This is a genomic window from Streptomyces sp. NPDC091292 (genome assembly GCF_044757265.1).
Lineage (GTDB): Bacteria > Actinomycetota > Actinomycetes > Streptomycetales > Streptomycetaceae > Streptomyces.
The window spans coordinates 1-54375 of the sequence record NZ_JBIVUQ010000033.1 but is presented as its reverse complement, the minus strand read 5'-3'; the positions used below and the strand labels follow the sequence as shown (position 1 = coordinate 54375).

The 54375-nt window shown below is 70.2% G+C and carries 59 protein-coding genes and 1 pseudogene (1 of these 60 only partly in view); 28 read left to right on the top strand and 32 right to left on the bottom strand.

Annotated elements, in window-relative coordinates:
* Positions 1-1527, bottom strand: the 5' portion of a protein-coding gene (locus tag ACIQNU_RS41665; protein WP_401377280.1) for a protein kinase. The gene continues 120 nt to the left of window position 1, outside the view; only the first 1527 of its 1647 coding nucleotides appear in the window; the start codon lies at positions 1525-1527; its stop codon lies off the left edge, out of view.
* A 335-nt stretch (positions 1528-1862) separates the two neighbouring features.
* On the opposite strand from ACIQNU_RS41665, the gene ACIQNU_RS41660 reads away from it, so the two are divergent.
* On the top strand, positions 1863-3419 hold the full coding sequence (locus ACIQNU_RS41660; protein ID WP_401377278.1) for a protein kinase: 1557 nt from the start codon (positions 1863-1865) through the stop codon (positions 3417-3419).
* Positions 3420-3465: 46 nt separating this feature from the next.
* Here the strand turns inward: ACIQNU_RS41660 and ACIQNU_RS41655 are convergent, their stop codons facing one another.
* Positions 3466-4125, bottom strand: a complete 660-nt coding sequence (locus tag ACIQNU_RS41655) for a response regulator (RefSeq protein ID WP_401377275.1) — start codon at positions 4123-4125, stop codon at positions 3466-3468.
* Between the two features lie 335 nt (positions 4126-4460).
* Between ACIQNU_RS41655 and pdhA the strand changes: the two genes are divergently transcribed.
* From pdhA to ACIQNU_RS41640, 3 genes are read left to right on the top strand one after another with little or no spacing between them, the layout of a single operon-like run.
* Positions 4461-5645 carry a pyruvate dehydrogenase (acetyl-transferring) E1 component subunit alpha gene (gene pdhA / locus ACIQNU_RS41650; RefSeq protein WP_401377271.1) on the top strand — a complete coding sequence of 395 codons (1185 nt, stop codon included), beginning with the start codon at positions 4461-4463 and terminating at the stop codon, positions 5643-5645.
* 2 nt (positions 5646-5647) lie between these two features.
* Entirely contained in the window at positions 5648-6628 is a 981-nt protein-coding gene (locus ACIQNU_RS41645; protein WP_401377268.1) for an alpha-ketoacid dehydrogenase subunit beta, read from the top strand.
* Positions 6629-6637: 9 nt separating this feature from the next.
* Positions 6638-8104 (top strand): dihydrolipoamide acetyltransferase family protein, encoded by a 1467-nt coding sequence (locus ACIQNU_RS41640; protein ID WP_401377265.1) that lies wholly within the window; start codon positions 6638-6640, stop codon positions 8102-8104.
* Here the strand turns inward: ACIQNU_RS41640 and ACIQNU_RS41635 are convergent.
* The 3 genes from ACIQNU_RS41635 to ACIQNU_RS41625 all read right to left on the bottom strand — a co-directional run bounded on the left by ACIQNU_RS41635 (position 8088) and on the right by ACIQNU_RS41625 (position 11294).
* A complete protein-coding gene (locus tag ACIQNU_RS41635; RefSeq protein WP_401377263.1) occupies positions 8088-9410 on the bottom strand; it encodes a hypothetical protein in 1323 nt (440 codons plus the stop codon). The genes ACIQNU_RS41640 and ACIQNU_RS41635 overlap by 17 nt on opposite strands.
* A complete protein-coding gene (locus ACIQNU_RS41630; protein WP_401377261.1) occupies positions 9410-10120 on the bottom strand; it encodes a hypothetical protein in 711 nt (236 codons plus the stop codon). The genes ACIQNU_RS41635 and ACIQNU_RS41630 overlap by 1 nt, the downstream gene beginning before the upstream one ends.
* 277 nt (positions 10121-10397) lie before the next feature.
* Complete coding sequence (locus ACIQNU_RS41625) at positions 10398-11294, bottom strand: D-alanyl-D-alanine carboxypeptidase family protein (RefSeq protein ID WP_401377258.1); 897 nt, start codon at positions 11292-11294, stop codon at positions 10398-10400.
* 169 nt (positions 11295-11463) lie between these two features.
* Here ACIQNU_RS41625 and ACIQNU_RS41620 point away from each other — a divergent pair, with 169 nt between their 5' ends.
* Both ACIQNU_RS41620 and ACIQNU_RS41615 read left to right on the top strand, forming a co-directional pair.
* The gene (locus tag ACIQNU_RS41620; protein ID WP_401377255.1) at positions 11464-12174 is read left to right on the top strand and encodes a GntR family transcriptional regulator; all 711 of its coding nucleotides are present in this window, start codon (positions 11464-11466) and stop codon (positions 12172-12174) included.
* Positions 12171-13490, top strand: a complete 1320-nt coding sequence (locus tag ACIQNU_RS41615) for a nitrate/nitrite transporter (protein WP_401377253.1) — start codon at positions 12171-12173, stop codon at positions 13488-13490. The genes ACIQNU_RS41620 and ACIQNU_RS41615 overlap by 4 nt, the downstream gene beginning before the upstream one ends.
* An 80-nt stretch (positions 13491-13570) precedes the next feature.
* Here the strand turns inward: ACIQNU_RS41615 and ACIQNU_RS41610 are convergent, their stop codons facing one another.
* A complete protein-coding gene (locus tag ACIQNU_RS41610; protein ID WP_401377250.1) occupies positions 13571-14395 on the bottom strand; it encodes a maleylpyruvate isomerase family mycothiol-dependent enzyme in 825 nt (274 codons plus the stop codon).
* Between the two features lie 195 nt (positions 14396-14590).
* Here ACIQNU_RS41610 and ACIQNU_RS41605 point away from each other — a divergent pair, with 195 nt between their 5' ends.
* A complete protein-coding gene (locus tag ACIQNU_RS41605; protein WP_401377247.1) occupies positions 14591-15370 on the top strand; it encodes a carbon-nitrogen family hydrolase in 780 nt (259 codons plus the stop codon).
* A gap of 4 nt (positions 15371-15374) precedes the next feature.
* Here ACIQNU_RS41605 and ACIQNU_RS41600 read toward each other — a convergent pair whose 3' ends face one another.
* The gene (locus tag ACIQNU_RS41600; RefSeq protein WP_401377245.1) at positions 15375-15869 is read right to left on the bottom strand and encodes an LURP-one-related/scramblase family protein; all 495 of its coding nucleotides are present in this window, start codon (positions 15867-15869) and stop codon (positions 15375-15377) included.
* Positions 15866-16879: a GlxA family transcriptional regulator gene (locus ACIQNU_RS41595; protein WP_401377242.1), complete on the bottom strand. Its 1014-nt coding sequence runs from the start codon at positions 16877-16879 to the stop codon at positions 15866-15868. Before ACIQNU_RS41595 ends, ACIQNU_RS41600 begins: the two co-directional genes overlap by 4 nt.
* A gap of 52 nt (positions 16880-16931) precedes the next feature.
* Here ACIQNU_RS41595 and ACIQNU_RS41590 point away from each other — a divergent pair, with 52 nt between their 5' ends.
* Positions 16932-17369 (top strand): cupin domain-containing protein, encoded by a 438-nt coding sequence (locus ACIQNU_RS41590; RefSeq protein ID WP_401377239.1) that lies wholly within the window; start codon positions 16932-16934, stop codon positions 17367-17369.
* A gap of 16 nt (positions 17370-17385) precedes the next feature.
* The gene (locus ACIQNU_RS41585; RefSeq protein ID WP_401377236.1) at positions 17386-19227 is read left to right on the top strand and encodes an NHL domain-containing thioredoxin family protein; all 1842 of its coding nucleotides are present in this window, start codon (positions 17386-17388) and stop codon (positions 19225-19227) included.
* 46 nt (positions 19228-19273) lie between these two features.
* Here ACIQNU_RS41585 and ACIQNU_RS41580 read toward each other — a convergent pair whose 3' ends face one another.
* Positions 19274-19429 carry a nuclear transport factor 2 family protein gene (locus ACIQNU_RS41580; protein WP_401377233.1) on the bottom strand — a complete coding sequence of 52 codons (156 nt, stop codon included), beginning with the start codon at positions 19427-19429 and terminating at the stop codon, positions 19274-19276.
* Here ACIQNU_RS41580 and ACIQNU_RS41575 point away from each other — a divergent pair.
* Positions 19424-19597: a hypothetical protein gene (locus ACIQNU_RS41575; RefSeq protein ID WP_401377230.1), complete on the top strand. Its 174-nt coding sequence runs from the start codon at positions 19424-19426 to the stop codon at positions 19595-19597. The two genes, ACIQNU_RS41580 and ACIQNU_RS41575, sit on opposite strands and share 6 nt — an antisense overlap.
* Here ACIQNU_RS41575 and ACIQNU_RS41570 read toward each other — a convergent pair.
* Positions 19569-20570, bottom strand: coding sequence for a GlxA family transcriptional regulator (locus tag ACIQNU_RS41570; protein ID WP_401377227.1), 1002 nt, complete (start codon positions 20568-20570; stop codon positions 19569-19571). The two genes, ACIQNU_RS41575 and ACIQNU_RS41570, sit on opposite strands and share 29 nt — an antisense overlap.
* Before the next feature lie 130 nt (positions 20571-20700).
* Between ACIQNU_RS41570 and ACIQNU_RS41565 the strand changes: the two genes are divergently transcribed.
* Complete coding sequence (locus tag ACIQNU_RS41565; RefSeq protein WP_401377225.1) at positions 20701-21390, top strand: HD domain-containing protein; 690 nt, start codon at positions 20701-20703, stop codon at positions 21388-21390.
* Between the two features lie 20 nt (positions 21391-21410).
* On the opposite strand, the gene ACIQNU_RS41560 is transcribed toward ACIQNU_RS41565, so the two are convergent.
* Both ACIQNU_RS41560 and ACIQNU_RS41555 read right to left on the bottom strand, forming a co-directional pair.
* Positions 21411-22706, bottom strand: coding sequence for a M18 family aminopeptidase (locus ACIQNU_RS41560; RefSeq protein WP_401377222.1), 1296 nt, complete (start codon positions 22704-22706; stop codon positions 21411-21413).
* A 334-nt stretch (positions 22707-23040) separates the two neighbouring features.
* Entirely contained in the window at positions 23041-24867 is a 1827-nt protein-coding gene (locus tag ACIQNU_RS41555) for an acyl-CoA dehydrogenase (RefSeq protein WP_401377219.1), read from the bottom strand.
* Positions 24868-25005: 138 nt separating this feature from the next.
* On the opposite strand from ACIQNU_RS41555, the gene ACIQNU_RS41550 reads away from it, so the two are divergent.
* Positions 25006-25494: an SseB family protein gene (locus ACIQNU_RS41550; protein ID WP_401377217.1), complete on the top strand. Its 489-nt coding sequence runs from the start codon at positions 25006-25008 to the stop codon at positions 25492-25494.
* 40 nt (positions 25495-25534) lie between these two features.
* On the opposite strand, the gene ACIQNU_RS41545 is transcribed toward ACIQNU_RS41550, so the two are convergent.
* The gene (locus ACIQNU_RS41545; protein WP_401377214.1) at positions 25535-26512 is read right to left on the bottom strand and encodes an alpha/beta hydrolase; all 978 of its coding nucleotides are present in this window, start codon (positions 26510-26512) and stop codon (positions 25535-25537) included.
* A gap of 204 nt (positions 26513-26716) precedes the next feature.
* Here ACIQNU_RS41545 and ACIQNU_RS41540 point away from each other — a divergent pair, with 204 nt between their 5' ends.
* On the top strand, positions 26717-27193 hold the full coding sequence (locus tag ACIQNU_RS41540) for a MarR family winged helix-turn-helix transcriptional regulator (protein ID WP_401377211.1): 477 nt from the start codon (positions 26717-26719) through the stop codon (positions 27191-27193).
* A gap of 15 nt (positions 27194-27208) precedes the next feature.
* Here ACIQNU_RS41540 and ACIQNU_RS41535 read toward each other — a convergent pair whose 3' ends face one another.
* Entirely contained in the window at positions 27209-27529 is a 321-nt protein-coding gene (locus tag ACIQNU_RS41535; protein ID WP_401377208.1) for a hypothetical protein, read from the bottom strand.
* Between the two features lie 32 nt (positions 27530-27561).
* Here ACIQNU_RS41535 and ACIQNU_RS41530 point away from each other — a divergent pair, with 32 nt between their 5' ends.
* Positions 27562-28533: a pirin family protein gene (locus ACIQNU_RS41530; protein WP_401377205.1), complete on the top strand. Its 972-nt coding sequence runs from the start codon at positions 27562-27564 to the stop codon at positions 28531-28533.
* 30 nt (positions 28534-28563) lie between these two features.
* Here the strand turns inward: ACIQNU_RS41530 and ACIQNU_RS41525 are convergent, their stop codons facing one another.
* From ACIQNU_RS41525 to ACIQNU_RS41510, 4 genes are all read right to left on the bottom strand, one after another.
* The gene (locus ACIQNU_RS41525; protein WP_401377202.1) at positions 28564-28929 is read right to left on the bottom strand and encodes a hypothetical protein; all 366 of its coding nucleotides are present in this window, start codon (positions 28927-28929) and stop codon (positions 28564-28566) included.
* Between the two features lie 21 nt (positions 28930-28950).
* Positions 28951-29112 carry a hypothetical protein gene (locus tag ACIQNU_RS41520; RefSeq protein WP_401377199.1) on the bottom strand — a complete coding sequence of 54 codons (162 nt, stop codon included), beginning with the start codon at positions 29110-29112 and terminating at the stop codon, positions 28951-28953.
* 68 nt (positions 29113-29180) lie between these two features.
* Positions 29181-29579 carry a hypothetical protein gene (locus ACIQNU_RS41515; protein ID WP_401377196.1) on the bottom strand — a complete coding sequence of 133 codons (399 nt, stop codon included), beginning with the start codon at positions 29577-29579 and terminating at the stop codon, positions 29181-29183.
* Between the two features lie 109 nt (positions 29580-29688).
* A complete protein-coding gene (locus ACIQNU_RS41510) occupies positions 29689-29970 on the bottom strand; it encodes a hypothetical protein (protein ID WP_401377193.1) in 282 nt (93 codons plus the stop codon).
* Between the two features lie 242 nt (positions 29971-30212).
* On the opposite strand from ACIQNU_RS41510, the gene ACIQNU_RS41505 reads away from it, so the two are divergent.
* The 3 genes from ACIQNU_RS41505 (at position 30213) to ACIQNU_RS41495 (ending at position 32582) form a co-directional block, all read left to right on the top strand.
* Positions 30213-31091, top strand: a complete 879-nt coding sequence (locus ACIQNU_RS41505) for a helix-turn-helix domain-containing protein (protein WP_401377190.1) — start codon at positions 30213-30215, stop codon at positions 31089-31091.
* Entirely contained in the window at positions 31088-31291 is a 204-nt protein-coding gene (locus ACIQNU_RS41500) for a DUF397 domain-containing protein (RefSeq protein WP_401377188.1), read from the top strand. Before ACIQNU_RS41505 ends, ACIQNU_RS41500 begins: the two co-directional genes overlap by 4 nt.
* Before the next feature lie 604 nt (positions 31292-31895).
* Positions 31896-32582, top strand: coding sequence for a histone deacetylase (locus ACIQNU_RS41495; RefSeq protein ID WP_401377350.1), 687 nt, complete (start codon positions 31896-31898; stop codon positions 32580-32582).
* Here ACIQNU_RS41495 and ACIQNU_RS41490 read toward each other — a convergent pair.
* Together ACIQNU_RS41490 and uppS are read right to left on the bottom strand one after the other, a co-directional pair.
* Positions 32527-33993 (bottom strand): oxygenase MpaB family protein, encoded by a 1467-nt coding sequence (locus ACIQNU_RS41490; RefSeq protein WP_401377185.1) that lies wholly within the window; start codon positions 33991-33993, stop codon positions 32527-32529. The two genes, ACIQNU_RS41495 and ACIQNU_RS41490, sit on opposite strands and share 56 nt — an antisense overlap.
* Positions 33990-34679, bottom strand: a complete 690-nt coding sequence (gene uppS / locus ACIQNU_RS41485) for a polyprenyl diphosphate synthase (RefSeq protein WP_401377348.1) — start codon at positions 34677-34679, stop codon at positions 33990-33992. Before uppS ends, ACIQNU_RS41490 begins: the two co-directional genes overlap by 4 nt.
* 413 nt (positions 34680-35092) lie before the next feature.
* Between uppS and ACIQNU_RS41480 the strand changes: the two genes are divergently transcribed.
* From ACIQNU_RS41480 to ACIQNU_RS41470, 3 genes are all read left to right on the top strand, one after another.
* On the top strand, positions 35093-35977 hold the full coding sequence (locus ACIQNU_RS41480) for a TIGR03620 family F420-dependent LLM class oxidoreductase (protein WP_401377183.1): 885 nt from the start codon (positions 35093-35095) through the stop codon (positions 35975-35977).
* A gap of 153 nt (positions 35978-36130) precedes the next feature.
* Positions 36131-37075 carry an endonuclease/exonuclease/phosphatase family protein gene (locus ACIQNU_RS41475; protein ID WP_401377345.1) on the top strand — a complete coding sequence of 315 codons (945 nt, stop codon included), beginning with the start codon at positions 36131-36133 and terminating at the stop codon, positions 37073-37075.
* 100 nt (positions 37076-37175) lie between these two features.
* Entirely contained in the window at positions 37176-38231 is a 1056-nt protein-coding gene (locus ACIQNU_RS41470; protein ID WP_401377180.1) for an LLM class flavin-dependent oxidoreductase, read from the top strand.
* Here ACIQNU_RS41470 and ACIQNU_RS41465 read toward each other — a convergent pair.
* From ACIQNU_RS41465 to ACIQNU_RS41455, 3 genes are read right to left on the bottom strand one after another with little or no spacing between them, the layout of a single operon-like run.
* A complete protein-coding gene (locus ACIQNU_RS41465) occupies positions 38182-38703 on the bottom strand; it encodes a flavoprotein (RefSeq protein WP_401377177.1) in 522 nt (173 codons plus the stop codon). The genes ACIQNU_RS41470 and ACIQNU_RS41465 overlap by 50 nt on opposite strands.
* Before the next feature lie 52 nt (positions 38704-38755).
* Positions 38756-39112, bottom strand: coding sequence for a hypothetical protein (locus tag ACIQNU_RS41460; protein WP_401377175.1), 357 nt, complete (start codon positions 39110-39112; stop codon positions 38756-38758).
* 56 nt (positions 39113-39168) lie between these two features.
* A complete protein-coding gene (locus ACIQNU_RS41455) occupies positions 39169-39420 on the bottom strand; it encodes a hypothetical protein (protein WP_401377172.1) in 252 nt (83 codons plus the stop codon).
* Positions 39421-39604: 184 nt separating this feature from the next.
* Here ACIQNU_RS41455 and ACIQNU_RS41450 point away from each other — a divergent pair, with 184 nt between their 5' ends.
* Positions 39605-40948 carry a tetratricopeptide repeat protein gene (locus tag ACIQNU_RS41450; protein WP_401377170.1) on the top strand — a complete coding sequence of 448 codons (1344 nt, stop codon included), beginning with the start codon at positions 39605-39607 and terminating at the stop codon, positions 40946-40948.
* A 107-nt stretch (positions 40949-41055) separates the two neighbouring features.
* Positions 41056-41727: a YdcF family protein gene (locus ACIQNU_RS41445; protein ID WP_401377168.1), complete on the top strand. Its 672-nt coding sequence runs from the start codon at positions 41056-41058 to the stop codon at positions 41725-41727.
* 40 nt (positions 41728-41767) lie between these two features.
* Here the strand turns inward: ACIQNU_RS41445 and ACIQNU_RS41440 are convergent.
* Positions 41768-42007, bottom strand: a pseudogene (locus ACIQNU_RS41440) (DUF6879 family protein); the annotation flags it as partial.
* A 215-nt stretch (positions 42008-42222) separates the two neighbouring features.
* Here ACIQNU_RS41440 and ACIQNU_RS41435 point away from each other — a divergent pair.
* Both ACIQNU_RS41435 and ACIQNU_RS41430 read left to right on the top strand, forming a co-directional pair.
* Positions 42223-43797 carry a serine/threonine-protein kinase gene (locus ACIQNU_RS41435; RefSeq protein WP_401377166.1) on the top strand — a complete coding sequence of 525 codons (1575 nt, stop codon included), beginning with the start codon at positions 42223-42225 and terminating at the stop codon, positions 43795-43797.
* A 53-nt stretch (positions 43798-43850) separates the two neighbouring features.
* A complete protein-coding gene (locus tag ACIQNU_RS41430) occupies positions 43851-44372 on the top strand; it encodes a hypothetical protein (RefSeq protein WP_401377163.1) in 522 nt (173 codons plus the stop codon).
* On the opposite strand, the gene ACIQNU_RS41425 is transcribed toward ACIQNU_RS41430, so the two are convergent.
* On the bottom strand, positions 44359-46371 hold the full coding sequence (locus ACIQNU_RS41425) for a BTAD domain-containing putative transcriptional regulator (protein WP_401377160.1): 2013 nt from the start codon (positions 46369-46371) through the stop codon (positions 44359-44361). The two genes, ACIQNU_RS41430 and ACIQNU_RS41425, sit on opposite strands and share 14 nt — an antisense overlap.
* Before the next feature lie 90 nt (positions 46372-46461).
* Here ACIQNU_RS41425 and ACIQNU_RS41420 point away from each other — a divergent pair, with 90 nt between their 5' ends.
* Both ACIQNU_RS41420 and ACIQNU_RS41415 read left to right on the top strand, forming a co-directional pair.
* Positions 46462-47379: an alpha/beta fold hydrolase gene (locus tag ACIQNU_RS41420; RefSeq protein ID WP_401377157.1), complete on the top strand. Its 918-nt coding sequence runs from the start codon at positions 46462-46464 to the stop codon at positions 47377-47379.
* A 59-nt stretch (positions 47380-47438) separates the two neighbouring features.
* Positions 47439-47654, top strand: coding sequence for a hypothetical protein (locus ACIQNU_RS41415; protein WP_401377154.1), 216 nt, complete (start codon positions 47439-47441; stop codon positions 47652-47654).
* Here ACIQNU_RS41415 and ACIQNU_RS41410 read toward each other — a convergent pair.
* From ACIQNU_RS41410 to ACIQNU_RS41400, 3 genes are read right to left on the bottom strand one after another with little or no spacing between them, the layout of a single operon-like run.
* Entirely contained in the window at positions 47640-47951 is a 312-nt protein-coding gene (locus ACIQNU_RS41410; protein WP_401377152.1) for a 4a-hydroxytetrahydrobiopterin dehydratase, read from the bottom strand. The genes ACIQNU_RS41415 and ACIQNU_RS41410 overlap by 15 nt on opposite strands.
* Before the next feature lie 40 nt (positions 47952-47991).
* Positions 47992-49269, bottom strand: coding sequence for a cation:proton antiporter (locus tag ACIQNU_RS41405; RefSeq protein ID WP_401377149.1), 1278 nt, complete (start codon positions 49267-49269; stop codon positions 47992-47994).
* Positions 49270-49294: 25 nt separating this feature from the next.
* A complete protein-coding gene (locus ACIQNU_RS41400) occupies positions 49295-49711 on the bottom strand; it encodes an SHOCT domain-containing protein (protein WP_401377147.1) in 417 nt (138 codons plus the stop codon).
* Between the two features lie 186 nt (positions 49712-49897).
* Here ACIQNU_RS41400 and ACIQNU_RS41395 point away from each other — a divergent pair, with 186 nt between their 5' ends.
* Positions 49898-51040, top strand: a complete 1143-nt coding sequence (locus ACIQNU_RS41395; protein ID WP_401377343.1) for a permease — start codon at positions 49898-49900, stop codon at positions 51038-51040.
* A 16-nt stretch (positions 51041-51056) separates the two neighbouring features.
* Here ACIQNU_RS41395 and ACIQNU_RS41390 read toward each other — a convergent pair whose 3' ends face one another.
* Complete coding sequence (locus ACIQNU_RS41390; RefSeq protein WP_401377144.1) at positions 51057-52505, bottom strand: DUF2252 domain-containing protein; 1449 nt, start codon at positions 52503-52505, stop codon at positions 51057-51059.
* A gap of 179 nt (positions 52506-52684) precedes the next feature.
* Here ACIQNU_RS41390 and ACIQNU_RS41385 point away from each other — a divergent pair, with 179 nt between their 5' ends.
* On the top strand, positions 52685-53032 hold the full coding sequence (locus ACIQNU_RS41385) for a hypothetical protein (RefSeq protein ID WP_401377141.1): 348 nt from the start codon (positions 52685-52687) through the stop codon (positions 53030-53032).
* An 18-nt stretch (positions 53033-53050) separates the two neighbouring features.
* On the opposite strand, the gene ACIQNU_RS41380 is transcribed toward ACIQNU_RS41385, so the two are convergent.
* From ACIQNU_RS41380 to ACIQNU_RS41370, 3 genes are read right to left on the bottom strand one after another with little or no spacing between them, the layout of a single operon-like run.
* Positions 53051-53569, bottom strand: a complete 519-nt coding sequence (locus ACIQNU_RS41380) for a hypothetical protein (RefSeq protein ID WP_401377139.1) — start codon at positions 53567-53569, stop codon at positions 53051-53053.
* The gene (locus ACIQNU_RS41375; RefSeq protein WP_401377138.1) at positions 53566-53745 is read right to left on the bottom strand and encodes a hypothetical protein; all 180 of its coding nucleotides are present in this window, start codon (positions 53743-53745) and stop codon (positions 53566-53568) included. The genes ACIQNU_RS41380 and ACIQNU_RS41375 overlap by 4 nt, the downstream gene beginning before the upstream one ends.
* Positions 53742-54047 (bottom strand): hypothetical protein, encoded by a 306-nt coding sequence (locus ACIQNU_RS41370; RefSeq protein ID WP_401377136.1) that lies wholly within the window; start codon positions 54045-54047, stop codon positions 53742-53744. Before ACIQNU_RS41370 ends, ACIQNU_RS41375 begins: the two co-directional genes overlap by 4 nt.
* Positions 54048-54375: the final 328 nt, after the last annotated feature.

The following is a 54375-nucleotide window of genomic DNA, read 5'->3' as shown; positions in this document are numbered from 1 at the left end:
CGTGTCCTTCTGGTCGTACCCCCATCCGGCGGCCTGGAGGCACGCCTTCACGGAGTCCATGTTCTTGAGGACGAAGTTCGGCACCTTGATCTTGTTCTCGTCGTTGTACGACGTCTGCGGCTCCGTGCACTCCGTCTTCTCGATGGTCTTCGTCGTGTCGGGCCCCCGGTGGCCGGGGACGGCGGTCGCCGACGGGGACTTCGAATCGTCGGCCTGGTCGCCGCCGCCCTTCTTGTCATCGCCGTTCAGCGAGAGCGCGAGGATCAGGCCGCCGACGGCGAGCAGGGCGACCACGATCGAGCCCACGATCACCGGCATGTTCCGCCGGCCGCCACCGCCCCCGACACCCCCGCCGGGCCCACCCGTCTGCTGCGGCGCGATCGTGTACGGCGGCGGAGTCGACGAGCCCTGCTGCTGATACCCGGCCGGGGCGACCGGCGTCGGGTACCCGCCCTGCTGCGGATACCCGTACCCCGGCGTCGGATTCTGGGCCGGCGTCGGCGGACCGTACGCACCCGGCTGGTAGGGCGTGTGCACATTGCCCGGGGGCGCCGGCGTGGACTGGTCGATCGGCGGGAACACCGAGGACCCGACGCCCGCACCGCTCGACGTCTGCGCCCCCGGCACGATGCTCGGCGCGACCGACTGGAGCGACTGGGCGACCCGCAGGCACTCGTCGCGCATCGTCTCGGCGCTGGGGAAGCGCTCGTTCGGGTTCTTCTTCAGCGCGCGGGCGACCAGCGCGTCCACCGCCGGCGGCACCGAGCGGTTGATGGACGACGGAGCGACCGGCTCCTCCTGGACATGCGCGTACGCGATGGCCAGCGGCGAGTCCGCCTCGAACGGGAGCCGCCCGGTGACCAGTTGGAACAGCATGATGCCGACCGAGTACAGGTCGGAGCGGGCGTCCACGCCCCGGCCGAGCGCCTGCTCGGGCGAGAGGTACTGCGGGGTGCCGACGACCATGCCGGTCTGCGTCATGGAGGTGACGCCGGACTGCATGGCGCGCGCGATGCCGAAGTCCATGACCTTGACGACATTGCGCTTGGTCATCATCACGTTGCCCGGCTTGATGTCCCGGTGGACCAGGCCCATCTCGTGGCTGATCTCCAGCGCGGCCAGCACATCCGCCGTGATCTTCAGCGCCTTGTCGGTCGGCATCGCGCCGAACTGCGCCATGTCCGCGTCGAGCACCGACCCCAGCGGACGGCCCTCGATGTACTCCATGACGATGTACGGGGTCGCCGAGCCGTCCAGCTCGTCCTCGCCGGTGTCGAAGACCGAGACGATGTTGGTGTGCGTGAGCTTCGCCACCGACTGGGCCTCGCGGCGGAACCGCTCACGGAACGCGGGCTCACGGCCCAGCTCGGTGTGGAGTGTCTTGATCGCGACTTGCCGGTCGAGCACCGCGTCGTACGCGAGATGGACCGAGGCCATTCCGCCCTCGCCGAGCAGATCGCGCAGTTGATAGCGTCCGCCGGCCACCGAACGCCCCGCGTACCGCCCCTGTCCGCCGTCCTGGCTCATGTTTCTGCGTCCCCCATTGGCGCGGGCGGTAGCAGCTGACTGGCTCCCGCGGTCGTGATCGACTGTCCCATTCCCGGCCAAGTCTGCCGGAGGGCGCAGACACGTCAAGCTCGGTGCCCGTTCCGTGACCGTACGCGAAAGAAGCGTCGCGTAAGCGTTACAGCCGCCCTACGGGCGGCACACAGGATTTGCACGGGCGCACCCGCTGCGGGTTTGATGGCCGGTCCATCCCGGAACGGCGCGTCACGCGGAGGCTGTAGCGTGGCCCGACGGAGACCGTAACAACCACCGCGCGTAGCTCCGAGGCGGCGGGACAGAAACGACGGCGAGGACCGATGGCACAGACGCAGCGCGCTCAGGGCCCGTCCGACCCCGAGCCGGCTGGCGGCGGTATGTCGGACGCGCCGGAGATGTGGGGGAACGGCGGGCTCGTCGGCGACGGCCGGTACCGGCTGACCCGCAGGCTCGGCCGGGGCGGTATGGCCGAGGTGTTCGCGGCCGAGGACGTGCGCCTGGGCCGCACGGTCGCCGTGAAGCTGCTCCGCTCCGACCTCGCCGAGGACCCGGTGTCCAAGGCCCGCTTCACCCGTGAGGCGCAGTCGGTCGCGGGCCTGAACCACCACGCGGTCGTGGCGGTGTACGACTCCGGTGAGGACATCGTCGGGCACCAGACGGTCCCGTACATCGTGATGGAGATCGTCGAGGGCAGGACGATCCGCGATCTGCTGATCAACGCGGAGGCGCCGGGCCCCGAGCAGGCGCTGATCATCGTCGCCGGTGTCCTGGAGGCCCTCGCCTATTCGCATCAGCACGGCATCGTGCACCGTGACATCAAGCCGGCGAACGTCATCATCACCCACACCGGCGCCGTGAAGGTCATGGACTTCGGCATCGCGCGCGCCCTGCACGGCGCGCAGTCCACGATGACGCAGACCGGCATGGTCATGGGCACCCCGCAGTATCTGTCGCCCGAGCAGGCGCTCGGCAAGACGGTCGACCACCGGTCCGACCTGTACGCGACGGGCTGCATGCTCTACGAACTCCTCGCGCTGCGCCCGCCGTTCACCGGTGAGACCCCGCTGTCCGTGGTCTACCAGCATGTGCAGGACATCCCCGTACCGCCGTCGGAGGCGTCGGACGGGGTGCCGCCGGAGCTGGACGGCCTGGTCATGCGCTCCCTCGCGAAGGACCCGGACGACCGGTTCCAGACCGCCGAGGAGATGCGCGGCCTGGTCCAGTACAGCCTGCAGATGCTGTACGAGCAGGGCGGGCACACCGGTACGTGGAACACCGGACCCGTCGACATGCACGAGGGTGGCAACACCCCGGCGATGGGCGTCGCGGGCACCGCCGCGCTGCCGCACCCCGACTCGGGCACCGCGCAGATCCCGCAGCCGATGCTGCGCCGGCCGGGCGGCGACGACGGCGGCTTCGACCCCGGGCGGCCCGGCGGCGGCGGCAAGGGCCGCGGCAAGCTGTGGATCCTCGCCGTGTTCGCGGTGATCGCGATCGCGGTGGGTGTGGCTCTCGCGGTACGCGGCGCCGGGGGCGACGAGAGTCCGCCGGACACCAACAAGCCGAACACCACCACGTCGAAGAGCGCGGACGAGCCGTCGAAGAGTGCGGACGAGCCGAGCAAGGACCAGTCGACGGACTCGGGGACGACAGCGGGCAACGGCGGCGGCTGGACCCCGTCCGAGAGGCCGCCGACCGGTGACACGACGCCGTCGGAGAAGCCCAGCGAGAAGCCGACCAACGAGCCGACGAAGGAGACGCCGACCAAGAGCGAGGAGCCGACGGACCCGACGTCGGACCCGCCGTCCAACCCGGCGACCCCGCCGACGGGCGGCGAATCGCCCGGCGGCGACCCGGCGGGACCGGTCGGCGGCTGACCCGGACGGCCGGCTGACCCGGACGGCCGGGGCCAGAGGGCTTCCCCTAGCGCTTCTCGGCCTGCATCCGGGCCACGTACGCCGCCGCCTGCGAGCGGCGCTCCATGCCCAGCTTGGACAGCAGGCTGGACACATAGTTCTTGATCGTCTTCTCGGCGAGGTGCAGCCGCTCGCCGATCACCCGGTTGGTGAGGCCCTCGCCGATCAGGTCGAGGATCTTGCGCTCCTGCTCGGTGAGGTTCGCCATCCGGTCGTCGCCCGGCGACCGGCCGCCGTCCCGCAGCCGCTCCAGGACGCGCGCGGTGGCCACCGGGTCGAGCAGGGTCTTCCCGGCGGCGACGTCCCGTACCGCCGACAGCAGTTCATTGCCGCGGATCGCCTTGAGTACATAGCCGGACGCGCCCGCCATGACGGCGTCGAACAGGGCCTCGTCGTCGGCGAACGACGTCAGCATCAGGCACTTGACGGAATCGTCCTGCGAGCGGATCTCGCGGCACACCTCGACGCCGCTGCCGTCCGGCAGGCGCACGTCGAGCACGGCCACGTCGGGGCGGGTCGCGGGGATGCGGACCAGGGCCTCGGCCGCGGTACCGGCCTCGCCGACGACCTCGATGTCCTCCTCCACGGACAGCATCTCGCGGACACCGCGACGTACGACTTCATGATCGTCGAGAAGAAATACCGTGATTTTTCCGTCTTCACGCACGGATTCAGTCTCACACACGATCTCTTCCGCTGCCCGGCATCCGCGGGATAACGTTCGGCTGTTCCGGCCGCCTGCGAAGGCGCTGTCCGGTGCTGTGACCAGGGCATGTTCCGCCGACGGGTGATTTACTTGGAAATCCAAGCAAAATTGCAGGTCAAGTGGGGTTTCGCCGAGGGGCGTAGCACTGGGTAACGTGCCTCTTGCAGGGTGCTCGCCGGGGCACCTGTCACGCCTGTTCCGGCTCCGGTCGCACCCACCCCGTGCACCGGTGAGGAACCAGGCGAGCCGCACTGGTTCCCGGTGACCCCGGGGGCCGGACCGACGGAGGAGCACACGTGACCGTGGAGAGCACTGCCGCGCGCAAGCCGCGCAAGCGCACCGCTGCGAAGAAGCCGCCGGGCGCGCAGAAGCCACCGGGCGGGCAGCCCGACCTCGTGCAGTTGCTGACCCCCGAGGGGCAGCGGGTCAAGGTCGCGGACCACCCGGAGATCGCCGAGTACGCCGCGTATGTCGAGGACATCACGCCCGACGAGCTGCGCGGGCTCTACCGGGACATGGTCCTCACCCGCCGCTTCGACGCCGAGGCCACCAGCCTCCAGCGCCAGGGCGAGCTGGGCCTGTGGGCGTCGCTGCTCGGCCAGGAGGCCGCGCAGATCGGCTCGGGCCGTGCGACCCGCGAGGACGACTACGTCTTCCCGACCTACCGTGAGCACGGCGTCGCCTGGTGCCGCGGGGTCGACCCGACGAACCTCCTCGGCATGTTCCGCGGCGTGAACAACGGCGGCTGGGACCCCAACACCAACAACTTCCACCTGTACACGATCGTCATCGGCTCGCAGACGCTGCACGCCACCGGCTACGCGATGGGCATCACCAAGGACGGCGCCGACTCGGCCGTCATCGCGTACTTCGGGGACGGCGCCTCCAGCCAGGGCGACGTCGCCGAGTCGTTCACGTTCTCCGCCGTCTACAACGCGCCCGTCGTCTTCTTCTGCCAGAACAACCAGTGGGCGATCTCCGAGCCGACCGAGAAGCAGACCCGGGTGCCGCTGTACCAGCGCGCGCAGGGCTACGGCTTCCCGGGCGTCCGCGTCGACGGCAACGACGTCCTCGCCTGCCTCGCCGTCACCAAGTGGGCCCTGGAGCGGGCCCGCAGGGGCGAGGGGCCGACGCTCGTCGAGGCGTTCACATACCGGATGGGCGCGCACACCACGTCGGACGACCCGACGCGCTACCGCCACGACGACGAGCGGGCGGCCTGGGAGGCCAAGGACCCGATCGCGCGGCTGAAGGCGTATCTGGAGTCCGAAGGCCACGCTGATGAGGGATTCTTCGCGGAACTCGAAGCGGAGAGCGAAGCGTTGGGAAAGCGGGTGCGTGAGGTGGTGCGGGCGATGCCGGACCCGGACCATCTGGCCATCTTCGAGAACGTGTACGCGGACGGGCACGCGCTCGTCGACGAGGAGCGGGCGCAGTTCGCCGCCTACCAGGCGTCGTTCGCGGACGGAGAGGTGCGCTGACCATGGCCGTACAGAAGCTCCCGCTCGCCAAGGCGATCACCGAGTCGCTGCGCAGGGCGCTCGACACCGACCCGAAGGTCCTCGTCATGGGCGAGGACGTGGGCAAGCTCGGCGGTGTCTTCCGGGTCACCGACGGGCTGCAGAAGGACTTCGGTGAGGACCGGGTCATCGACACGCCGCTCGCCGAGTCGGGCATCGTCGGCACCGCGATCGGTCTCGCCCTGCGCGGGTACCGCCCGGTGGTGGAGATCCAGTTCGACGGCTTCGTCTTCCCGGCGTACGACCAGATCGTCACGCAGCTCGCGAAGATGCACGCGCGGGCGCTCGGCAAGATCAAGATGCCGGTCGTCATCCGCATTCCGTACGGCGGTGGCATCGGCGCGGTCGAGCACCACTCGGAGTCGCCGGAGGCGCTGTTCGCGCATGTGGCGGGGTTGAAGGTGGTCTCGCCCTCGAACGCGTCGGACGCGTACTGGATGCTCCAGCAGGCCATCCAGAGCGACGACCCGGTGATCTTCTTCGAGCCGAAGCGGCGGTACTGGGACAAGGGCGAGGTCGACCCCGACGCCATCCCCGGGCCGCTGCACAAGGCGCGCGTGGCGCGGGAGGGCACGGATCTGACGCTCGCCGCGTACGGGCCGATGGTGAAGGTGTGCCTGGAAGCCGCGGCTGCCGCGCAGGAGGAGGGCAAGTCCCTCGAAGTGGTCGACCTGCGCTCGATGTCGCCGATCGACTTCGACACGGTGCAGACGTCGGTCGAGAAGACGCGGCGGCTGATCGTGGTGCACGAGGCGCCGGTGTTCCTCGGTACGGGGGCGGAGGTCGCCGCGCGGATCACGGAGCGGTGCTTCTACCACCTGGAGGCGCCCGTGCTGCGGGTCGGCGGCTATCACGCGCCGTACCCGCCGGCGCGCCTGGAGGACGAGTATCTGCCGGGCCTCGACCGGGTGCTCGACGCCGTCGACCGCTCGCTTGCGTACTGAGGAGAGGACGTGACGACGATGACTGACGCGTCCGTACGCGAGTTCAAGATGCCCGACGTGGGCGAGGGGCTCACCGAGGCGGAGATCCTCAAGTGGTACGTCCAGGAAGGTGACACGGTCACCGACGGGCAGGTCGTCTGCGAGGTGGAGACGGCGAAGGCCGCGGTGGAGCTGCCGATTCCGTATGACGGTGTGGTCCGGGAGCTGCGGTTCCCCGAGGGGACGACCGTCGATGTCGGACAGGTGATCATCGCGGTGGACATCGCGGGTGGGGCGGGTCCGGTGGCGCCGGGTTCGGTCTCGCCGGGTCCGGCCGCTTCGGAGACGGTCGCTTCGGAGGCGGTCGCGGAGCCGTCGGCGGGGACGGAACCGTCCGCCGCACCGGAGGCTCCCCCCGGGCGCACGCCCGTCCTCGTGGGGTACGGGGTCGCCGAGTCCTCGACCAAGCGGCGGGCCCGCAAGCCGGTCGCCGCCGCCCCGGAGACCCCGGCAGCCGCACCCGCCCCGGTGGCTGAGGTGGCGGCGGTCGTCGCCACCGGCTCCCGCAACGGCACCCGGCCGCTCGCCAAGCCCCCCGTCCGCAAGCTCGCCAAGGACCTCGGCGTCGACCTCGACACGGTGGTGCCGACCGGACCCGACGGGATCATCACGCGCGAGGACGTCCACGCGGCGGCGGCGCCCGAGGCACCGGTGGCCCCGGTCCCGGCGCCCGTGACGGAGGTCCCGGTTCCGGTCGTCGCGGCCGGACCGGTCGGCGGGGTCGGTGCGCGGGAGACCCGTATCCCCGTCAAGGGCGTCCGGAAGGCGACCGCGCAGGCGATGGTCGGCTCGGCGTTCACGGCGCCGCATGTCACGGAGTTCGTGACGGTGGACGTGACCCGCACGATGAAGCTGGTCGACGAGTTGAAGCGGGACCCCGACACGTACGGCATGACGGGGCTGCGGGTGAACCCGCTGCTGCTGATCGCGCGCGCCCTGCTCGTCGCGATCAAGCGGAACCCGGACGTCAACGCCGCGTGGGACGAGGCGAACCAGGAGATCGTCCTCAAGCACTACGTCAACCTGGGTATCGCCGCGGCGACCCCGCGCGGTCTGCTCGTACCGAACATCAAGGACGCGCACGACAAGAACCTGCCCGAACTGTCCCGCGCCCTGAGCGAGTTGGTGAGCACGGCCCGCGAGGGCAAGACCTCTCCGGCCGCGATGCAGGGCGGCACGGTGACCATCACCAATGTCGGCGTCTTCGGCGTCGACACGGGCACGCCCATCCTGAACCCCGGCGAGTCCGCGATCCTCGCGGTCGGCACGATCAAGCCGCAGCCGTGGGTCCACAAGGGCAAGGTCAAGCCCCGCCAGGTCACCACACTCGCCCTGTCCTTCGACCACCGCCTGATCGACGGCGAACTGGGCTCGAAGTTCCTCGCCGACGTGGCGGCGGTCCTGGAACAGCCGAAGAGGCTCATCGCCTGGGCGTGACCACGGGAGCCTGCGCGGGGGGCGATGCGTCTCCCGCGCGGGCGCCCAGGTCGCGTAGCCGGATGCGGCCCCAGGCGAACAGCGCGCAGATCCCCGCCGCGAGCGGGGCGGCGAGGAGGGTGTGGTCGAGCCCGGTCGGCGGAATCAGGAGACCGCTGAGCAGATCGGGTACTTCGGACCAGGTCAGGAACCCGCGGAGGGCGGCCCGTTCGCCCATTTCCAGGAGGTGGGCGTACAGGACGGCCCCGGCGCAGTACCCGGCCCAGGCGACGAGGAAGACGGCCGCAGGGCGGTCCGACCGTGTGCCGGGTCGCGCGCGCACCATGAAGTGGACCGAGGCGAACAGCGCCGCGTATCCCTGGAGTGCGTACATCTTCGCGTAGGCCCAGTAGGCGGGTGACAGTCTGGGGGGCACGTCGTTCTTGGGCAGACTCCCCTCGGCGAGGGTCACCAGGCGGTCGGCGCAGATCTCGGCGGAGCCGCCGACCCGGCACAGGGCGTACGCGGGTCGGCTCAGCACGCTCTCGTAGAGTCCGGACGACAGCAGCAGAAGCAGCACCAGGGCGCCCGCGGTGGCCAGCACGGTGGCGCCGATCCTGCGCCAGAGGGTTTCCCGGGGGCCGGTGGTTTCGGCCAGCGCCTCCCAGAGAAGCGCCCGCAGGGTGGTGACCTCCGCCGCGGTCCCAGCGCTCTGGCTCTCCTCGCCGCTCTCGCCTTCCTCCCCGCTCCCACCCTCCTCGGCACGCCCTTCCCGTCGCTGCCTGATCCGCGCCGCCCGCCAGGACGCGACGCCCGCACCGCAGATCGCCAGCACGATCGTGTGGGGCGAGGCGTCCTGTGCGTCGGTGAGCAACTGCGCCGCACGATCGCCCCGCAGGACGGGGTCCGCCACCAACTGCGGAAGCTCCAACGCCGTCAGGACCAGCAGATTCGCCAGTGGTGCGAAGGCGACCATCGCGAGACAGAAGAGTCCCGATCGGTCCTCCGCCCCGGAGGACCGGCGGGAGACGGCGCGCGACGCACCGACCAGAAGTCCCAAGAAGAGGGCCAGCCAGAGGGCCTCGTGCAGGTACGCGACCGGACCGGACCGTTCCGCGTTCAGCAGGGTCGGCGACACCGTCATGTAGCGCAGCCGGACCAGGACGCTCTGCTCGGAGTCGGTCGGTGCCAGACCCTCGGCCCAGTCGATCTGGAACGGGAGCGCGCAGACCGCCGCCGCGAGCAGCGTGCCGTACACGGCGCCGGCGGGCCATGTCCCCAGGAGCGGCTTCCACGCCGACGGCTTCCACGCCCCGAGACGCGTCATCAGCGGGAGGTGCCTTCGCCCGCGGCCGAGACACGGAACGGTCTGCCGTCGTTGTCGATGCGCTGTTGCCGTACCTCTTCGCCGTCCCACCAGGTCACGGTCGCAAACCACTCGACGTCGTACCGCTGGGTCCGGCCTGCGAGGGAGAAGGAGTAGGTTCCGTCGGTGGTCACCTGGCGGGGCAGCGAGACGGGCTTGCCCATGGCCTCCGCGGCCTCGCGAGCGGCCTTCTGGGTCGGGCTGCGCCGCAGGTACGACACCGGTACCTCCTGGTTCAGCGGCAGCGTGTCGAGGTCCGCCACCAGAAACTCGGGTTCCTCCCCTCCGCCGCATCCGCCGCCCCGGAAGAAGCTGCCCTGCGCCGGTGTGTCACGGCGGACGACGGTGAGGGTGAGGTCGCGGATCACGACCGCTTTGTCGGCGTTGCCCCGCACGCTCACACTGGCCAGTACCTGGTTCGCGTGGACAATCCGCCCGTCCCGTTCCCAGCGGCTGATCCGGCGCACGTCGCCCCACATGGCGGTACGGAGGTTTTCCTCACCCGGCAGCAGGACCCAGCTCGCCTCGCAGGGGCTGTCCTGCTGCTCCACGACGAGCGCCACCGCGTGATCGGGGAACACCTTTTCGTACAGGCTCTGCCCCAGCGGGGTCACATACGCCAGTACCGCGCAGACGGTCGCGTAGAGCGCGATCCTGTTGGCCGTGCCCATGCGGGTGTGTGCCTGGCGGATGCGGGTGAGGACGGGGGGCCGGGTTGGGGTGCCGGGCGCAACGGGCTCCGGAGAATCAGGCGGAGTTGTAGGTTCCGGGTCGCCCGCGGGCGGATCCGTGGTCGGTGAGGTGGACGCCACGTCCTCGGCCATGCGATCCCCCGGTGTCATCGATGCGGCCGGCGCGCGGTGCACGGACGCGCACAGAATAGATCAGGGCTTGTTCCGTTGGTGGCGGAACAAGCCCTGAATCAAGGTGAGTTGGGAAGGTCGTCGGTTACCGCTTGAAGCCGTAGTCCATCAGCTTCTTCGCGTCCGACGTCCGGTTGGTCTCCGAGGTGGAGGCCAGGACCGTGCCGATCACCGTCTTGCCGTTGCGCGTGGCGGCGAAGACCAGGCAGTACTTGGCCTCCGGGCCCGAGCCCGTCTTGACGCCGATCGCGCCGGAGTAGCTGCCGAGCAGCTTGTTGGTGTTGGTCCAGTTCATATAGCGGTAGCCGCCACTCTTCGTGGTGACCTTCTGCTTTGTCGACGTCGTCTTCACGACCGTGCGGAACGTGGAATTCTTCATCGCGCTGCTGGCGATCTTCGTCAGATCACGCGGCGTCGAGTAGTTCGATCCATTCCCTATGCCGTCGAACGAGTCGAAGTGGGTGTTCTTCAGACCGAGGTCCTTCGCGGCGGCGTTCATCTTGCCGATGAACGACTTCACCCGCGCCGCCCGGGTGGAGCCCGAGCCGAACTTGTCCGCGAGGGCGTACGCCGCGTCGCAGCCGGACGGCAGCATCAGCCCGTAGAGGAGCTGGCGGACGGTGACCTTGTCGCCGACGATCAGCCGGGCCGACGAGGCGCCCTTCGAGACGATGTAGTCGCTGTAGGCCTTCTGGATCGTGACCTTCGAGTCCAGGTTGAGGCCGCGCTGCGCCAGCACCACCTTCGCGGTCATGATCTTCGTGGTGGAACCGGTGGAACGGCGGGTGTCCGCGGCCTTCGTGAACAGGGTCGATCCCGTGCCGTTGTTCATCACGAAGCCGCCCTTGGCGACGATCGTGGGCGGCGCCGGGGTGGCGGCCTGCGCGCCGCTGGCGAACACGCCGCCGACGAGGACGGCGCCCGCGGTGAAAGTCACCGTAACGGCCGTGGCGCGGCGAATGCCCTTAATTCCTGTGTTCAACGTGAACGCTCCAAATGCCCCTGGAATGCAGCGACATGGGGATGCCGCTTCTGGTGATGACTCACGACGGGGCGGGATGGATGTACGGGACGGGAGTTTTTTTCTGTGATTCCGTCCCGCGATATGGACGGCTCTCCCCATGGGTACGTGATGTATCTAAGCTGTGTGCATGCCTTCAGCGCCCTCCGCCCCCTCGACAGCACTCCCCACCACCCCGGTCACCGCCCCCGCCCCCGGCCCCGCCAAACCCCAGCCCGCCGCCGACCGTGTCTACGTGCATGTGAAGCAAGGCGTTCTCGAACGGCGTTACGAGGGCGGAAGCCTGCTCACGGAGGGCGAGTTGGCGGATGCCGTCGGGGTGTCCCGGACCCCCGTACGCGAGGCCCTGCTCCGCCTGGAGGTGGAGGGGCTGATCAAGCTCTACCCGAAGAAGGGCGCCCTGGTCCTGCCGGTCTCCGCGCAGGAGATCGCGGACGTCGTCGAGACCCGGCAGCTCGTCGAGGAGCACGCGGCCCGCAAGGCGGTCCCCGCGTCCCCGCTGCTGATCGCCCGCCTGGAGGAGCTGCTCGAACAGCAGCGCGAGCAGGCCGCCGCCGGTGATCTCGCCCAGGCGGCCGTCACGGACCGCTGTTTCCACGCCGAGATCGTCCGCAGCGGCGGCAACGACATCCTGTCCCGCCTCTACGACCAGCTCCGCGACCGGCAGTTGCGGATGGGCGTCGCCGTCCTGCACTCGCACCCCGACCGGATCGCCAAGACGCTCACCGAGCACCAGGAGATCCTGGACGCCCTGCGCGCCGGTGACGCCGACGCGGCGGTCGCGATCGTGCACCGGCACGTCAGCTGGTTCTCCAACCTGGCGCGGGGCGAGGTCCGATGAGCGCGTCGGCCCCGCCGGTCGCCCTGCCCGGCGACCCACCGGGCGGCCGGCGCGCCGTCCTGGTCTGGTCGGTCGGTGTCGCCGTCTACTTCGTCGCCGTCATCTTCCGCACCTCACTGGGCGTCGCAGGCCTGGACGCCGCCGACCGCTTCCACGTCAACGCCTCCGCCCTGTCCACCTTCTCCATACTCCAGTTGCTCGTGTACGCGGGCATGCAGATACCCGTCGGCCTCCTGGTCGACCGGCTCGGCACGAAGACGATGCTGACGATCGGCGCCGTCCTGTTCACGGCCGGGCAGCTCGGTTTCGCGTTCTCGCCCACGTACGGCATGGCGCTGGCGTCGCGCGCGCTGCTCGGGTGCGGTGACGCGATGACGTTCATCAGCGTGCTGCGGCTCGGCACCCGCTGGTTCCCGGCCCGGCGCGGCCCGCTCGTCGCCCAGCTCGCCGGTCTCGTCGGCATGGCGGGCAACCTGGTCTCGACCCTCGTCCTCGCCCGACTGCTGCACGGCGTCGGCTGGACCACCGCGTTCGCGGGCAGCGCGTTCGCCGGGGTCCTCGTCCTCGTCCTGATGCTGGTGTTCCTGAAGGACCATCCGAAGGGGTACGAGCCGGAGCCGCTGACGCATCGGGGCGCGGCCTACGTACGGCGGCAGATCGCCGCGTCCTGGCGGGAGCCCGGGACCCGGCTCGGGCTGTGGGTGCACTTCACCACGCAGTTCCCGGCGATGGTGTTCCTGCTGCTGTGGGGGCTGCCGTTCCTGGTCGAGGCGCAGGGGCTGTCACGGGCGACCGCGGGGGATCTGCTCACGCTGGTGGTGCTGTCGAACATGGTGGTGGGGTTGGTGTACGGGCAGGTGGTGGCCCGGCACCACGCGGCGCGGCTTCCGCTGGCGCTCGGGACGGTGGCGGTGACGGCGGTGACGTGGGCCGCGGTTCTCTCGTACCCCGGGGTCGGGGGGCGGGCGCCGTTCTGGTTGCTGGTCGTGCTGTGTTCCGTGCTCGGGGCGTGCGGGCCCGCGTCCATGATCGGGTTCGATTTCGCCCGGCCGGCGAATCCGCCTGAGCGGCAGGGGACTGCCTCCGGCATCGTCAACATGGGGGGATTCGTCGCCTCCATGACGACGCTGCTGGCGGTGGGGGTGCTGCTGGATGTGACCGGTGGGGAGTTCCGGGTGGCGTTCTCGGCGGTGTTCGTGTTGGAGGCGGTGGGGCTTTGGCAGATTTTGCGGTTGCGGAAGGGCGCTGCGCGGCGGGAGCGGGAGAGGTTGGTTGCGAGTCGGGTTACTACGGTGCATGTGCCGGCGCAGACGTAGGGGTTGCCGGGCGTCCGGGTGCCGCTGTGCCCACCCGTGCCGCCCCAGCGGCACGATTGCCCACAGCAGCACAGGTGCGTCTACTTAGTGATCGTGAATTCGCGGAGGATCGCCGCCGTCAGTTCCGGGTCGCCTTCCGTCTTGATTCTGTCCGCCACCGCTTCCGGGGTGGTGCGTCCGCAGGCGAGGCGGAAGTGGGTTTCCCAGTCGAGGCTGAGGGTGACCAGGGGGCCCAGCGAAGGGGCGCCGTCCACGCTTCCGCGGCCGTCCGCGTTGACCCGTACCGTGCGCAGGAACTCGATCGGGCCGTGCACGTCGAAGACGACCGCCGAGTTGTTCGGGGCGCCCGCACCGTGCGCGACGACCTTCGGCAGGGCCTCGATCAGGACGTCCTTGGCGACATGTGCGCCGGGAGAGTCCAGGTTGCCGGGCCGCCCGAGCGCCGTCCGCAGGTCCTGCTCGTGCACCCACACGTCGAACGCCCGCCTGCGCATGGCGTCTTCGAGTGTGATCTCCGCCCCGAGCGGTCCCCGAACCTTCGCGTCGGGCTGCCGCGACTCGTTCCGCAACTGCCGCGAGCGGCGGATGATCGTGTACTCCAGCTCCGACGTCATCTCCGGCGCCGTGTGATGGCGGCGCACGTCGACCTGCATCTCCATGTACCGCTGGTGCTCGTTCGTCACGTGGTAGAGGTCGCGCGGCAGCGTGTGGATCGGCCGCGGGTCGCCCAGCATCTCGCAGTCGAGTCCGATCACGTGCGACACGATGTCCCGGACCGACCAGGCCGGGCAGGGCGTCGCCCGATTCCACTCCCCTTCCACTAGCGGCTGGACCAGCTCGGATATCGCATCCACTGAGTGGGTCCAGGCGTCGGCGTAGTTCTGAAGGCTGGGATGGAGACTCACGAGACCCCTCGGGCGTTGTTGCGTGCGGCGGGCTGCGGTTGGCGTGCGGGCGGTCGGCAGGTTTGGCTCGGCGCTTCCGGGGGTCCGGGGGCTCCCCCGGAAAGGACAGTACGCTGCTTGCAGTCACCCCGGCAGTGCTTTCGTGTGACGATCGTAGGCCCGTATTGACGGCTTGAATGCCAGGACGGTGGTAGTGTGCACGCCTCTCTCCTCCAGATCGGTCCAGACGAGGGTGAATCGGTCGATTCGCGCCGTACACGGGTGGCTTCGCTGGTACGGGAACAAGCCGGAGTCGATCTCGTGGTCCTCCCCGAGCTGTGGACGACCGGCGCTTTCGCGTACGAGTCGTTCGACGCGGAGGCCGAGCCGCTGGAGGGGCCGACGTACGAGGTGATGGCCGCGGCGGCCCGTGACGCGGGCGTCTGGCTGCACGCGGGGTCGATCCCCGAGCGGGACGCCGACGGACACCTCTACAACACCTCGCTCGTCTTCTCGCCCACCGGTGAACTCGCCGCCGCCTACCGGAAGATCCACCGCTTCGGCTTCGACAAGGGCGAGGCGGTGTTGATGAGCCCGGGTGAGGACCTGGTGACCGTCCGTCTTCCGGAGACCACGCTCGGCCTCGCCACCTGCTACGACCTGCGGTTTCCCGAACTGTTCCGGGGGCTGGTCGACGCAGGTGCCGAGACCTTGGTGATTCCGGCGGGGTGGCCGGAGCGGCGGCGCGGGCACTGGTCGCTGCTCGCGAGGGCGCGGGCCGTGGAGAATCAGGCGTTCGTGGTGGCGTGCGGGAGTGCGGGGGCGCATGCGGGGGTGCCGCAGGCGGGGTTCAGTGTGGTGGTCGATCCCTGGGGCGAGGTGGTGGGGGAGCTGGCGCACGCCGAGGAGGGGGTTTTGCGGGTACGGATCGATCCTGAGCGGGTGGGGGTTACCCGGGAACAGTTCCCGGCGCTGAAGGACCGCCGACTTCGCTAGCTACTCAATCGTTGTCCCGTTCCTTCTCCGCGAGGTTGATCGCGCAGACGGTCACCGCGATGATCAGTGCCGGGTCCGCGTCCTCGCGGACGATGTCCACCCCGTACGTCTCCCGTAACCGCAGCCACCGCCGCGACACGACCGCCAGCACCTCGCCGTCGTACTCGATGACGAACTCGCGGTCGAGGATCTTGCCGCTGACGTCGAGTTCCGTGCCCTCGACCAGGGTGACGCGGTAGTGGTTGCGCAGCAGGGAGAGGCGTTTGCGGCGGAGAGTCGCGAGGGGTTCCCCGTCCCGCTCGATGACCATCGTGTCCCGTAGCGCGAACATTTTTTGGTGGATGTCGATCAGGGTCCGCCCCCGCCGGTCCTTCAGTTGGAAGGTGTCCCGCAGGCGCATGGCCTTGCCGTCGACGAGGAAGATCTTGTCGCCGCGCTCGTCCTCGATCCAGTAGTCCTCGCCGAAGCCGAGCAGCCGGTCTCTTACCAGAAGTTTCATACGCTTACGCGTTCCCCGGCCGCGGGTCCGAAACGCCGCCGGTAGGCCGACGGGCTTAGTCCGGTTTCGCGGCGCAGCCGTGCGCGGAGGTTGGCGGCGGTGCCGAGGCCGCTGTGGCGGGCGACGAGGTCGAGGCGTTCCTCGCCGCGCTCGATCAGTCGGCAGGCCAGCGCCACGCGCTCACCGGTGAGCCAGGCCAGAGGCGTGGTGCCGAGCTGGGCGCGGAAGCGGCGGTGCAGGGTGGCGGGGCTGACGGCGGCGTGCGCGGCGAGGTCGGTGACGGTGAGGGGGTCGCCGAGGCGCTCCTGCGCCCAGGCGAGGAGCGGGCCGAGGGATTCGCCGGCGATGTCGGGCACCGGGCGCTCCACGAACTGGCGCTGGCCGCCGTCGCGGTGGGCGGCGAAGACGAGGCGCCGGGAGACGGCGTTCGCGATCTCGGCGCCGTGGTCGCGGCGGACCAGATGCAGCCCGAGGTCGAGCGCGGAGGCGCTGCCGGACGCGGTGAGCAGGTCGCCGTCGTCCACGAACAGGACGTCCGGCTCCAGGCGTACCCGGGGGAAACGGGTGCGGAAGGAGTCCGCCCACATCCAGTGGCAGGCGGCCCGGCGCCCGTCGAGCAGCCCGGCCTCGGCGAGCGTGAAGGCGCCGCTGCAGAATCCGACGAGCCGGGCGCCCCTGGCATGGGCGCGGCGGACCGCGTCGAGGACGTCCGGGGTGCGGGGCGTGTCGGTGTCGGGCCGGTTCGGCACGATCAGGGTGTCGGCGGCCTCGGCCGCGTCGAGCCCGGCGACATCCGTGAGGGTGAAGAAGCCGTCGCGCATACGGGTACGGGGCGCCGCCGCGCAGAGGCGGAAGTCGTACAGGTCCCGGCCCAGCTCGGGCCGGCGCAGTCCGAAGACCTCGATCGCGCAGCTCAGCTCGAAGGGGTTGGAGTTCTCGTCCACGATCACGACGATCCGGTGAGGGTGCGCTCCGGCGACCCCCGGGCGCTGCGAGGAATCTTGCGGCATATGCGATTTCTAGCACTCGTGGGGGAGCCGGACTACGGCGGAGGATGCGGTCATGACCGACAACACGGCACCGATCGCGCCCGCGTCCACGCCGATCTCCCTGCGCGCGGCACTCGACTCCTTCGACGCCCTGTGGAGCCCCCGCATCGTCACGCGGGTCAACGACTACGACGTGCGCGTGACCAAGGTGGCGGGCGAGCATCTGTGGCACGTGCACGACGACACGGACGAGTTCTTCCTGGTGATCGAGGGCGAACTGTCGATCGCGCTCCGCGAGACGGCCGGGGAACGTGGCGGGGAACGTACGGTCACCCTGCCCCGGGGCTCCGTCTTCACCGTCCCGCGCGGCATCTGGCACAAGCCGTCCGCCCGCGAAGGCACCGAGATCCTGCTCCTCGAACCGACCGGCACCTCCACGGTCGGCGACCACCACGACGAGATTCCGTCCCACGTGGACGCGACCACCGGTCACGGACTCGGCCGGCCGTGATGGCACCCTTGACCTCATGAACGCTGCCTCTCCCCGCCGTACCCGAGTCCGTGCCCCCGAGCTGATCGGCAAAGGCGGCTGGCTGAACACGGGTGGGAGCGACCTCACCCTCGCCGACCTGCGCGGACGTATCGTTCTGCTCGATTTCTGGACCTTCTGCTGCATCAACTGTCTGCATGTCCTGGACGAGCTGCGGGAGCTGGAGGAGCGGCACCGGGACACCGTCGTGATCATCGGGGTGCACTCGCCGAAGTTCGTGCACGAGGCCGAGCACCAGGCCGTCGTGGACGCCGTGGAGCGGTACGGGGTCGAGCATCCCGTGCTGGACGATCCCGAGCTGACGACCTGGAAGCAGTACGCGGTGCGGGCCTGGCCGACGCTCGTCGTGATCGACCCCGAGGGGTACGTCGTCGCGCAGCACGCGGGTGAGGGGCATGCGCACGCCCTCGCCAAGCTGGTCGAGGAGCTGGAGGCCGAGCACGGCGCGAAGGGCACGCTGCGGCGCGGCGACGGTCCGTATGTGGCGCCGGAGCCCGTCGCGACGGATCTCCGTTTCCCCGGCAAGGCACTCGCCCTCCCGTCCGGGCGGCTGCTCGTCTCGGACACGACGCGGCATCAGCTCGTGGAGCTGGAGGCGGACGGCGAGACGGTGGTGCGGCGGATCGGGTCCGGGGCGCGGGGGTTCGCGGACGGGCCTGCGGCGGAGGCCGCGTTCAGCGAGCCGCAGGGGCTGGCCCTCCTCGATGACATGACGGTCGTCGTCGCCGACACCGTGAATCACGCGCTGCGCGCCCTCGACCTGGCGTCCGGCGCCGTGGTGACGCTCGCCGGTACCGGGCGGCAGTGGTGGCAGGGGTCGCCGACGAGTGGTCCCGCGCGTGAGGTGGATCTGTCGTCGCCGTGGGACGTGGCCGTGTTCCAGGGGCGGGTGTGGATCGCGATGGCGGGCGTCCACCAGCTGTGGACGTACGACCCGGCCGAGCGGACCGTGGCCGTCGCGGCGGGCACCACCAACGAGGGCCTGGTCGACGGGCCGGGCGCCGACGCGTGGTTCGCCCAGCCGTCCGGGCTCGCGGCGACCGCCGACCGGCTCTGGGTGGCCGACTCCGAGACGAGCGCCCTGCGCTGGGTGGACACCGAGGGCGCCGTGCACACGGCCGTCGGCACCGGCCTGTTCGACTTCGGGCACCGCGACGGCGCCGCCGGGCAGGCGCTGCTCCAGCATCCGCTGGGCGTGACGGCCCTGCCGGACGGTTCGGTCGTCGTCAGCGACACGTACAACCACGCACTGCGCCGCTACGACCCCGCGACCGGCGAGGTCACCACGCTCGCGACCGATCTGCGCGAGCCGTCGGACGCGGTGCTCGTCGGTGGCGGGACGGGCGCCGGGGTGCCCGAGATCGTGGTCGTCGAGTCGGGCCGGCACCGGCTGACCCGGCTGCGGCTGCCCGAGGAGGCGGTCCGCGTGGAGTCCGTCGCGCACCGCACCAAGCGCGCGGCCACGGAGGTCGCCCCCGGCAAGCTCCGCCTCGACGTGATCTTCCAGGCCCCGGCGGGCCAGAAACTCGACACCCGGTACGGCCCGTCGACCCGCCTGCTCGTCTCCGCGACCCCGCCCGAACTGCTCCTCTCCGGCGAGGGCGCCGGCACGGACCTCGCCCGCACCCTGGAGCTGAACCCGGCCGTCCCGGAAGGCGTCCTGCACGTCTCGGCGATGGCGGCGTCCTGCGACGACGACCCGGCCAACGAGTACCCGGCCTGCCACGTCCACCAACAGGACTGGGGCGTACCGCTCCACCTCACCCCGGACGGCCCGGACCGGCTGCCGCTGGTGCTGGCGGGGATGGACGAGACGTGACGTATGTGAGGCGTGACCTATGAGGCGTTGACCTGCGAGGCGTGCCCTATGAACGCGCCGGGAAAGGGATCCCGAGCGCGTCGAGGACGGCCAGCGGGTCGAGGTAGTCCCGCCAGTGGGTGATACGGCGGTCCCGGATGGTGACCACGGAGACGAAGTGGTTGTCGTACGCCCGGCCCTTGGCGACCGCCCTGCCGTGCACCGCGTATTCGAGGACGACGACCGAGGCCTCGCGGTCGTGGTGGACGGCGAGGCCGTCGAAGAAGTGCTCCCCGTCGACCAGGTCGCCGAGCCCTTCCAGGCGGATACGGGAGGGCGCGGTGACGGCGGCGTCCGGGTCGTCAGGCGTCGGCGGTCCGGGTCGTCGTGAAGCGGCGGCGGTATTCGGTGGGGGTGGTGTTCAGGTGGCGGGCGAAGGCGCGGCGGAGGGTTTCGTCGCTGCCGAGGCCGCTGTGGCGGGCCGCCGAGGTGACGCTGTGGCCGTCGAGGAGGAGTTGCTGGGCACGGTCCAGGCGGACGCGTTCGACCCAGCGGGCGGGTGTGGTGCCGAACTCGGTCTGGAAGAGCCGGGCCAGATGCCGGGTGCTGAGGGCGGCGGAGGTGGCCAGGGCGGGCAGGCTGTGGTCGGCGGCCGGGTCGGCGAGTACGGACGCGGTCAGCGAGCGCAGCACATCGCTGCGCGCCGGCGGGGTCACCAGCGCCGTCGAGAACTGTGACTGCCCGCCGGGCCGTTGCATGAAGACGACCAGTTCGCGGGCGGCGTCGCGGGCCGCGTCCGCTCCGTGGTCGTCCTCCACGAGGGCGAGGGCCAGATCGATACCGGCGCTGATGCCCGCCGATGTGACGTAGCGGCCGTCGCGGATGTGGAGGGCGTCCGGCTCGACGCGGATCCGGGGGTAGCGGCGGGCGAGCGTCTTGGCGTGCCGCCAGTGGGTGGTCGCCCGGCGCCCGTCGAGCAGGCCCAGCTCCGCGAGGACGAACGCTCCGGTGCAGACCGCCGCGACCCGGGGCGCCCCCTCGGCGAGGACGGCCGCCGCCGACAGCAGCTCGTCGCCCGACGCCTCCTCGGCCAGCCGGTCGGCCCCGGCGACCACGAGCGTGTCGACCGCCCCGGCCCCGGCCACCGCCGTGGTCGCTGCCAGCACCAGGCCCGACGAGGTGGTGATGTCGCCGCCGCGCGGGGAGACGACGACAGGCGCGTACGGGTGGCCGAGCCGCCCCGCCTGGGTCAGCACCTCCAGGGGGCCGCTGACGTCGAGCAGGGTCACCCCGTCGAAGGCGAGGAACGCGACGCGATGGGTGACGGGGGGATGGGTGACGGGGTCCGGCGTACGCGGGGTCATGTCTGAATCTGAGGGGTGTGTGGCCTCTTGGACATGGCACCAGGGTACGGCAGGGGGCGACCGTGGAGGGAGTCAGCTCACCGGCGGACCGTCCGAGTCGGTGAGCGAGGAAGAAGGAAGGACAGACGTCATGAGTGCATCCACGAGCGCCGCGTCCGCGAGCGCGTCCCCGAACGCGTCCACGAGTGAATCGATCGCCGGTGTCCGGATCCCGGACAGCACCCTCACCCGCGAGGCGACCGAGCTGGTACGGGACGTCGCCGCGCCGCTGCTGTACGACCACTCCCGGCGGGTGTTCCTGTTCGGGTCACTGCGCGGCCAGGAGCAGGGTCTGCGCTTCGACCCCGAGCTGCTGTACGTGGGGGCGATGTTCCACGATCTGGGGCTGACCGAGCGGTTCCGCCGCACCGACCAGCGGTTCGAGATCGACGGTGCGGACGAGGCCCGCCGCTTCCTGCACGCCCACGGCATCACCGGTGAGCCGGCCGACCGGGTCTGGACGGCCATCGCCCTGCACACCACGCCGGAGATCCCCCTGCACATGGCGCCCGAGGTCGCCCTGGTCACCCGGGGCGTGGAACTGGACGTCCTCGGCATCGGCTACCACGCCGTCTCCGAGGAGGAGCGGGCGGCCGTCGTCGCGGCCCACCCCCGCCCGGACTTCAAGAACCGGATCCTCGCTGCGTTCACCGAGGGCATCAAGGACCGCCCCGACACGACGTTCGGCAACGTCAAGGCCGACGTACTGGCCCACTACGTCCGCGGATTCGTCCCCGGCGACTTCGTGGAGGTCATCAAGAACTCCGACTGGCCGGAGTAACCACGCCCCCGCGATGGCGGTCAGCCCTCCAGGAAAGCCGTGAGGGTGTTGGCCAGCATGTGCGGGTCGTCCACGGCGCAGAGTTCGCGGGCGCTGTGCATCGACAGGATCGCCACGCCGATGTCGACCGTCTTGATGCCGTGCCGGGCCGCCGTGATCGGGCCGATGGTGGTGCCGCACGGCATCGCGTTGTTCGAGACGAAGGACTGGAACGGCACCCCGGCCTTCTCGCAGGCGGCGGCGAACACCGCACGGCCCGTGCCATCCGTGGCGTAACGGTTGTTCACGTTGACCTTGAGGATGGGGCCGCCGCCCGCGCGCGGGTGGTGCGTCGGGTCGTGGCGCTCCGCGTAGTTGGGGTGCACGGCGTGCCCGGTGTCCGAGGAGAGACAGACCGTACCGGCGAAGGCGCGGGCGCGGTCCTCGAAGGAGCCGCCGCGCGCGAACACCGACCGCTCCAGGACGGAGCCGAGCAGCGGCCCGTCGGCGCCGGTGTCCGACTGCGAACCGGTCTCCTCGTGGTCGAAGGCGGCGAGCACCGGAATGTACGGGAGGCTCCCGGCGGCGGTGGCCACGGCGGCGAGCGCGGCCGTCCCGGCGTGCACCGACAGGAGGTTGTCCATACGGGGGCCCGCGAGCAGTTCCTTGTCCCGGCCCAGATAGGCGGGCGGTTCGACCGAGTGGGACATCAGGTCCCAGCCCGCCACCTCGCCGTCACCGAGGTCGAACTCCTCCTCCAGGAACCGGATCAGATCGCCCTCGTGCGCCTCACCGAGCCCCCAGACGGGCTGCGCGTGCCGCTGCTGGTCGAGCTTCAGGCCCTCCGCGTTGACCCCTCGGTCGAGATGCACGGCGAGCTGCGGTACGCGCATCAGTGCCCGGTCCACATTCACCAGCCGGGTCGTCCCGTCCCGCAGCGTGAGCCGGCCGGCGAGACCGAGATCGCGGTCGAGCCAGGAGTTGAGCAGCGGGCCGCCGTAGATCTCGACGGCGATCTGGCGCCAGCCGTGACCGCCCATGTCGGGCAGCGGCTTGACCCGCAGGTTCGGCGAATCGGTATGGGCACCGACGATCCGGAACCCGGTGTGCGCGGTGGCGCCCTCCGGCACGTACCAGGCGATGACCGCGCCACCGCGCACCACGTACCGGCCACCCGCCGTGCCGTCCCACGCATCGACCTCGGCCACCTGCCGGAACCCGGCCTTCTCCAACCGCTCGGCGACATTCGCCACCGCGTGATACGGCGTCGGACTCGCCGCGAGAAAGGACACGAGGTCGTCGGTATGGGCGCGATCAAAGCGGGGGGAGGTAACCATGCCATCACCTTAACGACAGCCACCCAAACCGGGACTGCGCCCCGATCTCCCCGGCGGCGGTGGCACCGAAGACGCAGGGCTGAGCCCTGCGACCCGGCGCCCCAGACCCCCCAAGGGGCGCGGGGAACTGCGCGCCCAGCCACCGACGGCCCGCAGTCGATAACGAACCGCACCACCCCTGATCAGCCGACCGCAGGTCATTCCGCGGGGAACTGCGCGCCCAGCCCCCGACGGCCCGCAGTCGAAAACGAACCGCACCACCCCGATCAGCCGACCGCAGGTCAGTCCGCAGTCGAAATCCAACCGCACAAACCCCGGCTCAGCCGACCGCAGGTCAGAACGCCGACTCCTCCAGGTCCATCAACTCAAGCCCCACCCCCTCCGCAATCCCCCGCTGCATCGAAACCCCCGGCAACACATTCCCCGCGAAGAACTTGGCCGCGGCAATCTTGCCGCTGTAGAACCCCCGGTCCTTCGCCCCCGCACTCGGCAGTTTCTCCGCCGCCACAGCCGCCCCCCGCAGCAACAGGTAACCGACCACCACATCACCCGACGCCATCAGCAACCGCGTCGTGTTCAGCCCGACCTTGTAGATCGCCCGTACATCCTGCTCGGTCGCCGCGAGATCCGTCAGCATCACGCCGACGATCGCCTCCAGGTCCGCGGCGGCCTGGGCGAGCTGCCCGCGCGCCCCGGCCAGCTCCTCGCCACCCGCCCCGACCGCGAGGAACTTCTTGATCTCCTCGGCCAGCGAGTTCAGCGCGGCACCCTGGTTCCGGACGATCTTCCGGAAGAAGTAGTCCTGCCCCTGGATCGCCGTGGTGCCCTCGTACAGGGTGTCGATCTTGGCGTCCCGGATGTACTGCTCGATCGGGTACTCCTGGAGGTACCCGGAGCCACCGAAGATCTGGAGCGACTGCGCGAGCTGCTCGTACGCCTTCTCGGAGCCGTACCCCTTGACGATCGGCAGCAGAAGATCGTTCAGCGCGTGCTCCTGCGCCGCGTCCTCACCTGCCGCCTCCTTCGCCGCGATCGTGTCCTGGACCGACGCGGTGTGCAGGACGAGCGCGCGCATTCCCTCCGCGTACGCCTTCTGCTCCATCAGCGAGCGCCGTACGTCCGGGTGGTGCGTGATGGTGACCTTGGGCGCCGTCTTGTCCATGAACTGTGCGAGATCGGGCCCCTGGACGCGCTCCTTGGCATACTCCAGGGCGTTCAGATACCCCGTCGACAGCGTCGAGATCGCCTTCGTGCCGACCATCATGCGCGCGAACTCGATGATCCGGAACATCTGCCGGATGCCGTCGTGCCGGTCGCCGATCAGCCAGCCCTTGGCCGGGTGCCGGTCGCCGAAGGTCATCTCGCAGGTGTTGGACGCCTTGAGGCCCATCTTGTGCTCGACGTTCGTCGCGTACACACCGTTGCGCTCGCCCAGCTCGCCGGTCTCGAAGTCGAAGAGGAACTTCGGTACGAGGAAGAGGGACAGCCCCTTGGTGCCCGGACCGGCACCCTCCGGGCGGGCGAGGACGTAGTGAAGGATGTTCTCCTCCATGTCGTGCTCGCCGGACGTGATGAACCTCTTCACCCCCTCGATGTGCCAGGAGCCGTCCTCCTGCGGGACCGCCTTGGTGCGCCCGGCGCCCACGTCGGAGCCCGCGTCGGGCTCGGTGAGGACCATGGTGGAGCCCCAGGTCTTCTCGACGGCTATCGAGGCGATCTTCTGCTGGACCTCATTGCCCTCCTCGAAGAGGATGCGGGCGAAAGCGGGGCCCGACGAGTACATCCAGATCGCCGGGTTCGCCCCGAGGACCAGCTCCGCGTACGACCAGATCAGGGACGGCGGGGCCGTGGTGCCGCCGATCTCCTCGGGCAGGCCGAGCCGCCAGTACTCGGAGTCCATGAAGGCGCGGTACGACTTCTTGAAGGTGTCGGGCAGCGGCGCCGTGTTCGTCTCCGGGTCGAACACGGGCGGTGTGCGGTCCCCGTCCGTGAAGGACTCCGCCAGCTCGTGCTCCGCGAGCCGGTTCAGCTCCGACAGGACACTCCTGGCGGTCTCGACGTCCATCTCCGCGAACGGACCGGTCCCGTACAGCTTGTCGCGCCCGAGCACCTCGAAGAGGTTGAACTCGATGTCGCGGAGATTCGACTTGTAGTGCCCCATGGCGACGACTCCGTAAGTAGCAGGCAAGTAGCAGCTACGATGATGCTACCCGTCGGTAATAAGACGCAACCCCGGACCGTACAAGTGTGAGAAGGGTCCGGCCACGGGGACCCCGCCCCGCTCGGTACGCTTGCGCCCATGTACGGCTACGACCAGCACGCAGGCGGCACCGCCCCTGGGCAGCAGTACGCGCAGCCGCAGCCCCCGCCCCAGCAGCACATGCCCGGCGGGTACGGGCAGCCGCAGCAGCCGCTCTACCCCGAGCCGTCCCCGCCCTCGCTGGCGGACGCCGTGCGGGCCTTCACCACGGGGTCCCTGTCCGCCGAGGACTTCCAGCAGATCTTCGCCACGTCGAAGGTCTACTGCCCGCGCGGCGACAACCCGGGCTTCCTCGCGCTGCACAACACGCAGCAGCCGGTGATCCCCATGTTCACCTCGCTCAAGGAGCTGCGCCGGTACGCCGGCAAGGAGTCCAAGTACTTCGTGATCACGGGCGCCGAGGTCATCGACCTGCTGCCCACGGGGTACGGCTTCGTCCTCGACATGGAGGGCGACCACCGGATGGTCTTCGACGCGAAGGCGGTCGAGCAGATGGTCGACTTCGCGATGCGCCGGATGTACGGCTGACCGTTCCCCATGGGCGGCGTCGGTGCGCTCGGTGGCGTCGTCAGGCGGTGCCCAGGGCGTCGCGCAGGACGCCGACCGCCTGCGTGATCGCTCCCTGCGCCGCCTGCGTACCCCGCAGCGCGTTGAGCATCACGAAGTCGTGGATGATCCCCTGGTACCGGGTGCTGGTGACGGCGACCCCGGCCTGCCGGAGCTTGTTCGCGTACGCCTCGCCCTCGTCCCGCAGGACGTCCGCCTCACCGGTGATCACCAGCGCGGGCGGCAACCCGGTGAGCTGGTCGACGGTGGCGCGCAGCGGTGACGCGGTGATCTCCGCGCGCTGGTCCTCGTCGGTCGTGTACTGGTCCCAGAACCACCGCATGCCCTCGCGCGCGAGGAAGTACCCCTCGGCGAACTGCTCGTAGGAACCGGTGTCGAAGCGGGCGTCGGTGACCGGGTAGAAGAGGACCTGCTGGACCAGGGGTACGTCGCCGCGCTCCTTGGCCATCAGGGTGAGGGCGATGCTCATGTTGCCGCCGACGCTGTCCCCGGCGACCGCGATCCGGGAGGCGTCCAGATCCTTGCCCGCGCCGTCCGTGACGACCCAGCGGGCCACGGCGTAGTTCTGCTCGATGGCGACCGGATACCGGGCCTCGGGCGACAGGTCGTACTCGGGGAAGACCACGGCGGCCCGCGCGCCGACCGCGAGTTCACGTACCAGGCGGTCGTGGGTGTGGGCGTTGCCGAAGACCCAGCCTGCGCCGTGGAGGTAGACGATGACCGGCAGCGGGCCCGTGGCGCCCGCGGGCTTGACGATCCGGGTCTTCACCGAGCCGGTGGGGCCGCCGGACACGGTGATCCACTCCTCGTCCACCGCCGGCTTGGCGATCTCCCCGGACTGCACCTCGTCCACGGTCCTGCGCCCCTCCGCCGGGGGAAGCTGGAAGAGGAACGGCGGCTTCGCTGTGGCTTCGGCGAACTCGGCAGCGGCCTGTTCGAGGACCGGGGCGGTGGGGACGTACTCGGGCGTCGCGGACATGACGTACTCCTTGGTCGAGGGGAGCGGGGGCGGGGGGTCTGATGGACCCCGCCTGACTCAAAGCCTAGAGCACGATTGCCTCGTGCACAAGTAGAACGCTGCCGTTGAGATTGCTGACGTTGAGATTGCTCGATGGGAAATGTAGGCTCGCCTGCGAACGCACGACCGAGCGACACGACACGACCGCGCGAAGGGAGGACACCGATGAGCCCGATGAGCCCGATGAGCCCGAATGACGAGGCGCCTCAGGAGTTCTCGCTGCTCCTCGACGACCAACTGTGCTTCGCCCTGTACGCGGCATCGCGCGCGGTGACCCAGCGGTACCGGCCGCTCCTGGAGGAGCTGGGGCTCACGTACCCCCAGTACCTGGTCCTGCTGGTCCTCTGGGAGCACGGCACCGTGCCGGTCAAGGACATCGGTGCCGCACTCCAGCTCGACTACGGCACGCTCACGCCGCTGGTGAAGCGCTTGGAGGCGGCGGGGTTCGTCCGCCGTGAGCGCAGCCCCGAGGACGAGCGGACCGTCCGCGTCAGCCTCACCGACGAGGGCGCCGACCTGCGGGCCCTGGCGAGCACGGTGCCTGCCGCCATCGGCGACGCGATGGCGCTGTCGCCCCGGGACTCCGCCGAGGTCAAGCGGATCCTGCGGCAACTGACGGCGAACGTGTCGGCGGGAGCCTGACCCCGGCCGTTACTTCTACTTCTGCTCCGCCAGCTCGGTCCGGAAGAAGCCGGTCAGTTCGGTGACGGCGGGTCCGACGTACTCCTCCTTGTCGTACAGGTCGACATGGCCGGCGCCCTCGGCGGTACGGGCCGCGGCGGCGGCGTCGAGCATGCTCTGGAAGACGGCGGGGTCCTGGTGCCGTCCGGGCCGACGCGCGGGGGTGTCCGAGGCGGCCGGGGGAGCTACCAGGGACGATGCGGCCCGTGCGGGCCAGTACCAGGCGGTGCCTGATCGGGCTCCGGGAATGTCCGGGGACCGGGCGGTGTTCTGGGTGGCAAGAAGTTCTACGTTCAACTAAACTCGGCTCACGAACCAGGAGGTCCGACATGCCCGCTGTGACCGTCGAGAACCCGCTGACCCTGCCCCGGGTGACTGCGCCGACCAACGCCGTACCGCGTCCCGTGCTCGCCGTGACCACCGCGCCGAGCGGCTTCGAGGGCGAGGGTTTCCCGGTGCGCCGCGCGTTCGCCGGGATCAACTACAAGTACCTGGACCCGTTCATCATGATGGACCAGATGGGCGAGGTGGAGTACGCGCCGGGTGAGCCGAAGGGCACCCCGTGGCACCCGCACCGCGGCTTCGAGACCGTCACCTACATCATCGACGGCACCTTCATCCACCAGGACTCCAACGGCGGTGGCGGCACCATCACCAATGGCGACACCCAGTGGATGACGGCGGGCTCCGGGCTGTTGCACATCGAGGCGCCGCCGGAGGCACTGGTGGCGTCCGGCGGCCTGTTCCACGGCCTCCAGCTCTGGGTGAACCTTCCGGCCAAGGACAAGATGAAGGACCCGCGCTACCAGGACATCCGGGGTGGGCAGGTCCGGTTGCTGTCGACGGTGGACGGCGGCGCGCTGCTGCGGGTCATCGCCGGTGAGCTGGACGGCCACGAGGGCCCCGGCATCACGCACACGCCGATCACGATGGTCCACGCGACCGTCCGCCCCGGCGCCGAGGTCACGCTGCCGTGGCGCGAGGACTTCAACGGCCTCGCGTACGTGCTCGCGGGGCGCGGCACGGTGGGGACGGACCGGCGGCCCGTGCACAAGGGCCAGACGGCGGTGTTCGGCACGGGCTCGTCCCTGACGGTCCGCGCCGACGAGAAGCAGGACGCCCACACCCCCGACCTGGAGGTCGTCCTCCTGGGCGGCAGCCCGCTGCGCGAGCCGATGGCGCACTACGGCCCGTTCGTCATGAACACCAAGGCAGAACTCCAGCAGGCGTTCGAAGACTTCCAGAAGGGCCGACTGGGCACGATTCCGGCGGTCCACGGGATGTCGGAGGGCGGCCTGTGACAACGGCCGCCGCCAGGTGAACGGGGCCCTTCACTCGTAGCGCGTCCACGAGTGGGGGGTCCCGTGGCGAAGGGGTAGCCAGCATGCGTCTTCGCTGGATGGACTCTTGGACGGGCAGATCCGCTCGACGCTGACGCGGGGCGGGGACGAGGGTGTGTCTTCGGTGCCTTCGGCTTCATCGGCTTCATCGGCTTCATCGGTTTCGTCGGTCCACACGATCCAGAGGGCCTGTTCGGTGGCGCCGATGTCGTCCACGTACCCGTAGTGATCGCGGTGCGGGTGCAGGTCGAAATCACAGGTCAGCCATGAGAGGTGGGCGGCGTCCGCGTCAGGTAGGTGCTGGAGGATCTCTGCGAGCAACGGCTTGGGTACGACGATCTGCGCGGGGCAAGTCATGGGCTCTCTCCTGCTGGGTGCTTACGCGGCCCCGGGCCACCATTCGGGCATCGCGGGGCGGAGTTCGGTGGGGTACATCTCGTCGGCGACGGGGCCGACCTGGGCGTCCATGACGTGCAGCGGGCAGGCGTAGACCCCCAGGCAGTCGCCCGTGGAGCCGACGACTTCGTCCCGAACGCGCACGGCGGCTTCGGTGGGCTGCCCGCAGACGGTGCAGGTGGGAGCGGTTTTGGGTCCGCGTCCGGGTCCGGTCATGCGACGGCTCGGAACCTGAGGGTGTCGCCGCCTCCGAGGTCGCCGTGGATCACCGGGGGGCCGCCGTTCAGCCCCCGATCGGCCATGTCGACCAGCCACCGCCGGTGCGCCTGGATCTGCTGTTCGGGGGTGGGCCGGGGGCGTGGGGCGGCGTCGAGGTAGGGCCGGACAAGGGGAAGCCGGTCGACAAAAGGGTGATGGGCCTCTTCGGCGTACGGGCTCTTGAGGGCGGGTAATGGGCGGCGGGGTTTCGGGGTGGCGGCGGCGTGCGGTCCGCGAACTACGGTCGGTGCGCGGTGCGTTCCCGTGGCGGGGAAGAGCCATTCCCCGAGGGCGTGTAATGCCTTGGCGATAGGGTCGAACATGTCTTTCAGCTCCTTGGGCTGATCGACCACACCCCGGGACGGTTGGACGTCGCCGGGGCCTGCTGGTCCTGGAGTTGGGATTCAGTGGGGGCCCGACTTCGGTGCGCGGTCTGGCAGGACTCGCACCGGGGCCGGGGTCTCAGGGGGTGCCGGACGGCGGCCGTATCGGCCTGCTCCATCCCGACGGGGGTTTCTGCCGGTCCAGGCAGATGGATGTGCGGTCGTAGGTGGCCAGGGGAAGGAACGCCACCGGTCGTACGGTCCACTCGACCGTTGCCTCACGGGTGCGGATCACGAAGCCGACGGGTTCGCCCCGATGCAGGGCGGCGATGGCCGCGATGGATCCGCTGCCGTTCAGCCATTGAAAGGCCCGGCGCATCTCGGCTTCGGGAAGCGCCGAGACCAGTACCCGTACGCTCACCCGGATCCCGCGCACCGCTTGAACGGCGTTCGTCGTGGCACAGGTGGCGATGGACGACCCGTTACCTCGGCGGGGGGAGGGCCGGGTGACCCGCTCGCACCAATATCCCGGCCGAGTACGTAAGGGACTCGCTACGTGGCCCACCACCAGCTCCCCTCTCGGCGGGCTTGGTTGACCACCATGGGAGTGCGTGCCGGCAGGGCGCTTGTAAGCATCTCGATCCCCGGTCTCGGTGACGGTGCGTGCCCGCAGGCGGGAAGCCCACGGTGCGGAGTCGCAGACTCGGGGCGGCGTTGAAACGCCATCGCGAGGCGGCCGGCATGGGTCAAGAAGCGGGCGCGGAAGCGATCATGAAGTCCGTGACCAAGGTCAGCCGCATGGAGAACGGGCAGGTCTCGGCGTCCGCTCTCGAAGTGCGCACACTGCTTGCGTGTTACGGCGTCACGGATCCTGATGAACGCGCACGGTTGGAAGGGTGGGCAAGGGCAAGTAACGAGCGGGGCTGGTGGCTTGACTATCAAGAAACCCTGCGTCCTGACTATGCCGACCACATTACCTTGGAAAGTGATGCTACCTGCATCCGCACGTGGGAGCCTGCGCTAATTCCTGGGCTTCTCCAGACGCCGGAATATGCTGAGTCGGTCATCACTGTCGGACCTACCGCCATTCCAGCTCAGCGCGTAAGGGAATTGGTTAAGGTGCGTCAGGAACGGCAACGCAGAATTGAGTCAGGTGGCACTCAATTCGAGGCCATCATTTGGGAGCCTGCGATAAGGGCGCTGAGTGAAGGGGTGGTTGGGCATGTGGGTCAACTTGAACACCTGTTGACAGTCGGACAGCGATCCAATGTCACTCTTCAGATCGTGCCGCACGCTGAGAGTGTCGTTGCTGGCATGAGTGGCCCGTTCGTGGCGTTCTCGTTCGGTGACGATCCAACTATTGAGGCGGTAACCTTCAACAATCCTGCGAGTACGAGTGTCATTGAGTCGCCGGAAGAACTGGCTCTTTACTCAAGCATCTTTTCTCAGCTACGCTCAGTAGCAATGTCGCCGGGTGAGAGCATGGACCAAATCCGGGCAATGCTCGATGGCGACCCGCAGAACACAAAAGAGGCATCATGACACCTGAGATCGTCAGTGCGTTCCGCAAGTCGTCCTACTCGGACCAGCTGGGCAACTGCGTTGAGCTGGCGCGCACCGCGGACGGTGGCCGCGTCGTGCGTGACAGCAAGTCCCTGGACGAAGGTGTGCAGTTCCATTCCGCGCGGCCATGGGCTTCGTTCATGACGGCACTCAAGGACAGTGCGTTCCCGACTCGTTGAGTCACAGCCCGCTGGGGCCCGGCCCTGGTCATCGGGCACGGGGCTTTATGGCGGCTGCGAGCGCCGAAGGGGCCGGAGTCTGAGCGCAGACCGGGCACCGGAATGTGAGACACCGCCATGAGGAGGCACGTCCGTGAGCGCATCCGCAGACCCCGGTCACCCGGTCACGGGCCGGGTCAAGTCCTCGTATGGTCGGGCCTGGTGGACCTCGCCCGCAGGTCCACCCTCTGACCCGAATCCGGGACTTGGCCTCTGTTCCATGCGACTACGTGACTGACCTCGGGCCGTGCCATCACACCCGACCAGCGGGAGGCGGCCCGTGTCCGTGGATGGCTCCAGCCCCGTAAGCCCTGCGGGTTCCGTGTTGGGCCGGCGTATTTCCGGGATTCCACTCGAATCCGGGCGTACCATGACCCGGGCCAAAATCGTCCACCGGCCCTCACCCCGACCGTCGTCCACCTCAACTACCGGCCCGACGCCCGCCGGCCACCCCGGCCGTAGACGTGCTGGCTCGTCGGGCCGTCGCGCTGAGCTGGTAGGGAGGGCTCTCCGGGAGGGACTCCGCGTGGAACCGCTGGAAGCGCCGTCGGCGATCGACCCGAGCATGCCGGGCGATCTCCGCCCTGAGTACGTCTGGTACACCGCCTACGGCTCCAATACGGACGTGGAGCGTCTGCGGCTCTACATCCAGGGCGGTCGGTCGGACGGTGCTAGCCGGATCTATCCGGGGTGCCGGGATCGGCGGATGCCCCGCCGTTCGATGCCGGTGGAGATGGCCGGGGTGATGTACTTCGCGACCGAGTCGGCGGTGTGGGGAGGCGGGCGGGCGTTCTACGACGCCTGGGGCGAAGGTCGCGTTCTGGCCAGAGCACACCTGGTGACGGCCGGGCAGTTCGCGGACATCGCGGCGCAGGAGATGTACCGGGAGCCGGGGCCGGAACTCGACCTCAGGGACGTATTGACCAGGGGGAAGGCGACCTTGGGCGACGGTCGCTACGAAACACTCGTGTACGCGGGTCAGCGCGACGGCGTACCGCTGCTGACCTTCACCGCCCCGTGGGGCCTGACCGACGTCCGCGGGAACCCCCCATCGGCCCCCTACCTCCGCCATATCGCCTCCGGCCTCCACTCGACCGGTGCCTGGGACACGGAGACGATCGCTTCCTATCTCGCGGCGTGCCCCGGTGCGGCCGGCCACTGGACGGAGGCAGCCGTCACCGATCTGCCCCTCCCGCCTACCCCTCCGTCAACAACGGATCGAACGGTGTGGTCTGGTCCCGGGCCGTCATGAAGGCCAGAAAGTCTCTGATGAAAGCGGAGCGGGAGTAGCGGGGTTCCGTGCCCGGTTTTTCGACGCGGAAGGCCGTTTGGAACAGGGCGTGGTACTCCGTCGCGTCGATGAATCCGTTGCCGTCCGTGTCCGTGACCGTGAAAAGGACCTCGGCGACCCTGATCAGTGCCGGTCCGGCCAGGGACGGCACGGCGGCGGCGTACTCCTGCCTGCTGACGCGGCCGTCGCCGTCGGTGTCGAGGGCTTCCTGAAGTTCCCGCCACCAATCCGCGTACGCCTTGTAAAGCTTGGTCTCCTGGGGTTCGTCCAGGTCCAGGCGGGTGGACAATTCCCTTGCCATGGCCGCGATATCGGGCCAGTCGAGGTAACCGTTGCCGGTCTGGTCGAGTACTTCGGTGAAGAATTCCTCGGCGTTCCGGTGTCCATCCGCCGCCGCCGCCGACGACGCCCCCTCCGCCGGACCGTGTCGTACCGGAAAAGGTGTGACCAGACGGAACAGGGCGCCCGCCCTTTTCATCCGGTCGCGCAGGGCCACGAGGCTCACGGCGCGGGGGTCGTCGCTGTCGGGGGAGAGGTAGAGCAGGCTGGTGATGTTCTCCGTGCGCACCCACGCGTCGGGGAGGAAACGGGTCAGACCGGCCGCCAAGTACGCGCCCTGCATCAGGGCCTGGGCGCCCGGGACTTCGGGCAGACCGGCCCGGCGGCGGAAGGGCTCCGGGAGGGACGCCACCGTGACCGTGCCGACGACCGGGCCCGCGAGCGCCCGGCCCGCCGCCCACACCGTCGGCAGACCGTTCAGCAGAGGCGGCGCCGGAAGGTGGTCGAAGAGTTTGAAGAGGATGATGCGCAGGGCCTCCGTGTTCTCCAACTCCTCCTCCACCATGCGGTCGTAGTACGGCCAGAACTCCTTCAGCGTCGGTGGCAGATGGCCCCCCGTGTCGTCCAGGGCCCGGAAGAACGCATGAAATTCGGCGTACAGCCGCTCCATCGCCGCCGGTTCGAGCGGCTGCCCGCTCAGCCTGCGCATGGTGAGCGCGCTTTCGAACAGGGTCGCGACGACCCAGGCGCGGACCTCGGGGTCCATGGCGTCGTACGGCCGGCTCCGTTCGTCCGTACCGCTCAGCCGCGCGTGCATACGGTTGAGCCGCGCCGCCTCCCGGCGCCGCACCTCGTCGTCGTCGCCGAACATCCGCTGGAGACTCACCAGGGTGTTGCGCAGCCGTCGCCACGGGTGCGCCACGAACGTCGAGTTGTCGATCAGGGCCGCCCCGATCTGCGGGTGGGCGGCCTCCAGGACCGTCGCGCGCAGGACGGCCAGGGCCCAGCGCGGATCGTTGAAGAAGCCGTGGAACTCGGCGTCGGGCCCGAAGAGGCTGCCGGGGGGTGTCGGTGCCGGGGGTGCAGGGGTCACGGGTGGGGGGCTCCCTTTACTCGCGGGGGTACGCCGCCGAAGCGGCGGTCGCGTTGCCGGTACGTGTGCAGGCACTCCAGGAAGTGCGGCGCGCGGAAGTCGGGCCAGAGCACGGGCGGGAAGATCCACTCGGCGTAGGCCACCTGCCAGAGCATGAAGTTGGAGATGCGCTGTTCGCCGGAGGTCCGGATGACCAGGTCCACATCAGGGGTGTCGGGGAAGGGCAGATGCGCGGCGAAGTGCCGCTCGTCGACGGCTTCGGCGGGCACACCGCTGCGGATGAGCGAACGGGCCGCCTCCACGATGTCCCCCCGCCCGCCGTGGTCGAAGGCGACCGTCAGCGTCATGCCCCGGTTCCGGCCGGTCAGCGTCATCAGATCGGCGAAGTCCCGGGCCAGCGACGCCGGAATCCTCGGGTCCGTCGCGCCGAGCACGCGGCAGCGGATGCCGCGCGCGTGCAGCAGGGGCGCGTGTTTGCGTACGACGCGGCGCACCAGGCGCATCAGGAAGTCGATCTCGCCGCTCGGGCGCCGCCAGTTCTCGGTGGAGAAGGCGTACAGGCTCAGCCACTCCACGCCCGCGCCGCGCGCCGCCTCGATGGTGTCGATCACCGCCGCTTCCGCCGCGCGGTGACCCGCCGTACGGGAGAGGGCGCGCTGCTCGGCCCAGCGGCCGTTGCCGTCCATCACACAGGCGACGTGACGGGGGGCGGGGCGGGGGGCGGCGCGCGGGACGGGGGGCGACGGTACGGGAGTTGGCGGTACGGGGCTCGGCGGCGGTACGGGGCTGGGCGCGGCTTCATCAGAAGGGCGGGGCGCCGGCACGGACGCGGAAGGGGACGCGGATATACGGGCGGACGACGAGGCCGACGTACCGATCCCTCGTTCACCCGTCACACGTGCTCCCCCCGCATCGACCCCCAGCAGCGTGCCGGTACCTGCCCCCCGACACACCGCGATCCCGGCGGATTTCATCCACAGCACGCCTGTCCGGTTTCGCGTGGTCGGAGCGGCCGGGTTTTGGACAGCGCCCGGGAATCCTCCCGGCGGGGCGGGACCTCCGGGATAAAAAGGGCAGTCCCGAATGAGGAGGACCACCCGTGGAACTCGGACCCGTCGGCATATGGAGCCTGGCCTTTACGCAGGGGGACCGCGGCGAGGCGCGCGACGCCGCCGCCGAGGCCGAGGAGTTGGGGTACGGGGCTCTCTGGCTCGGCGGGAGCCCCGGGGGCAATCCCAGCGGTGACCTCGTCGGCGCCGCCGAACTCCTGGGCGCCACCCGTCGGATCACGGTCGCGACCGCCTGCGTGTCCATCTGGGCACAGCCCGCCGACCGGCTCGCCGCCACCTACCACGCCCTGCCGCCCCACCAGCGGGCCCGACTGCTGGTGGGCCTCGGCGTCAGCCACGCCGACTTCGTCGACCGCTACCACCGCCCGTACACCGCGCTCAGCTCCTACCTCGACGCGCTGGACGCCGCCGTACCGCCACTGCCTGCCGCCGCCCGCGTCATCGGCGCGCACGGCCCACGGATGACGCGCCTGGCCGCCGACCGGTGCCTGGGCGTGCACCCCTATCTGGTGGATGCCGCGCACATCGCGCGGGCCAGGTCCGAGCTGGGGAAGGGGCCGCTGCTCGCGGTGGAGCAGACCGTTGTCCCGCACACCGATCCGGAGACCGCCCGCGACCGGGCCCGCGCCATGCTCGCCTCGTACCTGGATCTCCCCAACTACCGGGGCGCCTGGCTGCGCGCCGGATTCACCGAGGACGATCTGGCCGGTGGCGGCAGCGATGAGCTGGTCGACGCCCTGTTCCTGCACGGGAGTTGGGAGGAGATCGCCTCCCGGCTCGCCAAGTTGCGGACGGCCGGTGCCGATCACATCGCCGTGCAGATCGTCTCGGCGGATCCCCGGCACTTCGCCCGCGCGGCGTGGCGGGACCTCGCCGCCGCCCTGCCGTCCCCCTGGGACGGCCGGTGCCGCTGATACCTGGCTGACACAGTTTCGTGCGGTCGTGGAAACGGCGCCCTGATCAGGCGGATGCCGTCCGCTCGCAGGCTCGGTGAGGCGCACGGAGTTCCGTGGGCGTCGGGCCGGGAGGGGTGGTTGTCGGTGAGCGTTCGCCGGATGTCGATGTCGATGTGGATGCGGATACGGGGTGTCCGGAGGGGGATCGGGGCCTCCGTCGCCGTGTCATCCCTCGTCGCCCTGATCATGGCCGCCCACACCCTCGTACCGAACGGCCCCCGCACCGGAAACCTCGGCAGCCTCCTGGCGACCTTCCTGCCCTGGCTGGGTCTCGCCGTGCCCGTGCTCGCGGCCCTCGCGGTGATACGTCGGTCCGCGACTGCCGGTGCCGCCGTGCTGCTGCCGGCCGTCGTCTGGTGCTCCCTGTTCGGCGGCGTGCTCCTCGACAAGCGGTCGCCGGGCGGCGGGGACCTCACCGTGGTCAGCCACAACGTCGGCGACGACAACCCGGACCCGGCCGGTACCGCCCGCCTGCTCGCCGCGTCCGGAGCCGAGTTGATCGCCCTGGAGGAGATGTCCGCCGACACGGCGCCCGCGTACGAACGCGCCCTCGCCGGCGCCTACCCGTACCACGAGGTACGGGACACGGTCGGGCTGTGGAGCGCCTATCCGCTGCGGGACGTGGACGCCGTCGCGATCATGCCGTGGACCCGCTCCCTGCGGGCCACCGCCGACACCCCGAAGGGCCCGCTCGCCGTGTACGTCGCCCATCTCGCCTCGGTACGCGTCGTCCCCGGTGCCGGATTCGCCACGGCGCGGCGGAACGAGGCCGCGCGGGCGCTCGCCGACGCCGTACGGGACGAGCCGCTGCCCCGGGTCGTCGTACTGGGCGACTTCAACGGCACCGCCGACGACCGCGCGCTCTCCCCGGTGACCTCTCAGTTGCGGTCGGCCCAGGAGGAGGCCGGGGCCGGGTTCGGGTTCACCTGGCCCGCCGCGTTCCCGGTGGCCCGTATCGACCAGATTCTCGTACGCGGCGCCACGCCCGCCGCTGCCTGGACCCTGCCGGCCACGGGGAGCGACCATCTGCCGGTCGCGGCGTCACTGCGGCTGTGAGGCGGCGGGATGCCGTGCGGCGGGATGTCGTGGCGGATCTTGCGACAATCGGGGGATCGGCGTGCGCCGAGCGCGTCGTACACCCGCAGGGAGGAAACGCGTGTCCTCAGCCCCGGAGACCACCGAGACCCCGAAGCCGTTACGGACGCTGGGATTCCTGACCATCGGGCTGTTCGACCCGGCCGATCCACGGTCGGGGCACGAATCGACCCTCGGGATCATCGAGTTGGGTGAGCGGCTGGGGTTCGACAGTGCGTGGGTGCGGCACCGGCATCTCCAGTACGGCATTTCGTCGCCCGTCGCCGTGCTCGCGGCGGCCACCCAGCGCACCAGCCGCATCCAGCTCGGCACCGCCGTCATCCCGCTCGGCTGGGAGAACCCGCTGCGCCTCGCCGAGGACCTGGCGACCGTCGACATCCTGTCCGGAGGCCGCCTCAATCCGGGCGTCAGCGTCGGCCCGCCGATGCAGTACGCACGCGTGAAGGACGCCCTCTACCCGGACACCGCCGACGCCGAGGACTTCAGCTACGAGCGCGTACGGCGGCTCATGGGCTTTCTGCGCGGCGAACCGGCCAGCGACTTCAGCGGCACCGAGGGCATCGAGGTGTTCTCGGACCGGGTCCAGCCGCAGGCGGCGGGGCTCGCACAGCGGATGTGGTACGGGGGTGCCAGCCTGCGGTCGGCCCGCTGGGCGGGCGAACAGGGCATGAACTACCTGACGAGCAGCGTGGTGAAGGCGGAGGAGTCCTCCGGCGAGGCACCGGACTTCGCGGCGATCCAGCTCTCCCACATCCGGGCCTTCCGCGCCCACCACCCCGACGGCGACCGCGCCCGTGTCTCGCACGGACTCGTCGTCATCCCGACCGACTCCGCCACGGCGGGGCAGCGCGCGAAGTACGAGGAGTACGCGAGAAAACGGCTGGCGCGGACCACCGAGCCGCAGGGCCCGGCGCGGCTGATGTTCTCGCCGGACTACGTCGGCACGTCGGCCGAGATCGCCGAACGCCTGCACGCGCACGTCGCGTTCCGGGAGATCGACGAGGTGGCGTTCGCGCTCCCCTTCAGCTTCGACCATGAGGACTACGTACAGATCCTCACGGACATCGCTACGAGGCTCGGCCCCGCTCTGGGCTGGCGCCCTGCCGCGACGGGCTGAGCAATTCCAGGGCCTCGGCCCACCGGAAGGGTTCCGTTCCGATCAGGACGCCCATGTCGCGCAGCCGGTCGAGGCTCTGCCGGTAGGCGGGGTGGGCGGCCTGGGCCGCGTTCAGGTACGGGAGCGCGGCGATGGGGACGCCGAGGCCGTGGGCCTCGCAGAGGATGCCGAGGGCGAGGGTGTCGGAGATGCCGGCCGCCCATTTGTTGACGGTGTTGAAGGTGGCCGGCGCGACGGCGATGGCGTCGGGCGCCGGAAGCGGCCGGGGTTCCCCGGGCGCCCGCCAGGCCGACCGGATCGGATACCCGGTACGGGACTCGACGTCCGCGGCGTCGATGAACCCGAGGGCTTGCGGCGTAGCAACCACCCCCACCTCCCACCCACCCGCCTGAGCGGCCCGGATCAAGACGCCCACCTCGCTGGCGACCCCGGCAGCACACACGACGACATACAGGAACGGCTTCGCACTCACACGGTCTCCTGACGGGTCCGACGGACTTCTGTCCGTACTCCACGATGACCTGTCAGTGGAGGGGTTCGGTTTCGGGGTCGGTGATGTTCCAGGAGTGAGGGTCGGGGTGGGGCGAGTAGAGAGTGCAGGCGTCGTCGTCGGGTCCGCCGAGGGTTTCGCACCAGGGGAGGTTTTCGTAGCGGGGGGTGGCGTCTTCGGTGGTCCAGCGGGCCCACAGTGCGTGGCTGGGTTGGTGGCCCCAGTCCCAGACGTGGTCGGCGTGTTCACCGGGGTGGTGGTGGGCGAGTTCGCAGCGGGCGCGGGTGGGGGCGTCGGCGAGGTCGCTGCCGAGGACGCGGCCCTGTCCGGCGAGGATGGCGAAGAGGAGGGGGGTGGGGGGTAGGGGGGTGGTGGCTTGGCAGGGGCGCATGGCTGTTCCTGGTGGGGAGAGAGAGGGCGGGGCGGGCGTCGGTGCGGGAAATCTGGTCAGCCGGGAGTGCCGGCGGGCGGGGTGGGGGCGGCGAGGGTGCTGTCCCGGTCGAGCGGCAGCGCCTCGCGGAGCCTCACGGCGGACTCGACCCGCAGCGCGCCGAGTTCGATGTACGCGCGCCCCGATCCCGTCACGAAGCCACGGACCCGTGACACCTCGGCCTCGGGCACACCGACGCGGATGAGCGCGGCGCGCATCAGAGCGGCCAGATGATCGGCCTCCGCTCGGGCGGCCTTGTACTGATCCATGGGCATCACCGCACCGCCTCTTGTAAAGCGTGGAGGGGGTCGGCGTAATGGGAGTTCGTCATGGTGGTGTCTCCTCCGTTCCTTGGCTCGCTCTATGCAACCGCCCGGTTACGCAGAGGGGTACCGTGGAAAGGAAGACAGGAGTTAAGTGCGTTAAGCCGCGAGAGCACGGGAGTTGACGCCAGTGACGACGACACGACAGCCGAACGTCGGGCTGGAGCGGCTGTATCGCCAGACTGGATGGACCCTGCGGCAGTTCGCCCAAGCGGTGAACCGCATCGGAACCGAGCAGGGAACACCACTCAAGTACACGCAGCCGTCCATTCATCAGTGGTTACAGGGGCATATGCCACGCGAGGCGGTGCGTCCGCTCATCCTCGAAGCGCTGTCCCGGAGACTTCACCGGCCCGTCACGTTCGGCGAGGCGGGCTTCCCCGCGTCGCCCGATCAGTTGAAACAACCCGCCGATACTGTGCAGGGGTTGTGCGATTTAGGGAGGGAAGACATGGATCCGTCCCGCCGGGGCGTCCTTGGCGCCGGGCTTTTCTCTGTAGCACTCACCATTCCGGGCTGGCCCGATGTGGTGGGCCGCATGGATGCGATCAAGACTGATCCGCGGCGGCGCATCGGACAGGCGGAAGTTCAGACGGTCACGGCGATGACTGAACGCCTGTCGGACCTTGATGGCGACTTCGGTGGGCGCTATGCGCGTCCGATGGCTGCCGCTTTCCTGGTCAACACTGTTGCCCCCTACTTGCAGGCGAGCGCTTCAAGCGAAATCCGCAAGTCGATGATGTCCGCCGCTTCTCTTCTCTGCTACCTCACCGGATGGATGGCGGTGGACGAGGGGGCGCACGGCCGAGCACAGAAGTACTACGTCAAGAGTTTGGAGCTTGCGGGCGCCTGCGGCGACCACATGACCTACTGCCATGTCCTGCGCGGCATGTCGGTGCAGGCCGCAAATCTCGGCCACGGCACTACGGCCGTACGACTGGCAGACGCCGCCGCAGAGGCATCGCCCAAGTCCAGCGCCCGAATGCGCGCCTTCTACGCCGGGCAACAAGCACATTCCTACGCACTGGCGGGCGAAAAGACGAACGCGCTGGACAGCCTGCGCCGGGCGGAACGCGCGGTGAACCAGGCGGAGAGCCAAATCGGGGCGTTCGGCGGTTTCAGCTCGTCGACGCTGGCGTACGCCACCTCGGAGGTCCGGCACGCACTGGGTGACGCGAAAGGGAGCGTCGAATCCCTTCGCGATCATTTTCGGCTACGGGACTCCACCGACAGCAAGCGGTCAGAGATCAAGTTCGGTGCGATGCTGGCCGAACGGCAATTGAAGGTGGGACACCTGGAAGAAGCGTGCGGAACTTGGAACAAGGTACTGGACGGCTACCCGGAGATGCACTCCGGGCGGGTGGACGAACAGGTCGCCAGAATCCCCTCCTTGCTCATGCCGTACCAAAAGAACCCAACCGCCCGACAACTCCTGGAACGCGCGGCTTCCGTCTCCGTGAAAACCCGTCCGTGACTAGAAGGGCCTCGACGGCTCGGTACCGGGCAGGGCAAATCCGGTCGCGTGCTGCCGGACGTGCGAAGGAGCCTTCAGGGCCCTCGTCAGTGACCAGGGAGTGGTGAGTGGCGGACGGGCGATGGCGGAAAGTCACTGAAGACCATTGGCGGGCAGCCCAGTTGATCTGGGACTACCATCACATGCGCCACGAGCCACGCCCCTGCGATGCGGCCATCGCACTGGGTTGCAACGATCTCGGCGTCAGCACCTACGCCGCCCATCTGTACGAGACCGGGCTCTTCCCCACTCTGGTGTTCACCGGTGGCAACAGTCCGGCCACTTCCGAGATTTTTCCGCGCGGCGAGGCGGTGCACTTTCGGGAACACGCCCTCACACTCGGCGTTCCGGACCAGGCGATGTTGCTGGAGACAGGCGCCGCCAACACAGGGCAGAACATCGCTTACGCCCGTGACGTCCTGACCGCAGCCGGAGTCCGCCCACGCTCCGCACTGCTGATCACCATGCCCTATATGGAGCGGCGGGCCTTCGCCACGTGTCGCAAGCAGTGGCCCGACGTCCACGTGGTCTGCGCCTCCGACCCCTTGTCGTTCGACGCCTACCTCAAAGTCATGGGCGACGAGGAGGCCGTGATCGACATGATGGTCGGCGACCTGCAGCGAGTGATCGAGTACCCGGCACTCGGGTTCGCCATCTCGCAGGACGTCCCCGAGGACGTACATGCCGCCTACGAATCTCTCCTCCACGCAGGCTTCACCAGCCGCCTCATCGCTTCCTGACCCCCCACCCCAGGCGGCCCGTGCGCCATTCACCAGCCGTGATCGCCACGGACTTGGAGTCGAAGAACCAGAAGTCGGGGACGTTCTCCAAAGGGTCGGTGTGTGAACGGAGTTCTTCGACCCAGCCCGCGTTGTAGTCGATCGGCTGTGCCTGGCCGGCCAGGAACGCGTGAAAGGCTTCCACACTCCCGGAATTGCTGTAGTCGTCCAAGGTTTCCAGGCGGAACGCCTCATGCTCGAACGAGTCGAAGAGGTCGCCGATGGTCTTGGTGACATTCATGCTCCGGGTTCCCCTCTGCCATGTACTCCACGTTCGGTTCGATGGTCCCGAGGGGCGAGCGTGCCGGTCAAGTCATCACCGTTGACGGAACGGGAAACTACGTAAATGGAGTTCTGTGGAAGTCCTCTTCACCGTCTGGTCACCTTTTCCCCTCACCGCAGCCGTCACATTACCCAAACGCCTCTTTGGCAAGCGGAGTTCGTATGATGCGCGCCATGGCGAGTCACGGGGAAATCATTGCCGGGCGGTATCGGCTTTTGGCGCTGCTTGGGCGGGGTGGGATGGGGACGGTGTGGCGGGCGGACGATCAACTGCTCGGGCGGGCCGTCGCAGTGAAGGAGTTGCATTTCGACGGGGGGCTTTCGGCCGGGGAGGTCGAGAGTCGGCGGGGGCGGATGCTGCGCGAGGCGCGTTCCGTCGCGCAGGTGAAGCACCCCGGCGTCCTGGTCCTGCACGACGTCGTCCAGCACGACGTACGGCCCTGGCTCGTGATGGAGCTGATCGACGGGCACTCGCTCGCCGACCGCATCGCGGTGGACGGCCCGGTGCCGCCCGCCGAAGCCGCCCGAATCGGCCTCGCGCTGCTCGCCGCCCTGCGCGCCGCGCACGCGGTCGGCGTGCTGCACCGCGACATCAAGCCCGCGAACGTGCTCCTGGAGGCGGGTACGGGCCGCGTCGTGCTGTCCGACTTCGGGATCGCGCAGGTCGACGGGCAGACGACGCTGACGGAGACGGGCGCGTTCGTCGGCTCACCGGAGTACACCGCTCCGGAGCGGATGTCGGGGAGCCGGACCGGCCCGGAGTCCGATCTGTGGTCGCTCGGGGTGCTGCTCTGCGCCGCCGTCGAGGGCGAGTCGCCGTTCCGCCGCGACTCGTTGGCGGGGGTGCTGCACGCCGTCGTCATGGACGAGATCAAGGTGCCGGACTCGGCGGGTCCGCTCCTTCCCGTCGTACACGGTCTCCTTGAACGGGATCCCGGGCGGCGGCTCGACACGGGCGCTGCGGAGCGCGCGCTGCGGGGGTTTCTCGCGGAGGAGCGGACTCCTCCCGGCGACCCCGTCGTGCTCGGCGCCGCCCCCGCACCCAAGACCTCCCGCCCCCGTCTCCGTACCGCCCTCCTCGCCTGCGCCCTGGTCGCCGTCCTCGCGGTCGGCGGCACCGGAGCATGGGTCCTGACGCGGGACGACTCCCCCACGGTCACGGGCACGGGGACGGAGGCGGGGTCTGGGACGGACGAGGTGCGGGGGAAGCCTTCCCGCAGTTCCGGCGAGTCGAAGGATCCCGGCCCCAGGACGTCCCCCGCCCCCGAACCGAGCGACACCGCCGACGCCACCGGCAAGCCCACGCCCTCCGGATACCGCACCGTCTCCGACCCGACCGGCTTCACCCTCGCCGCCCCCACCAGCTTCGTCCGCGCCGCCGAACCACCCCGCGTCTTCTACCACTCCCCGGACAACGCCTTCCGCATCGGCGTCCACCCCCAGCCCCTGGACCCGGACGGCCCCCTCGCCGTGATGCGGAAGGCACACAGGAACGGCCCGTCGGACTACCCCGGCTACCGGAACGGCTCGGTCCGCGAGACCACGCACAACGGATTTCCCGCCGCCGTCTGGGAGTTCACCTGGGACGGTGGTGCCGGAGACGGCGGGCCGCGCCACACGTACGACCTGAGCTGGGACGAGGACGGCAAGATGTACGACCTGTGGGTCTCCGGACCGGCCGGGCAGGCGGCCACGGCCGAACGTCACTTCATCGAGGCGCACAGATCCTTCACGCCGACGGGCTCGTGAGGGCCTGACGGAGCCGTACGGCCGCCCACCAGCCACTGTTACTGTCCGTACCCATGACCGACCCCAACAGCTCAGCCCCCGCCGCCGAGTTGTACGTGCGCATGGAGACCGCCTGCGAAGGCACCCCGTACCGGATATCCCGTACCGACGCGGGATTCGACCTGACCGTGGACGTCCGTCTCCCGCAGTGGCAGACGCTGCTGATCCGTCTCCGCAAGTCCCAGGTGCACACGTACCGCATCGCCCTCACCCCGGCCGAGAAGACCTTCACGCTGACGGATGTCGTCCGCACCGTCGAGCGCGTGGAGGGACCGGGCGGAGTCGGATTGCGGCTCGGCAAGACGGTGTCCGTCGGCCGCACCCTCTCCACCACCTCGCACCGGACCCTCGACGGCACCGACGAATACACCTTCTCCTCCGCCGAGGGCCACCGCCTGATCCGGGGCGTCACCGGCGAACTCGGCTGGCAGGAAACCCGCCCCGCCGCCCTGAAGATCGCCGCGACGGTCGGAATCTGCGCCTGCGCAGCCGCCCTCGCCACCCTGATCACCGTCGCCGTCGTCAACTGGCTCTAGCGGGATGCTCGATCTCCCTCAGCCAGTGGGACGTCGGGCCGAGGGTGAGCAGGCCGGTGCCTGCGCCTGCGAGTTCGTCGCGGGCCGGGGTCAGGCGAGGGTGGACGCGGGTCAGGGTCGGCGCGTCGGCCAGTTCCAGGGCCACCGCCGCCTCCAGGCAGCACAGAGCCTCGTACATCAGGTCCGGGGGTGGTTCCGGGAGGGCCCGGAGGGTGTGGCGGGCCGCTGTGCGGTGGCCTGTGCGCAGGTGGGCGAAGGGTTCGGCCCAGGGGCGGTACGGGCCCCAGTCCTCGGTGAGGTCCACGTGCCGGGCCGCTTCCAGGGCCGCGCGGGGGCGGTCGTTCAGGTGCAGGCTCAGCCGGGCGAGAGGTGGCAGGCCCCGGGTGAGGCCGGGCATGCCGGTGCCTTCGAGGTGCTCGGTGGCGGTGCGGTACGCGGCGGCGGCGCCCGAGGTGTCACCCGTCGCCGCGACGCGTAGCGCCCCGTACCACTCCGTGAACACCGGGGCCAGCGGGAGTTCGTGGTGGGCGGCGAGGTGGTCCACGGCGCGGGCGTGGGTGTCGGCTGTCGTGAAGTCGGCCAGGGCGGAGCGGGCCTGGAGGCGGATGAGGTGGCCCAGGATCTCGTAGGTGACGAGGTCGTGGCGGGCCGCGAGGGGGATCAACTCCGCGCCGATGGCGTCCCGTTGCGCGGCGCGGCCCGCGCTCTCGCAGCTCTGCATGAACGCGCCGTTCAGGGCGAACGCCAGCAGGGCCGGGTCGTCGAGGCGGCGGGCGATCCGTTCGGCCTCGCGGGCGGCGGCGGGCGCGCGCGGGGAGCGGGTGCCCCGGGACTCGACGGCGATCGTGGCGAGCAGACGGCAGCGGGCGGCGGCGTACGGGTCGCCGGGCGGGAGCGCCGTGAGGGTGCGTTCGGCGGCCGTGACGATCTGGCGGGCCAGGTCCGGGTCGTCGGCGCGGGTCCAGATCGCGGGGACGTCGTACGCGCCGATCACGCGGGCGGTCAGCACCGGGTCCCCGGACGCCTCGGCCGCGTCGATCGCCGCCATCCGGTGCTCGCGTACCTCCGCGAGGCCACCGCCCCCGGTGACCGCGAGGTTCCGCAGCAGGCCGACCGTGGATTCGAGGCGGGCGCGGGCCCCGGCGGCGACCGTACGGTCGTACGCCGCCGCCGCGCGGGTCCACAGGCGGGTCGCCGCCGCATCCGTGCTGTCGAGGCCCGGGGCCTGGGGATGCGGCGTGTCGAGGCCCGGGTCCTGGGCCAGGATGTCCGCCTCCAGGCGGCGCAGGCCCGCGCCCGGGTCCACACCCAGCTCGGCGGCCAGCGCGCTCCGGGCGCGGCGCAGTACGGCGAGCGCGTCGCCCTGGCGGTGCGTGCGGTAGAGCGCGAGGGCCAGCAGCCGCCAGGCGTCCTCGCGCCACGGATGCTCGGCGAGATGCGCCTCAAGACCGGGCACCGCCTCCGCCGCGCGCCCCAGGTCCAGCAGCACGCCCGCCTGCCGCTCCACCGCCTGGAGCCGCAGCTCAGCCAGGCGCGCCCGCTCGCCGCGCGCCCAGTCCTCGTCGGCGAACTCGGCGTACGCGGGGCCCTGCCAGAGGGCGAGCGCGTAGCGCAGGCGCGGTAGCGCTCGCGCCGGCTCCAGGCCGGACACGGCGGCGATGGCGGCCTCGAACCGCCAGGCGTCCACGGCGTCCGGCGCGACCCGCAGCGCGTATCCCGGTCCCTCGGTGACCAGGAGCCGGGCGGGGGTTCGGGGCGGACGTGCCGGTTCCAGTACGCGGCGGAGTGCGGCGACGAAGGTCTGTACGGCGCCGACCGCGCCGGCCGGGGGCTCGTCCCACAGATCGTCGACCAGGCGGGCGACGGGGACGACACGGGTGCGGGCCACGATCAGGCGGGCCAGGACGGCGCGGTGCCGGGGGCCCTTCAGCGCGAGGGGTTCGCCGTGTCCGTCGCGGGCCGTGACCGGTCCGAGCACCTGGAAGGTGACGTGCTCCATCCCCAGTTCTCCGCTCCTGGCCCGGCCGACGCCGAGCCTCACCGACCGGACGCTGACCGGACGCTGATTCGCCCACGGGACGCTCGACCCATGTCAGAACGCATGTCAGAACCCGTACCCGCGTCACCGACCCTCCCGGATTTCACGTACCACCGCATCCCCGTCACCGCCGACGGCATCTCCCTCACCGCCGCCGTCGGCGGCTCCGGCTCCCCCGTCGTGCTGCTGCACGGCTTCCCGCAGACCCATCTGATGTGGCGGCACGTCGCCGCCGACCTCGCGGCCGACCACACCGTCATCTGCCCTGACCTGCGCGGATACGGCGCGAGCGACAAGCCGGCCGACCCGGACGGCACCGCGTACGCGAAGCGCACCATGGCCGCCGACGTCGTCGCGCTCGCCCGCGCGCTCGGCCACGAGCGGTTCGCGCTGGCCGGGCACGACCGGGGCGCCCTGGTCGCCGTGCGCGCCGGGCTCGACCACCCCGGCACCGTCACGCACCTCGCCGCGCTCGACGTGCTGCCGACCCTGGACATGTGGGACGTGCTGCACGGGACATCGGCGGCGGTCGGCTTCCACCTCTACCTGATGGCCCAGCCGCCCGGCCTGCCGGAGGAGCTGATCGGGGCCGCGCCCGACGCGTTCTTCGGCCACTTCCTCGACGGCTGGACCCGGGACCCGGACGCCATCCCCGCCGACGTACGCGCCGCCTACCTCCGGGCGTCGCGCGAAGCGGTGCCCTCGATCGTGGCCGACTACCGCGCGTCGGCGGGCATCGACGTCGACCACGACCGCGCCGACCGGGCCGCGGGGCGCCGCCTCACGATGCCGGTGACCGTCCTCCAGCAGGACTGGGGCGCGGCCCTCGGGTACGACGCGTCCGCGCTGTGGCGCGCCTGGGCACCGGCGCTGGAGCACAGGACGGTGACCTGCGGCCACTTCATGGCGGAGGAGTCCCCTGAGGAGGTCACGAAGGCCCTGCGGACGCTCCTGACCAGGACCGGGTGACCAGGACCGGGTGACTCCGCGGCGGTCGGAGTAGAGTCGAAGGTCGAGGAGGCGACGCCATGGTCACCCTCATCCTGGTGCTGGCGCTCATCGTCCTGATGGTCGTGGGAGCGTTCCTGATCCATCTGCTGAACAACCAGCACGAAGAACGGATAGCGGCCCACCACTACAGCGACCCCCTCCCGGGAGTGGGCCGCCACCACCGCAAACGCCACCACGCGACCACCTCCACCGGCCCGACCACCCCGACCGACGGCCGCTCAGGCAGCGACTGACGCCTCGTGCGCGGTGGCCAGTTGGGCGATACGGGTCGCCATCGCCGTGTCCTTGGCCGTGATCGCGCCACCCGCGTCATGGGTGTTCAGGGCGAAGGCGATCGTGCCGTAGAGGATCGTGATGCGGGCGTGGTGGTCGGCCTGGTCCTCGGCCGCGGCCACATCGGCGTAGAACGCCGGGATACGGGCGCGGGTGGCTCGGTACGTGGCGGTCAGCTCGCCGTTCTCGACGGTCCAGCCGGGGAGGGCGGTGAGGGATTCGGCGAGCTGGGGTTCGGTGAGCGGGGGTGTCGGCACGGGCTTCCCTTCGACGGTGAGCGGACGGCTTTGCCTGAGCCTAGGCCGGTGTGCTGGTGCCGCCCGTCATCCCCCGCACCGGCAACTCCGCCGAGTCGGAAGGGCCCGCGGGGTCCGTGGCGTCGATGCGGCGGGCGGCCGGCGTACGGCCGTAACGTTCGGCGAGCGGCACCGACGTGAGGCCGTGGGCGAGCACACTGAGCAGCACCGTGCAGACGACCACCGGCGTCACCGTCTTTGCGGCATCCGGCGCCAGCTCCTCCACCGCGAGGAGGCCGAAGATGATCGAGGCCAGCCCGCGCGGGCCGAACCAGCCCATGAACAGGGTGGTCCGCCCGCCGAGTCCCTCGCCGAGCAGCGCCAGGGCCACCGGCAGTATCCGGATCACGGTCAGGCTCAGCAGCGCGTACACCACCGCCTGCCAGGTGAGATGGTCGAACGCGGTCGGTACGAGCACGGCGCCGAAGAGCAGCCACACCAGCGCCGACGACAGCCCGGCCGTCTGTTCCACGAACTGCATCTCGGGTTGCGGGGTGCCCCGGACGGCCCCGAAGACCAGCCCGGCCATGAAGGCGGCGACGAAGCCGTTGCCGCCGATCGCGACGGCGGAGGTGTAGGCCAGCAGGGCGAGCGCGAGGACACCCGCCCCCACGAAGTCGGGGGCCGGCCAGCCCCGGCGCAGCGCCGCCTTCAGCAGCCACCCGGCGACCAGTCCGAACACGCAGCCGTACCCGAGGCCGATGGCGAGGTCCGCGACGGCGGCACCCGGGGCGCCGGAGTGGGAGGCGCCCTCGCCCGCCACGACACCGGCCAGGGCGAGCACGACGACGGGGGTGGCGATGCCGTCGTTGAGGCCGCTCTCCACGTTGATGAGCCGTCGGATGCGCGCGGGCACCGACGGGTTGACCATCATCGCGGCGCCGAGCGCGGCATCCGTCGGCGCGAGCGCGGCGCCCACGTACAGGGCGGCCCACCCGGACACACCGGGCAGCAGACCGTACGCGAGCAGGGCGCCGAGGCCGATGGTCAGCGGCAGTCCGATGCCGAGCAGCCGCGCGCAGAGTCCGAGGTCCGCACGGAGCGCGCGCAGGGGCAGCCGGGACGCGTCGGCGAAGAGCACCCACGCGAGGGTGGTCTCCGCGAGCGTCTTCACGGTCGTCGGCGAAGGGTCCAGGGGCAGGACGCCGATGCCCTCGGCGAGGAGCAGGCCGAGCAGGACGAAGGCGGCCGGTGCGGTGAGTTCGGCGCGGGCCAGGCGCCGCGACGACAGGCCCCAGAGGAACAGGGCGAGCAGGATCAGCGAAAGGGTTCCGTCCATCCGACCTAATCCGTCGGCGTGAGGGCTACTGGAGGATCTTCGCCTTCGCCTGCTGGAACTCCGCCTCCGTGAGGTCGCCCTTGGTCCGCAGTTCGGAGATCTTGGCGAGCTGTTCGGCGTGGTCCTGCGGGTTCTGCGCGGCGGAGTAGTCCCGCAGCGTCGCGTCGCGCGCCTTCAGCCACTCCTTCTGCTGTTCGATGTCCCGCTTGCCCATGTCGGCGCCGTGCACGACCACGTAGCAGAGGACACCGATGAACGGGACGATCAGCATGAACAGGAGCCAGGCGCACTTCGTCCAGCCCTTCATGTCATGGGCCCGGAAGACATCGGCGACCGCGCGGAACAGGACGATCAGCCAGATGACCCACAGGAAGATCCACATCACCGTCCAGAAGGCTCCCAGGACGGGATAGTCGTAGGCGAGATTTACGTAGCCCTGCATGGTCCCAGCCCTTCCGTCGACCAGCGGCGGCCCTCACACACGGCGACCGCCACGTCTCATACTCCGCCGGGTCGTACACCCCTGCCACTCGCGATGCCGGGGATAGTCGTCCCGTACGGCAGGGCCGGGCGGTGCGGAAGGCGTGGCGCGATGGAGGCTTCTCAGGTGTCCCAGGCCGCTGGGGTGCTGGACGCGATCGGGCACGCGCTGGCCATCGCCGGGTCCATGACCTGGGAGATCACCTGGGCCCTGATCCTGGGTTTCACCCTCTCGGCCGTCGTCCAGGCGGTGGTCCGCAGGTCGACGGTCGTACGGCTCCTCGGTGACGACCGCCCCCGTACGCTCGCCCTCGCGGCCGGGCTCGGGGCCGCGTCCTCGTCCTGTTCCTACGCCGCCGTGGCGCTCGCCCGCTCCCTGTTCCACAAGGGTGCGAACTTCACGGCGGCGATGGCGTTCGAGATCGCGTCGACCAACCTCGTCATCGAACTCGGGGTGATCCTGGCCCTGTTGATGGGCTGGCAGTTCACGGCGGCGGAGTTCGTCGGCGGCCCGGTCATGATCGTCGTACTCGCCGTCCTGTTCCGGGTCTTCCTGCGGGAACGGCTGCTGCGGGAGGCCCGGGAGCAGGCCGGGCGCGGGCTCGCCGGCTCGATGGAGGGGCATGCCGCGATGGACATGTCCGTGCGGGCGCGCGGCGGCTTCGCGCACCGGCTGTTCTCGCGCGAGGGCTACACGTCCGTGTCGCACATCTTCGTCATGGAGTGGGCGGCGATCCTGCGGGACCTGGTGGCGGGGCTGCTGATCGCGGGGGCCGTCGCCGCGTGGGTGCCGGACGAGTTCTGGCGTACGTTCTTCGTCGCCGACGACCCGGTCGTCGCCAAGCTGATCGGCCCGCTCATCGGGCCCCTGGTGGCCCTCGCCTCCTTCGTCTGCTCGATCGGGAACGTGCCGCTGGCCGTCGTCCTGTGGCAGGGCGGCATCAGCTTCGGCGGTGTCATCGCCTTCCTCTTCGCCGACCTGCTGATCGTCCCGATCCTGAACATCTACCGGAAGTACTACGGCGCCCGGATGGCCGCCTTCCTCCTGGCCACGTTCTTCACGGCGGCGGCCACCGCCGGGTACGTGGTCGAGGTGGTCTTCGGCGGCCTGGGCCTCGTACCGGACCAGTCCGATGCCCGTGTCCCGACGGGCGGTGTCAGCTGGGACTACACGACCTGGCTGAACATCGTGTTCCTGCTGCTCGCGGGGGCGCTGCTGTGGCGCTTCGTGCGGACGGGCGGGGTGGGCATGCTGCGGATGATGGGGGGCGCGCCGGAGAGCGCTGACTAGGCCGGTCGTCGGGGTGTCAGGCGGCTGCGGCCGTGATCTCCGCCTCGGACGTCGCCTTCACGCGTCCTCTCCGTGCCGCTTCCACGAGCGCCGCGTGGTCGATCTCGTTCTGGTCGGCGTACCGCTCCGCGAACTCGGCGATGGCACGGTCGAAGGAGTCGCCGCCGCCGAGATACGCGGCGATGGCGATCCGGTCGCCGGACCGGGCGTGCGCCCGTGCCAGGGTCGCGCCGCAGAGGTCGGCGAACGCCCGCATGCCCCGGGGCACCATGATCGTCGGGTCGATGATGCCCTTCCAGTCGTGCAACTGCCGTACGTAGAAGTCGCGTCGCTTGTCGTCGAGGCCCGTGACCCGGTCCCAGCCGAGGAACACGTCGCCGACGGCCTGCATCAGGCGCTGGCCCGCGACGACGCGTTCGCCCTGGTTGTCGTAGTGGCTCGCGCCGACGTGGTCCGCGAGCACCGACTTGTCGGCCTCCTTGGCCTGGAGGATCAGCGGGTCCTCGTCGTCCTTGCCGAGGAGCAGCAGCACCCAGCAGCGGGTGCCGACGCTGCCGACGCCGACGACCTTGCGGGCGATGTCGACCACCTCGAACTGGCGCAGGAGGTGGCGGCGGTCGGTGGGGAGGCTGCGGGCGTACCGGTCGGCGACGAGGGAGCGGAGTTCCTCCACGAACCGGTCGCGCCGGGCGCCGCCGAGGAGGTCGTCGACCGGTACGAGCAGCGGGGGATCGGGCGCGAAGCGGCGCTGTCCGTGGCGGATCTCGGTGAGTTTGTCGAACGCCTTCAGGCTGTCGCGGGTACGGGCCTTCGCCATGGCCTTGGTGAACTCGCCCCGGCCCCGCGCGCCCAGCCGCTGGTGCGCCATGAGCTGGAGCTGGTCCATGTCGGCGTGTTCGTACCAGACGTCGAGCGTGCCCATCCCGGCGAACGCGCGCATCCGTTCGCGGTACGAGCGGACGGCGGCGCGGACGATCGCGGCGCGCTCTTTGGCGGGCCAGCTGTTCTCGCGCGCGGCGATCACCAGGCTCGCGGAGAGCCGTTTGACGTCCCACTCCCAGGGGCCCGGCAGGGTCTCGTCGAAGTCGTTGATGTCGAACACGAGCCGGCGCTCGGGGGAGCCGAGCAGCCGGAAGTTCATCAGGTGGGCGTCGCCGCAGAGCTGGACGCGGATGCCGGAGTCGGCGGTGGACGCCAGATCGTTCGCCATGATCGCGGCGGCGCCGCGGTAGAAGCGGAACGGCGATTCGGACATGCGTCCGTAGCGGATCGGTACGAGGTCCGGGACGCGGGTCGCGGACTGGGCCTCGATGATGCCGATCGGATCGGCGCGCCGCTGTCCCGGCTCGAAGTCGGCGTGCCCGGACCTGGGCGACTTCTTCCGGGCCGCCCGGCCCCTCGCGGCCCGCTCCCTGGGGGTCGGACGCGGACCCTCACGACCTGCGTGGTTGTCGCCTGTGACCATCCCCCCATTCTCCGCCGCCTCCGGCGATCCGCATCTCGTAAGGGGGTGCCGGGGCGGGTGCCGGAGGGTCGGGGTGCCGGAGGGTCGGGGTGCCGGTGAGCGCGCGCAATTGGGTGTCCGGGCCGCCCCGACGGTGTGCCGACACCCGGCCCACCCGCGCCGCCCATAGGCTCGCGCCCATGACAAAAGACCAGGTCAGCCGCAATCTCAAGGGCATGGACGATCTCGATTTCGACGGCTGGAACCGAGCGGACTGGAACGGTGTGTTCGCCCACCACCACACCGAAGACGTCCTCGTGGACTGGAAGGGCCAGCCGCCGACTCATGGGGTCCAGGAGCACATCGACGCCATGAAGGCCTACGTCGAATCGGCCGGCGGCACACCCCCACAGATCGCCTCGCACCCCATCGCCTTCGGCTCGGGCGAGTGGACCTGCGTCATCGGCGAGTTCAAGGGCGGCGGTCGCATGGTCACGGTGGCGAAGTGGCGCGACGGGGCGATCACCGAGGAGTACATCTGGGCGTAAGCGCCCTCCCGTAGTCCCTCACCCGCCGGAACTCTCCCGCGGAGGGGTAAGTCTCCCCATGCACGCGCCGGTATGGACGAAGCTCCGGTACGGCGAGCTGTACCCCATCCAGACGAGCGGCACGAAGGCACCGATGTCGAGGTCGTGCTCGGTGAGGGGGACACGACAGGAGAGACAGACGGGCCGGTCCTTGCCGGCGGCGGTACGGGCGAGTTGGAGAGCGGCTTGTCGGTTGGTGGCGCGGTCGCAAAGCCGCTCCCCGGCCAGGGCGGCGGCTTCGCAGGGCCCGCAGGAAGTCAGGTGGAGGTAGAGATCCCGGTAGGTGTTCACGAGGGTGACTCGGATCTCGTAGCAGGAGGAGCAGGAGTACGGAGCCCAGCCGAGACCGGCGCGGAGGTCGATGCCGGTGCCGGGTGGGAGTGTGTCGGCGCACCATACGCAGGCGGCACCGGCGTTCTGTTCGGTGGTGAGTTGGCGCATGTGGGGGATCTCGAAGAACTGGAGATCGGTGAGGTCCTGGTCTTCGATGGCGCTCATCGGCGGGTCTCCCTCAGCGCGCGGCGCAAAGCGGTGCCCGGCTCGCATTTCCGCTGGTCGGTGTTGCACTGGGTGCAGGTGATGGTGTGCGTGATGAGGGCTTCGTACGCAACGGCGGCGTCGGGGAGCATCACGGTGCGGCCGTCTTCGGTGAGGGTGAACAGGCTCCGGGTCATACCCGTGTCCCTACGGCGATGGTGCCGGACCCGGCCAGCTTGGCCATCGCCCGCAGCACGATGGCGAGGCGGCGGTCGCCCAGTGACTCCAGGTTCCAGAAGGTGATGTTGCGGGGGAACCGGACCGCGACGATGAGGGCGAGGAACGCCTTGTCCGATGACGTGAGCCCTGGCGCCCGGGGGTACCGGGCTTCGAACGCCAGCCAGTCGCATGACACAGCACCGCCGTCATGCTCGGCGACGAGAATCCGCCGCACACACTCCCGCGCCAGTAACTCGTCCTCTTCAATGAGCGCGGCCAAGGCAAAGCGTTCACAAGGGGGTTGATCCCGTACCCATGCGGTGAGCCGTTCGCTGAGCAGCGGCTCCGGCTCCCGATCGGGCGCTGTGGTGAGGGGTGACCTGAGGACTGGCGTGTGTTCTCTCATGCCTCGCAGAGTGGCCGAGGGCCGGACCGGTGGGAGTAGCCAAAGTGTCGGCCAATCAGTCCCAGTTCCTGTCCCAGTTCCAGTCCCCGTCAGGCGGGTGCCGGGGACCTTTCGATTTCGGTGAGTAGCATCCGCAGCGTCAGTGAGTGTTTCTCCGGCGGGAGTCGGTCGAGTGCGGTCCGCGCGTATCGTGCGCCGCCCG

Bases quoted from the DNA above. Each gene is read 5' to 3' on its own strand.
- ACIQNU_RS41635 (WP_401377263.1), bottom strand. From the start codon at position 9,410: ATGACGCGTCTCGGGGCGTGGAAGCCGTCGGCGTGGAAGCCGCTCCTG.
- ACIQNU_RS41595 (WP_401377242.1), bottom strand. From the start codon at position 16,879: ATGCCGCAAGATTCCTCGCAGCGCCCGGGGGTCGCCGGAGCGCACCCT.
- ACIQNU_RS41400 (WP_401377147.1), bottom strand. From the start codon at position 49,711: ATGCAGGGCTACGTAAATCTCGCCTACGACTATCCCGTCCTGGGAGCC.
- ACIQNU_RS41585 (WP_401377236.1), top strand. From the start codon at position 17,386: ATGAACGCTGCCTCTCCCCGCCGTACCCGAGTCCGTGCCCCCGAGCTG.
- ACIQNU_RS41540 (WP_401377211.1), top strand. From the start codon at position 26,717: ATGAGCCCGATGAGCCCGATGAGCCCGAATGACGAGGCGCCTCAGGAG.
- ACIQNU_RS41375 (WP_401377138.1), bottom strand. From the start codon at position 53,745: ATGACCCGGAGCCTGTTCACCCTCACCGAAGACGGCCGCACCGTGATG.
- ACIQNU_RS41460 (WP_401377175.1), bottom strand. From the start codon at position 39,112: ATGCGCCCCTGCCAAGCCACCACCCCCCTACCCCCCACCCCCCTCCTC.
- ACIQNU_RS41560 (WP_401377222.1), bottom strand. From the start codon at position 22,706: ATGGTTACCTCCCCCCGCTTTGATCGCGCCCATACCGACGACCTCGTG.
- ACIQNU_RS41565 (WP_401377225.1), top strand. From the start codon at position 20,701: ATGAGTGCATCCACGAGCGCCGCGTCCGCGAGCGCGTCCCCGAACGCG.
- ACIQNU_RS41530 (WP_401377205.1), top strand. From the start codon at position 27,562: ATGCCCGCTGTGACCGTCGAGAACCCGCTGACCCTGCCCCGGGTGACT.
- ACIQNU_RS41545 (WP_401377214.1), bottom strand. From the start codon at position 26,512: ATGTCCGCGACGCCCGAGTACGTCCCCACCGCCCCGGTCCTCGAACAG.
- ACIQNU_RS41590 (WP_401377239.1), top strand. From the start codon at position 16,932: ATGACCGACAACACGGCACCGATCGCGCCCGCGTCCACGCCGATCTCC.
- ACIQNU_RS41525 (WP_401377202.1), bottom strand. From the start codon at position 28,929: ATGACTTGCCCCGCGCAGATCGTCGTACCCAAGCCGTTGCTCGCAGAG.
- ACIQNU_RS41620 (WP_401377255.1), top strand. From the start codon at position 11,464: ATGCCTTCAGCGCCCTCCGCCCCCTCGACAGCACTCCCCACCACCCCG.
- ACIQNU_RS41500 (WP_401377188.1), top strand. From the start codon at position 31,088: ATGACACCTGAGATCGTCAGTGCGTTCCGCAAGTCGTCCTACTCGGAC.
- ACIQNU_RS41550 (WP_401377217.1), top strand. From the start codon at position 25,006: ATGTACGGCTACGACCAGCACGCAGGCGGCACCGCCCCTGGGCAGCAG.
- ACIQNU_RS41475 (WP_401377345.1), top strand. From the start codon at position 36,131: ATGTGGATGCGGATACGGGGTGTCCGGAGGGGGATCGGGGCCTCCGTC.
- ACIQNU_RS41385 (WP_401377141.1), top strand. From the start codon at position 52,685: ATGACAAAAGACCAGGTCAGCCGCAATCTCAAGGGCATGGACGATCTC.
- ACIQNU_RS41600 (WP_401377245.1), bottom strand. From the start codon at position 15,869: ATGAAACTTCTGGTAAGAGACCGGCTGCTCGGCTTCGGCGAGGACTAC.
- ACIQNU_RS41390 (WP_401377144.1), bottom strand. From the start codon at position 52,505: ATGGTCACAGGCGACAACCACGCAGGTCGTGAGGGTCCGCGTCCGACC.
- ACIQNU_RS41630 (WP_401377261.1), bottom strand. From the start codon at position 10,120: ATGGGCACGGCCAACAGGATCGCGCTCTACGCGACCGTCTGCGCGGTA.
- ACIQNU_RS41495 (WP_401377350.1), top strand. From the start codon at position 31,896: ATGCCGGGCGATCTCCGCCCTGAGTACGTCTGGTACACCGCCTACGGC.
- ACIQNU_RS41380 (WP_401377139.1), bottom strand. From the start codon at position 53,569: ATGAGCGCCATCGAAGACCAGGACCTCACCGATCTCCAGTTCTTCGAG.
- ACIQNU_RS41660 (WP_401377278.1), top strand. From the start codon at position 1,863: ATGGCACAGACGCAGCGCGCTCAGGGCCCGTCCGACCCCGAGCCGGCT.
- ACIQNU_RS41425 (WP_401377160.1), bottom strand. From the start codon at position 46,371: ATGGAGCACGTCACCTTCCAGGTGCTCGGACCGGTCACGGCCCGCGAC.
- ACIQNU_RS41415 (WP_401377154.1), top strand. From the start codon at position 47,439: ATGGTCACCCTCATCCTGGTGCTGGCGCTCATCGTCCTGATGGTCGTG.
- uppS (WP_401377348.1), bottom strand. From the start codon at position 34,679: ATGGACGGCAACGGCCGCTGGGCCGAGCAGCGCGCCCTCTCCCGTACG.
- ACIQNU_RS41430 (WP_401377163.1), top strand. From the start codon at position 43,851: ATGACCGACCCCAACAGCTCAGCCCCCGCCGCCGAGTTGTACGTGCGC.
- ACIQNU_RS41570 (WP_401377227.1), bottom strand. From the start codon at position 20,570: ATGACCCCGCGTACGCCGGACCCCGTCACCCATCCCCCCGTCACCCAT.
- ACIQNU_RS41455 (WP_401377172.1), bottom strand. From the start codon at position 39,420: ATGGATCAGTACAAGGCCGCCCGAGCGGAGGCCGATCATCTGGCCGCT.
- ACIQNU_RS41645 (WP_401377268.1), top strand. From the start codon at position 5,648: ATGGCCGTACAGAAGCTCCCGCTCGCCAAGGCGATCACCGAGTCGCTG.
- ACIQNU_RS41435 (WP_401377166.1), top strand. From the start codon at position 42,223: ATGGCGAGTCACGGGGAAATCATTGCCGGGCGGTATCGGCTTTTGGCG.
- ACIQNU_RS41420 (WP_401377157.1), top strand. From the start codon at position 46,462: ATGTCAGAACGCATGTCAGAACCCGTACCCGCGTCACCGACCCTCCCG.
- ACIQNU_RS41615 (WP_401377253.1), top strand. From the start codon at position 12,171: ATGAGCGCGTCGGCCCCGCCGGTCGCCCTGCCCGGCGACCCACCGGGC.
- ACIQNU_RS41405 (WP_401377149.1), bottom strand. From the start codon at position 49,269: ATGGACGGAACCCTTTCGCTGATCCTGCTCGCCCTGTTCCTCTGGGGC.
- ACIQNU_RS41555 (WP_401377219.1), bottom strand. From the start codon at position 24,867: ATGGGGCACTACAAGTCGAATCTCCGCGACATCGAGTTCAACCTCTTC.